The sequence below is a fragment of the Streptomyces sp. GLSS-08 genome (assembly GCF_056387915.1).
Window position 1 is genome coordinate 632,065 of record NZ_JBWJAQ010000001.1, and the last position, 48,189, is coordinate 680,253.

The following is a 48,189-nucleotide window of genomic DNA, read 5'->3' on the forward strand; positions in this document are numbered from 1 at the left end:
GGAGGTCGAAGGCCGCGGAGGAGACGTCGGCCGCCGAGGCGGCCGGCACGGTGACGGCCGGAGCCGACGCGGACGCGGCGGACGGGGCGAAGGAATCGCCCGGGGCCGGGGGCGGGGCCGCTCCGGAGGAGTCCTCGGAGGCCACCGCGTCCGACGGCGTGGAGATCCCCAAGCAGCAGTCCGCCGACGAGGCCGCCGACAGCGAGGCCGGCGAGGGCGCCCGCAAGTGACCCGCCTCGCGCGAGGAGGTGGACCATGGGTCTTGCGGACAAGCTGAGATCCAGGCTCGTACCGGTCGGGGACAGGGTCTCGGACCTCGCGAACCAGCACGGGGACACGATCCGGCACGGTCTGGACAAGGCCGCGAGAGTGGCCGGCGAGAAGACGAAGGGCGAGTACAGCGACCGGATCCGGACGGGTACGGGCCAGGCCGAGGACGCCATGGACCGGCTCGCGCAGCGGGCCGAGCGCGGAGCGACGCCTCCGCCGGACAAGGCACCCGCGCCCCCTCCGGCTTCCTGACACCCGGCGCATCGGCGGACGGCCGCGGAGCACTTCGGGCTCCCGGCCGTCCGCCGCGCTGCGAACTGTCGCCCCGCTCAGGGGGCACCGCCTCTCGCGCGTCGCGTCCGCCTCCGCCGGGAACCCGAAAGCGCCCCCTCGCGCGCGGCCTCGTCCGCCCCGTCACGACCAGGAGGCCACCAGGTATCCCACTCCGTAGGGGGCGTCGTCGTACAGGAGGGCGCCGCCCAGGCCCGCGTCCTCGGCCGCGCCCGCGAGGACCTGCCAGGGTGCGCGCCCGGACGCCTTGAGCTCGTACGCGAGCGCGGCGTCCAGCGCCTTGAGGCCCGCCACGTCGGCAGCGGCCAGCGCGCGGGCGACCTCCGCGTCGAAGCCCGCGGCGCGCTCGTCGAGATAGCCCGGCGCCTTGAGCGTCCGGCACGCGCTGCCGTCGCCCATGACCAGCAGCGCCACCCGGTCCGCCCGGGCACCGATGTCCCGCCCGGCCTGGAAACACCGCTCGGCCGCCAGCGGTTCCCCCACGCCGAGGCCTTCCAGCGGGGCGTCCGCCCAGCCCGTGCGGTCCAGCAGCCAGGCGGCGACGGCGAGCGACGGCGGCAGCTCCCGCTCCGTCCCGCCCGGGCCCGGCCCCCCTCCCCCGAGGCGCACGTGGTGGTCCACACCGAACCCGCGGAAGGACCCCGGCGTACCCGACGGATACGGCCCGCGCGCGCTCTGCCCGGCCGGTCCGACGACGACGAGGAGATCGGGGCGCGCGGCGGCGAGGACGCCCAGCGCGTCCGTGCACGCGGCGCGCGCGGCGTCCAGCTCGGGTGCCGCGCCCCAGGCGACCGGGGGCACCAGCAGCGGCGGACAGGGACAGACGGCGGCGGCAACAAGCATGATCGGCAGCGTACGCCTTCAGTGACCGGTGGGCGCCGAGTCCCGTAGGGGCTGTGTGCGCCGGCGTCGGCCGGACTGTGCTCGGGGAAGGGAGCGGCGCCCGGTGGACCGTCCGCCCCCTCCCCCGTCGTTCCTTCGTCCCCGTCAGTCGCGGGTGCACCCGCTGCCCGTGGCCACCGGCAGCGGAGCCGGAACGCCGATCTTCGGCAGGCCCAGCAGCACGCCCGCCGGCTTGGCGGCCCCGGCGGCGCTGCGCTTCTCTCAGGCGTCCCCCGAGCGCGTGCGCCGGACGTCCAGGACGGCGCCCTCGGCGAGCAGGTGGTGCGGGGCGGCGTACGTGATCTCGACGGTGACCACGTCACCGGGGCGCACGTCCTGGTCGGGCTTGGTGAAGTGCACCAGGCGGTTGTCGGGGGCGCGGCCGGAGAGGCGGTGCGTGGCCCCGTCCTTGCGGCCCTCGCCCTCGGCGACCATCAGCTCCAGGGTGCGGCCGACCTGCTTCCTGTTCTCCTCCCAGGAGATCTCCTCCTGGAGGGCGACGAGACGCTCGTAGCGCGCCTGGACGACCTCCTTGGGGATCTGCCCCTCCATGGTGGCCGCCGGGGTGCCGGGACGCTTGGAGTACTGGAAGGTGAAGGCCTGCGCGAAGCGGGCCTCGCGCACCGCGTGCAGGGTCTGCTCGAAGTCCTCCTCGGTCTCGCCGGGGAAGCCGACGATGATGTCGGTGGTGATCGCCGCGTGCGGGATGGCTGCCCGCACCTTGCCGATGATCCCGAGGAAGCGCTCCTGCCGGTACGAGCGGCGCATCGCCTTCAGGACCGTGTCCGAGCCGGACTGCATCGGCATGTGCAGCTGCGGCATCACGTTCGGCGTCTCGGCCATGGCCGCGATGACGTCGTCGGTGAAGTCCCGCGGGTGCGGCGAGGTGAAGCGCACCCGCTCCAGGCCGTCGATCTTCCCGCAGGCCCGCAGCAGCTTGCTGAACGCCTCGCGGTCGCCGATGTCGGAGCCGTAGGCGTTCACGTTCTGCCCGAGGAGCGTGATCTCGGAGACGCCCTCCGCGACCAGCGCCTCGATCTCCGCGAGGATGTCGCCGGTGCGACGGTCCTTCTCCTTGCCGCGCAGCGCCGGGACGATGCAGAAGGTGCAGGTGTTGTTGCACCCGACGGAGATCGACACCCAAGCGGCGTACGCGCTCTCGCGCCGGGTCGGCAGCGTGGACGGGAACGCCTCCAGCGACTCGGCGATCTCGACCTGCGCCTCCTCCTGGACGCGGGCGCGCTCCAGCAGGACGGGCAGCTTGCCGATGTTGTGCGTGCCGAAGACGACGTCCACCCAGGGCGCCTTCTTCACGATGGTGTCGCGGTCCTTCTGCGCGAGACAGCCGCCGACGGCGATCTGCATCCCGGGGCGCTTCGTCTTCATCGGGGCGAGGCGGCCGAGGTTGCCGTAGAGCCGGTTGTCGGCGTTCTCACGGACCGCGCAGGTGTTGAAGACGACGACGTCCGCGTCACCGTCCGAGCCCTCGGGCGCCCGGACGTACCCGGCGCCCTCCAGCAGTCCGGCGAGCCGCTCGGAGTCGTGGACGTTCATCTGGCACCCGTAGGTGCGTACTTCGTAGGTCTTCGATTCCTGAACGTCCACTGCCTGGCTCCGGTCGCTGCTGCTCATGTGACAAGGGTAGGCGGTGCCCGGAGTGCCTCAGGTCCGGCTGCGTCCCGGCGGCCGTCAGGCCGGGTGGCCGGGGCCCGCCGGGCTGCGCCGGGACGGACCGGCCGGTGCCTGCCTGGCCACCACGGCGTCCGGGCTGGCAGGATCGCGCGCATGTTCCAGGCACTCGCGCGTACCGGCAGACGGCCCGCCCTGCTCGGCTCGGCGGCCGCTCTCGTGGCCCTCGGGCTGCTGCTGTGGTGGCTGCTCCCGCTGGGCGAGGAGTCGCCGGGCGGGCGGATCGACTTCAGCACGGGAACACCGACCGGGGTCTACCAGACGTACGGGGACCTCCTCCGGCAGGCCGCCGCGAGGGACATGCCCGACCTGGAGATGACCCTGCGGAACAGCGACGGGTCGCAGGACAACGTGGAGCGGGTCGCGACGGGCGAGGCCGACTTCAGCATCGCCGCGGCCGACGCCGTGCAGACGTACATCGACCGGAAGGGGAAGGGCGCGGCCGGGCTGCGCGGCTGCGCCCGGCTCTACGACGACTACGTGCACCTGGTGGTCCCGCTGCGCTCGTCCGTGCAGTCGGTGGCGGACCTGAAGGGCAGGCGGGTGGCGGTGGGGCCGGACGGTTCCGGCGTGCGGCTCATCGCGGACCATGTGCTGGAGGCCGCCGGCCTCGATCCCCGCGAGGACATCGAGCCGCTGCCGGACGGCATAAAGACCATGCCCCAGCAGCTCGAGAAGCACCGGATCGACGCCTTCTTCTGGTCCGGGGGGCTTCCGACGAGCGCGGTGACCACGCTGTCGGACCGCCTCGACATCCGGCTGGTCCCGATCGACGGCCGCGTCGTCGAGAACCTCCAGGCCGAGAGCGGCGCGCCCCGCCACTACCGGGCGGCGGTCATGCCCGCCACGGCCTACCCCAAGGCGCAGCGCGGTTCCCCGGTGCCGACGGTGGCGGTGGCGAACCTCCTCATCACCCGGGAGGACATGGACACGGAACTCACCGAGGAACTGACCCGCACCGTGATCGACAGCCGTGACTCCATCGGCCTGGAGGTCCACGCGGCACAGCTGGTGGACCTGCGCACGGCCCTGTACACCGACCCGCTCGAACTGCACGAGGGAGCACAGCGCTACTACCGCTCGGTGAAGCCGTGAGGCCCTGCCGCCCGGTGAAGTCGTACGGCTCCGGAAACCCGGCCGTCAGGATGCCGGTCGGGTCCGCGGTACCGTCACCGTCACCTGGAGACCGTGCGGCTCGTGACGGGCGTACGCGATCGAGCCGCCGCCCGCCGACAGCAGCGCCCGCGAGATGGACAGGCCGAGGCCCGAGCCCTTGATGTTCTGATGCCCGGCGCTGCGCCAGAAGCGGTCTCCGACGCGGGCGAGTTCCTCGTCGGTCAGACCCGGGCCGGCGTCGGTGACGGTCACCTTCGACATCCTGCCGTTCGACTCCACCACCACCTCGACGCCCGCGCCCTCGGGGGTGAACTTCAGCGCGTTGTCGATCACCGCGTCCAGGGCGCTGGACAGGGCGATCGGGTCGGCCCAGGCGGTGGTGGCCGGGCAGGTGCCGGTCAGCCGCACCCCCCTGCTGTCGGCGACCGGCCCCCAGGCCGCCACCCGCTCGGCCGCCAGCTCACCGATGTCGGTGAGACACAGGTCGGCCTCGGCGTGCTCGGCGAGCGCCAGGTCGAGCAGATCGTCCAGGACCTGGGCCAGGCGCTTGCCCTCGGTACGGACCGAGGCGATCTCCTCATTGCCCTCGGGCAGTTCGAGAGCGAGCAGCTCGATGCGCAGCAGCAACGCCGAGAGGGGGTTGCGCAGTTGGTGCGAGGCATCGGCGACGAAGGCGCGCTGCTGCTCCAGGACGTCCTCGACGTTGTCGGCCATCTCGTTGAACGACCGGGCCAGACGCCTGAGTTCCGGCGGTCCCCCGGCCGCCGCGACCCGGGACTTCAGCCGTCCGGTGGCGATGTCGTGGGTGGTGGCGTCCAGGATCCGCACGGGCTTGAGGACCCAGCCGGTCAGACGCAGCGCGGCACCGAGGGCGAGGAGCATGGCGGCGATCTCGCCCGCGCCGATCAGGAGCCAGCCGCGCAGTGTCCTCGAACGCAGCTGCCCGGTGGGCGAGTCGGTGACGACGACCGCGATGACGTCGCCGTCCCGGATGACGGGGGACGCGACGACGAGCCGGCGGCGCTGCCACGGCCATACCTGCTCGGGGTCGTGGCTGCGGCGTCCGAGGAACGCCTCGTCGAACGCGTCGCGGCCCTCGCCCTCCTCGGGCACGTACCAGCTCTCCGGGGCGTTGGCCATCGGCGCTTCGTCGTTGCGGTAGAAGACGCCCGCCTTGATGCCGTACACGTCGTTGTAGGTGCTGAGTTCCCTGCGGAGGATCTCGCGGCGCTCGTCGTCGGTGCCGACCCGGGAGCCGGTGGGGCGGTCGGTCACGAACTGCGCGAGGGCCGCGAAACGCGCGGTGTCGTCGATGCGGTCGACGACCACCTTCTGCTGCTGGGCGGCCGCCACACTCACGGCCAGCGGGATGCCGAGCGCGAGCAGCACGGCGGCCATCAGGACGATGAGCAGCGGGAGGAGGCGAGTGCGCACCGGTGCACGCTACGACGCGGGAGCGACGAGCCGGTACCCGACTCCGCGCACGGTCTCGATCAGCGCGGGCATGCGCAGCTTGGCACGGAGGGAGGCGACGTGCACCTCCAGGGTGCGCCCGGTCCCCTCCCAGCTGGTGCGCCACACCTCGCTGATGATCTGCTCGCGGCGGAACACCACTCCGGGGCGCTGGGCCAGCAGCGCGAGCAGGTCGAACTCCTTGCGCGTCAGCTGGACGACCGAGCCGTCGACGCTGACCTGGCGGGTGGGGAGTTCGATGCGTACGGCGCCGAGCCGCAGGGCGCTCTCGCCGGTGGCCGAGGCGTCCTCGGGGACGGTGCGCCGGGCGACCGCGTGGATACGGGCCAGCAGTTCACCGGTGTCGTACGGCTTGACCACGTAGTCGTCGGCGCCGAGGTTGAGCCCGTGGATCCGGGACCGCACGTCGGCGCGGGCGGTGACCATGATCACCGGGGTGCTGGTCCGCTTGCGGATCTTGCCGCAGACCTCGTAGCCGTCCTGGTCGGGCAGCCCCAGGTCGAGCAGGACCACGCCGAATCCGGGGCCCTCCGGGACCAGCGCCTGCAGGGCTTCCTCGCCGCTGCGGGCGTGCGTGACGTGGAAGCCGTGCCGTGCCAGGACGGCGGACAGGGCGGCGGCGACGTGGTTGTCGTCCTCGACGAGGAGCAGTCTCATCTTCCGGCCCCCTCCGGTTCATCGGTCGTACGGTCTCAGCTCGGTCGGTGGGCACACGCGTGTGCACCCTGGCAGTCACGCCGATGGACGACGACGGCGTCAAGGGAGTTCCGGTCGTGGGAGGCTTCCGTTACCCAGCCGGTACGCGCTCCGCCTGCCGCCGTCACTCCTGGTGTCCGGACGCTACCGGATCGTTATGCTCAATTTCCCCTCAGATGTAATGACGCTGGTCGCGCGGGGTCACTACTGTCCACCGAAACCGAGGAGGACGGAGCCCCAGAGCGATGACCGAAGTATCGGTGGCCAAGGACGCCGTGGCCGGGACCGACGACCTGGTCGTCCTGAAGAGCGTCAACAAGCACTTCGGCGCGTTGCACGTGCTCCAGGACATCGACCTGACGATCGCCCGTGGCGAGGTCGTCGTGGTCATCGGGCCCTCCGGGTCCGGGAAGTCCACCCTGTGCCGCACCATCAACCGCCTGGAGACGATCGACTCGGGCGACATCGCGATCGACGGCAAGCCGCTGCCCGAGGAGGGCAAGGCACTCGCCCGGCTGCGTGCCGACGTGGGCATGGTCTTCCAGTCCTTCAACCTCTTCGCGCACAAGACCGTGCTCGAGAACGTGATGCTGGGTCAGATCAAGGTCCGCAAGGCCGACAGGAAAGTCGCCGAGGAGAAGGCCCGCGGGCTGCTCGACCGCGTCGGCGTGGGCACGCAGGCGGACAAGTACCCCGCCCAGCTCTCCGGCGGCCAGCAGCAGCGGGTCGCGATCGCGCGGGCGCTGGCGATGGACCCGAAGGTCATGCTCTTCGACGAGCCGACCTCGGCACTCGACCCCGAGATGATCAACGAGGTCCTGGAGGTCATGCAGCAGCTCGCGCGGGACGGCATGACCATGGTCGTCGTCACCCACGAGATGGGCTTCGCTCGTTCGGCTGCCAACCGAGTGGTGTTCATGGCCGACGGACGCATCGTCGAAGAGGCTGTGCCGGACCAGTTCTTCAGCAACCCCCGCAGCGACCGGGCCAAGGACTTCCTGTCGAAGATCCTGCACCACTGACGGCCCGCATCTTCCCGTCACCGACGGCCCGTATCTCTTCATCACTCAAAGGATGTTCCACATGAAGCTCCGCAAGGTCACCGCCGCCTCGGCCGCCGTGCTCGCTCTCGCCCTGTCCGCCACCGCGTGCGGCAGCGACGACAAGGACGACAGCGGCTCGGGCTCCAGCGGCGGCGGCACGATCAAGATCGGCATCAAGTACGACCAGCCCGGCCTCGGCCTGAAGGAGCCGGACGGGTCCTTCTCCGGCTTCGACGTGGACGTCGCCACCTACGTGGCCAAGGAGCTCGGCTACAAGGACGACAAGATCGAGTTCGTCGAGACCAAGAGCGCCGACCGCGAGAACGCGCTGGCCCGCGGCGACGTCAAGTTCATCGCGGCCACCTACTCGATCAACGACGAGCGCAAGCAGAAGGTCGACTTCGCCGGCCCCTACCTGCTGGCCCACCAGGACCTGCTGCTCAAGGCGGACTCCAAGATCACCAAGGGTACGGACCTCAACGGCAAGAAGCTGTGTTCCGTGACGGGGTCCACCTCGGCGCAGAACGTCCAGAAGACCATCGCGCCGAAGGCCCAGCTGCAGCAGCGCGGCGGTTACTCGGAGTGCATCGCCGGCCTGCAGAGCGGTGCCGTGGACGCGGTGACGACCGACGACTCGATCCTCGCGGGCTTCGCCGCGCAGGACAAGTACAAGGGCCAGTTCAAGCTCGCGGGCCTCAAGCTCAGCAACGAGAACTACGGCATCGGCATCAAGAAGGGCGACGCCGCGACCGAGAAGAAGATCAACGACGCTCTCGAGAAGATGGTCAGCAGCGGCGCCTGGAAGAAGGCCGTGGAGGCGAACTTCGGTCCGGCCAACTACAAGAACGAGCAGGCCCCGAAGATCGGCGTCATCGTCAAGTAACGCAGGTCACGCAGGGTTTCTGCAGGCGCGCCGCCGCCCGCCGCGATCACGGCGGCGGCGCGCCGCGCCCGCCCCGTAGCCACGTACTCCACACACCCGGAAGCGCGGGAGATCGTGTTCGACTTTCTTGAAGGTTACGACGTCCTCGGGGCGTTCTGGATGACGGTGAAACTCACCGCCCTCTCCGCCGTGGGCTCCCTGGTCTGGGGCACCCTGCTCGCCGCGATGCGGGTCAGTCCGGTCCCGTTGATGCGTGGGTTCGGCACCGCCTACGTGAACATCGTCCGGAACATCCCGCTGACCGTCATCATCGTCTTCACCTCCCTGGGCCTCGCCGACATCTTCGGTATGACGATGGGCGTGCCCGACGACTTCGATGCCCTGAGCTTCCGGCTGGCGGTGCTCGGACTGGTCGCGTACACCGCGTGCTTCGTCTGCGAGGCGATCCGCTCCGGTATCAACACCGTGCCCGTCGGGCAGGCCGAGGCCGCACGCGCCCTCGGTCTGAGTTTCAGCCAGGTGCTGTGGTACATCGTCCTGCCGCAGGCCTTCCGCTCGGTGATCGGCCCCCTGGCGAACGTCCTGATCGCGCTCACCAAGAACACCACCGTGGCCGCCGCGATCGGCGTCGCCGAGGCAGCTCTCCTGATGAAGAAGATGATCGAGAACGAGGCCCAGACACTCGCCATCGGCGCGGTGTTCGCGCTCGGTTTCGTCCTATTGACCCTGCCCACCGGTCTCATCCTGGGCTGGCTGAGCAAGCGACTGGCGGTGAAGCGATGACCTCCGTCCTCTACGACGCTCCCGGCCCCCGCGCCAAGCGGCGCAACGTGATCTTCTCGGTGGTCTTCTTCGTCCTGCTCGCCCTGGTCCTGTGGTGGATCTGGGTGACCATGAGCGACAAGGGACAGCTGAAGTGGTCGCTGTGGGAGCCGTTCACCACGTCCCAGGCCTGGACGACCTATCTGCTGCCGGGTCTGGCGAACACCCTGAAGGCCGCGGCGCTTGCCATGGTCATCGCTCTTCCGCTGGGCGCGTTCTTCGGTATCGCCCGCCTGTCCGACCACCGGTGGGTACGCATCCCCGCCGGTGCGGTGGTGGAGTTCTTCCGCTCCATCCCGGTGCTGCTGCTGATGCTCTTCGTCTACGAGCTCTACGTCCGCTCCGCGGGCATCAGCAGCGAGGACCGGCCGCTCTACGCGGTGGTCACCGGCCTGGTGCTCTACAACGCCTCGGTGCTCGCCGAGATCGTCCGGGCCGGCATCCTCTCCCTGCCCAAGGGACAGTCGGAGGCCGCCATGGCGGTCGGCCTGCGCAAGAGCCAGACGATGACCAGCATCCTGCTTCCGCAGGCCGTCACCGCGATGCTGCCGGCCATCGTCAGCCAGCTCGTCGTCATCGTGAAGGACACCGCGCTCGGCGGTGTGATGATCGGATTCACCGAACTGCTCAACTCGCGCGCGACGCTGGCTGCCAACTACGCCAACGTCATCCCGAGTTTCATCGTGGTGGCCCTCATCTACATCGTGCTGAACTTCATCCTCACCACCTTCGCGAGCTGGCTGGAGGGCAGGCTGCGGCGCAGCAAGAAGGGCACGGGCGCGGTTCTCGGGGCCAAGGACGTGGACGAGCTCAACGCCGCCGAGGTGGGCGGCGGTTTCGGGACCGGCGCTTCCGCTTGATCGGACGGACGGATCTCCGGGCGGCCGGCGGCGCCATCACGACGCCTGCTCACCGTCGCCCGGAGTTCCGCGTCCGCCGTCGAGGGACGCCCGGGCGGGCACATCCGCCCTGTCGGCAGCCGGCGTGAGGCAGCCCCGGGACAACCGTCCAGCCGAAGGCCGCCCTACGTCACCATCGCCACGGAACCGTTGCGGCACGCCGACTCGGCCTCGATCCCCTCATCGCGTGCCGACCGGTCGTGGAGCCACTGCCTCCGTCACTTGACGCAAGCACCGGCAATGGGTTGCATACGTTCTGTGATCGTGCACCCCGCTCCAACTGCCTGTTTCCGTACGTCGTCGAGGACACCGCTCCGGGCAGGGGGCACCGCGTCATGGACCCGGTGATCATCGTCGGCGCGGGGCCCGTGGGGCTTGCGCTCGCCCTGGCGCTGGCCCGCCACGAAGTCCCCTCCGTGATCCTCGACGAAGGCCCGGGCAACGACGAACAACGGTTGGCACGCACCGTCGTACTGCGCGAGGACACCGCCGCGCTCGTCGACCGGCTGACCGGGTTCCCGCTGGACGCGGACGGCTGCCGTTGGGCCGGATGGCGGTCGATGCGGCGCAAGCAGGTGATGCGCGAGATCAGTTTCGACGGGGACGGCAGGGTGGTGCCGGGAAGCGTCGCGCGGGGCCCCGGCGGTGCCGAAGTCCCGGCGCCGGGGCCGGTTTCAACGCGAGGTGCCGTCGGCGCGAGCGGCTTCGGCGGTGCACAGGAGGCCGGCGGCGCGGGAGGCTTCGGCGGCCCGCGGCTGCTCGGCGGCGCCGACCTGTTGGCCCCACTGCACATCGCGCAGCACGTCCTGACCGCCGCCCTGCGCGAGGCCGTCACGGGCGAGCCGCTCATCAAGGTCGCCGTGAACAGCCGGCTGGACGCTGTCGAGCAGGACACGTCAGGAGTCACCGCCCACACCCGCGGCCCCCACGGCACCTGGTGGCGCGGCAGTCACCTCGTCGGCTGCGACGGCCCGCGCTCGACCGTCCGCAAGCTCCAGGACATCCGCTTCCCGGGCCGTACGGCCGTGGAGCGGCACGCCGTCGCCGCGCTGCGCACGGAGCTTCCCTGGCCCGGGGAGGCGGTGCTGCACCGGATGCCCCCGTGGCGGACGTCGGGTCCCTCGGCGGGCGAGGTGACCGGACGTCCCCTCCCGGACGGGGTGTGGCGGCTGGACTGGCTGCTGCCGCCCGGGAAGGACCTGGTCACCCCCGAACTGCTGGTGGCCCGCATCAGGGAGACCCTCGGCGGCTGGAGCGGCGGCTCCCCACCGCCGTACGAACTGCTCGACACCGGTGTCCACACCGTCCACCACCGTCTCGCCCGCCGGTGGCGCGTCGGCCGGGTCTTCCTCGCCGGGGACGCCGCGCACCTCCTCGGCGCGCTCGGCACCCAGGGCCTCGACGAAGGCCTGCGGGACGCCGACAACCTCGCGTGGAAGCTCGCGCTGGCCTGGCATCACGGACCGCACGAGGCGCTGCTCGACAGCTATCAGGCGGAACGCCGCGCCGTCGTGGCCGCCCGGCTGCGCGCCGCCGACCAGGCACTGCCGGTCCTGCGCGGGGGCGGTGGACTGCGTTCGTACGTCCCCGGGTCGGCCCGCGGGCACGACGCGCTGCTCACCGACGGCCACCTGGGGCGCGGACCACTGGGTGCGCCGGGAACGTACGGCGATTCACCGCTCGCGCCTGCGCACGCCGAGGCGACGGCCACGGTGGCCACGGCGCCGGGCGCGCCCGTGACCGATGTCCGGGTGACCGCGGAGGACGGTTCCTTCGTGCGGCTGCGGGACCGGCTGGGGCGCGCGGTGCTGCTGGTGGTGCTGATCGCGCCGGGGACGGGCGTGTGGGAGCGCAAGCACTGGGTGTCGGCCGGGATCATGCCCCGGCTCGCGGCCGCCGTCACGGCGCTGCCGCATCCTGCCGAGCTGCTGGTCGCGGAGAGCTATCCGGGCGCGGCCGCGCACACCGTGCTGCTGGTCCGACCGGACGGCCACCTGGTCACGGCCCTGAGCGGGGTCCGCCCTGCCGACCTCTACGCCGCCGCGGAGGCGGCCCTGGGCGGACCGGCGAAGGCCGGAGGCGATGCGGATGCGGATGCGGATGCGACGGCGGAAGCGACGGCCAGCCGGCGCTGAAGCCGGGCTCGGGCAGTTCGGGCAGGGCTAGGGCAGGGCTGGGGCCTGGCTCGGGCCTGGCTCGGGCCTGGCTCGGGCCGGACCGGGCTCGGATGAAGCCGATCGGGTTCGATCAGGGCTTGGGCCGGTTCCGGTCGGGTGCGGGTCGGTCCGGGCTCGCATCAAGCCCATCGGGTTCAATCAGGCTTCTGGCCAGGCGCGGGCAGGGTTTTGGCCGGGCGGGTGCCCTACTCCCGGTGAGCGTCCGGGCTCGTCCGGGAACCCTCCGCACCCTCCGAGTCGCCGCGCGGTCCACATACTGACAGTGAGTTGAACAGCCCGCCCGGTCATGGTGTACTCGCGAGCGTGACCTACACCTGCGTGCATCTGTGGCGGAGGGTCCATATGGACCTCGTCCGCTATGCGGGCTGCGTGTGTCGTCCGTCCTGCTGAATTCGCCTCCTCTTCCTGCGTGCCCACCGTCCGCGGTGCGGCACGCGACCACGCGAAAAGCCCAGGACGGTACCCGTGTCTGTGTCACCTTCTGTCTCCGCACCCCCGCACACCCCCACCCAGGCCGAACTGCTGGACTTCGTGCGCCGCACCGCCGCTGACGCCGCACTGATCGCCTCCCTGCCCCTCGACCCCGAAGGCCGCACCTGGGTGCGCCTCGAGGGCCCCGGCGGCAGCGAGGCCTGGCTGATCGGCTGGCCCCCCGGCACCGGAACCGGCTGGCACGACCACGCCGACTCGGTCGGCGCCTTCCTCACCGCGTCGGGGGAGCTCAAGGAGAACTCACTGGCCGCCCGGCTGCCGACCGACGGCTGGCGGACCCTGGAACTCACCGAAGGCGTGGACCACGAGCGGCACCTGACGGCCGGCAAGGGCCGCGCCTTCGGCCGGCACCATGTGCACGAGGTGCTCAACGAGTCCACCGAGGAGCACGCGATCTCCGTCCACGCGTACTATCCGCCCCTGCCGCAGATCCGCCGCTACAGCCGTACTGGCCAGGTGCTGCGCCTCGAGCAGGTCGAACGTCCGGAGGACTGGCAGTGAGCGCGCATCCCGAACGCCCGGTGGGCATCGACGAGTTGCTGGAGCGGGTCCGCGAAGGGCTCGACCGGGTGTCGGCCGAGGAGGCGCACACTGCCGCCGGGGCGGGCGAGGCACTGCTGGTCGACATCAGGTACGCGGCCCTGCGCGAGCGTGACGGACTGATCCCCGGCGCCCTCGTCGTCGAGCGCAACGAACTGGAGTGGCGTCTCGACCCCCAGGGCAGCCACCGCGCCCCGGAGGCCACGAGCCACGATCTGCGGGTCGTGGTCGTCTGCAACGAGGGCTACGCGTCGAGTCTCGCAGCGGACTCCCTCCAGCAGTTGGGACTGCACCGGGCCACCGACCTGGTCGGTGGTTTCCAGGCGTGGAAGGCGGCCGGGTTCCCCGTGACAGCCCCCTCGGACGAGGAGACGGCGACGTCGTCGGCGGTACCGGCGTCGTAGACGGGCGTACCGGCGTCGTACGCGAGGACGGGCGTCCCTGGTCGTAGGGGGGCGCTCGCCTCTGCGTACTGCGTTCCCGGACTGAGGGTCGGTATGTGGCCGGACCCCGGCGAGGCAGGCGGCGTCCCCCCGGAGGTGTCTGGGACGGACCGCCGTCCAGCACCCGCTAGGGAACGGGCGGCATTCACCACGCGTCGCCGCGAGCAGACCGTCCCCAGTCCCCCTCGGGAGGTCAGAAACCCTCCTGCCCCAGTCCCTCCGTGTCCTCGCCCTCTTCTTCCAGCGCCTGTCGGACCACTCGTAGGGCCATGCCCTCGGAGTAGCCCTTGCGGGCGAGCATGCCGGCGAGGCGGCGCAGCCGCTTGTCGCGGTCGAGGCCGCGCGTGGAGCGCAGCTTGCGGGCCACGAGGTCGCGCGCGGTCGTTTCCTCCTGCTCGGGGTCGAGCTGCCCGACGGCCTCGTCGATCAGCGTCGAGTCCACCCCCTTCGTCCTCAGCTCACGCGCGAGTGCCCGCCTGGCCAGCCCTCGGCCGTGGTGCCGGGACTCCACCCAGGCTTCCGCGAAGGCACCGTCGTTGATCAGTCCGACCTCCTCGAACCGGGACAGCACCTCCTCCGCCACGTCATCGGGGATCTCTCGCTTGCGCAACGCGTCCGCGAGCTGCTTTCGCGTGCGCGGGGTCCCGGTGAGCAGGCGCAGGCAGATCGCCCGCGCCTGCTCAGCCGGGTCCCGCGGGGGCTCCCCCTGCTCGGCCCTCGACGAGAAAGGGGGGCCTCCGTCCTGGGGGCCGGAGGAGTCGCCGGAAGGATCGCCGAAGCCCCCGCGGCGTCGACGGCCACGGCTTGGTCCGCCCCCGCGCGGACCCCCGTCGCCCCCGTACCGGCCACCGCCGCGGCGCGGGCCACCCGACGGCGGTCCCCCGCCGTCCGCAGGCTCCGCCCCGTCGCCCGAACCGGCGCCGTACGGCCCGTCACTGCCGTGGTCGTCGCCGTAGCCCTCGCGGCCCTTCCACCCGTCGCCGTCCGGGGACGGGGTGCCGTCCCTGGGGGGCAGCTGCCCTTCGGGGGCGACGGGTCGGACGTACTCGGCCCAGTCGGTTCGCCGTGTCACGGACTAGCTCTTCGCCGCCGCGGCCTTGGACTTGGCGGTCTTGGCCGCGGGGGCCGGCACCGTCTTCGCGGCGTCGTCCGCAGCGGCCGGGACCACCGCGTCCGCACCCGGCTCGGCGGGCTTCTCCGGCTTCACACCGACGCCGAGCTTCTCCAGGATCTTCTTCTCGATCTCGTCGGCGAGGTCGGGGTTGTCCTTGAGGAAGTTGCGCGCGTTCTCCTTGCCCTGGCCGAGCTGGTCACCCTCGTACGTGTACCAGGCGCCGGCCTTGCGCACGAAGCCGTTCTCCACGCCCATGTCGATCAGGCCGCCCTCGCGGCTGATGCCGTGCCCGTAGAGGATGTCGAACTCGGCCTGCTTGAAGGGCGGCGCGACCTTGTTCTTGACGACCTTGACGCGGGTGCGGTTGCCGACCGCGTCGGTGCCGTCCTTCAGCGTCTCGATGCGGCGGATGTCGAGACGCACCGAGGCGTAGAACTTCAGCGCCCGGCCACCGGTGGTGGTCTCCGGGGAGCCGAACATCACGCCGATCTTCTCGCGGAGCTGGTTGATGAAGATCGCGGTGGTCTTCGACTGGTTCAGCGCGCTGGTGATCTTGCGGAGGGCCTGGCTCATCAGACGGGCCTGGAGACCCACGTGCGAGTCGCCCATCTCGCCCTCGATCTCCGCACGCGGCACCAGGGCGGCGACGGAGTCGATGACGATGAGGTCCAGCGCGCCGGAGCGCACCAGCATGTCGACGATCTCGAGGGCCTGCTCGCCGTTGTCCGGCTGGGACAGGATGAGGTTGTCGATGTCGACGCCGAGCTTCTTCGCGTACTCCGGGTCGAGGGCGTGCTCCGCGTCCACGAACGCGACCTGGCCGCCCGCCCGCTGCGCGTTGGCCACCGCGTGCAGGGTCAGGGTCGTCTTACCGGAGGACTCCGGTCCGTACACCTCCACCACTCGGCCGCGGGGCAGGCCGCCCACGCCGAGGGCGACGTCGAGCGCGGTCGACCCGGTGGGGATGACCTCGATGGGCTCGTTCGGCCGCTCGCCCAGGCGCATCACCGCGCCCTTGCCGAATTGCCGTTCAATCTGTGCGAGCGCGGCGTCCAACGCCTTCTCGCGGTCGGTTCCTGCCATGGGTTCCACCCGATTTGCTTGAGTCGATCGCTTCACGTCAAAGACGCTAACGCCTGCCACTGACAATGCGCCTCGACGCCCGCCCGCCCTGTGGATAACTCGGACACTTCTGCCTGAAATCCCCGCCGAAATCCCTGCCGGAGACTCCATAAGAATGGATGTTCGATTTTAGTGTCAAGCGCACCACCTGGCTGCGCGGCGACCGGACGGCCGCCCTCCACCGCGTCCCGGGCGCGCCCCCGCTGTCCGTCCCCGCGTGCCCGGACAGCGACTGGATCACGCCTCGGCGCACAATCCGGCCTCCGCGCGCAACTACGGGGCGGGCTCCTTCCCGGACTCCGTCTCCCGTCGCGTACGCACAGTCCGCGCGCGCTTCAGGAGGCTGCCCGGCCGCCGCCCCCGGTGCCCGTGGACCCGCGGGTCGTCCGTGACGTCGTACCGCTTCACGTAGGCGCCCAGGAACGCCTGGAGCGTCGCGACGGCCGGGATGGCGATCAGTGCGCCGACGGCACCGAGGAGGGCGGTGCCCGCGATGACCGAGCCGAAGGCCACCGCGGGGTGGATGTCCACGGTCTTGGAGGTCAGCTTGGGTTGCAGCATGTAGTTCTCGAACTGCTGGTAGACCACGACGAAGAGCAGCACCCAGAGCGCGTACCAGGGGTTGACCGTGAAGGCGATCAGCATCGGCAGCGCGCCCGCCAGATAGGTGCCGATGGTGGGGAGGAACTGGGACACCAGGCCGACCCAGACGGCGAGCACGGGCGCGTAGGGGATACCCAGGGCCTGCAGCAGGATGTAGTGCGCGACGCCGGAGACGAGCGCCATCAGACCGCGCGAGTACAGATACCCGCCCGTCTTGTTGACGGCGATCTCCCAGGCGCGCAGCACCTCGGCCTGGCGGGCCGGCGGCAGTACCGAGCAGAGTGCGCGTCGCAGCCGCGGCCCGTCGGCGGCGAAGTAGAACGAGAACAGCGCGATCGTCAGCAGCTGGAAGAGGCCGCCCAGGACCTGCGCGGACACGTCGAGGACGCCCGTGGCGCTGTTCTGCACGTACTTCCGCAGCCAGTCGGAGTGGACCAGGCCTTCCTGGATGTCCACCCGTCTGAGCTCGGTGTGGAAGGTTGCGTTGATCCAGTTGATGACCGAGTCGAGATACGCCGGGAAGCCCTCGACCATCTTGATGATCTGACCGGCGAGCATCGAGCCCAGCAGCGTGATGAAGCCGGCGGTCACGATCATCACGCCCAGGAAGACCAGGAAGGCGGCCAGTCCTCTGCGCATGCCGTGCGCGGCCATCCAGCTCACCGCGGGCTCGATGGCGAGCGCCAGGAAGAACGCGATGAGGATGTTGATCAGCAGACCGGTGAGCTGGTGGAACGCCCAACTGCCCAGCTGGAAGGCGGCGACCAGGGCAAGGGCCAGCACCATGGCGCGCGGCAGCCAGCGGGGCATGCGTCCGCCTCCCTCGGCGGCGTCCCCGGCCGGTGGGCCTGCGGGCGGCGTCGTACCGAGCGGCGACTGCTGCGGGGCGACCTGCGAGGTCTCGTCTGTCGGGGCCACGGAGCAAGTCTCGCCCACGCCACCGACAATCGGCCCCCACCGTCCGATCTCGTGACCCTTCAGCCGCTTCGGCTACGACTGCGCCGCTGACTTCGGCTTCGGCTACGACTGCGCCGCTGACTTCGGCTTCGGCCTTCACGGTCCCCGTCGCCCCACCCCCGGACCGGCTTCGGCTCCGGCTGCTTTCGCGGTCCCCGTCGCCCCACCTAGGACCGGCTCCGGCTGCCTCGCGTCAGCGGTTCTCGTGCGGGACGTTCATCGTCGCGCACACCGCGCGCCACACGTCCTTGGCCTCCCAGCCCGCGTCCAGCGCCTGGTGCACCGTGCGCCCGCCGAGCTCCGTCATCACGTGATCACGCGCGAAGGTGTCGGCGTACCCCGCTCCGAAGTGATCCGCCATTCGCTGCCAGAAGACCGTCAACCGCATGACTCCAGTATCCCGCCCCTGGGGGTGGGCCCCGGCCGGTACCCCTTGCCGGAAACGCTTTCCGTCCTACGGTCTGACCCATGGACGAATCAGGAGCATCCCCACTCCCCCCGTCGCCCCCGGCGCGGACCCCGCTCGCGCGCGCCGAGCACTTCGTCTGGCTCACCGCGCGCGTGCTGGAGCAGCGCCGGTTCGAGTACCACTTCCTCGACTGCGGCGACGACCGGGGCGCCGACGCGGTGGAGACGGCACTGGCCGCGTACCGCAACGAGGACGGGGGGTACGGTCACGCACTCGAGCCCGATCTGCGCGGCCCCGTGAGCCAGCCCCTGCACACGGCTCACGCGCTGCGCGTCCTGGACTCCGTCGGGCGGTGCGGCGGACAGCGGGTGGAGCGTGTCTGCCGCTATCTGACCTCCGTGGCGACACCGGACGGTGCCCTGCCAGCGATCCATCCCAGCCAGCGCGGCTATCCGGCCGCTCCGTTCGTGCCGGTCGTCGACGATCCGCCGAGCGACCTTCTCGCCACCGGCCCCGTGGTGGGTCTGCTGCACCGCAACGAGGTGTGGCACGCCTGGCTGTTCCGGGCCACCGACTTCTGCTGGCAGGCGGTGGAGTCCCTGGAGAAGTCCCATCCGTACGAGGTCGAGGCCGCGGTCGCCTTCCTGGACTCGGTGCCCGACCGTTCGCGCGCGGAGGCTGCCGCCGACCGGCTGGGCCGCCTCGTGCGCGAGCACGGGCTCGCGGTTCTGGACCCGGCGCGTCCTGCTGTGTACCCGGTGGCACCCGGTTACGCACCGGGCGAGCATCACTTCCCGTACGACTACGCGCGTACGCCGGACTCGCTCGCGCGCGCGTGGTTCACGGACGACGAGATGGCCCGCTCACTGGACCGGCTGACGGGCGAGCAGCAGGAGGACGGCGGCTGGCCGGTCCGCTGGCGCCAGTGGGCACCGGGCACGGCCCTGGAGTGCCGCCCCATGGTGACCATCGAGGCACTGCGCACCCTGCGGGCGTACGGGCGGGCCGTCGGCTGAGCCCGGAGTGGGCGTTTCGGACCGTGGCGGTCGGCCTGCGGCGGTCGGCCCGGGGCGGGGTCGTACGCGTGCGTGCGGCTGCGAGGCGCGGCGTCAGCCCGTCAGCGCCCGCACTCCCGCCGTCACCACCACGGCCGCCAGGACGACGAGGAGGAAGGGCGCCCGCAGGATCAGGGCCACCGCGGCCGCGGCGAGTCCGGCGGCCTTGGCGTCCAGCACCAGCGCGTGCCCGTCGGCGAAGGTCTGCTGGGCCGTGAGGGCGGAGAGGAGTGCGACCGGCAGGAGCGCCGCGAGGCGTTGGACGAGGGGGCGTTCCAGCAGCCCGGCGGGGACCAGCAGCCCGAGGAGTTTGACGAGGTAGCAGCCGACGGCGGTCGCGCCGATCGCGATCCAGATGTTCAACGTTCTTCTTTCTGTGCCTTCTCGGGTGCTGCCTGCGGTGCTGCCCGGTGTGCTTCCTCCGGCGCGTCCCGCGGTGCTGCCCGTTCTGTTTCCTGCTGTGCGTCGCCGGCGGTGGTCGTCGAGCGGCGTCCCGTCGCCCAGAGGACGGCGGGGGCGGCCAGGGCGGCCACCAGGACCGGCACCCCGGCGGGCAGGACGGGCAGGAGACCGAGCCCCAGGACGACGGCGAGGCCCGCCACCGTGCGCTCGGTTGCGGACTTGAGCATCGGTGCGAGAAGCGCCAGGAAGACGGCGGGCCCGGCGGCGTCCAGCCCCCACGCGTCCGTGTCGCCGATGGCTTCGGCACCGGCCGCGCCGAGCAGTGTGGTGAGGTTCCACAGTACGTAGAGGGTGAGTCCGGTGACCGTGAACCCGATGCGGACACCGCGCCGCGTGGGCTGGGCGAGGGCCACGGCCGTGGTCTCGTCGATGACCCACTGCGCGGCGAACGGCCGCACCGCGCGCGGGAGGGCCAGCAGTTGCGAGAGACGCAGTCCGTAGAAGGCGTTCCGCACGCCCAGGAAGAACGCTCCGGCAGCCGCCGTCAGCGGGTTGCCCCCGGCGGCGAGCGCGCCCACGAGGGCGAACTGCGAGGCCCCGGTGAACACCAGAAGGCTGAGCGCGCAGGTCTGCGGCAGCGTCAACCCGCTGCCCGCCGAGGTCACCCCGAAGGCGAAACCGGACAGTCCGACGGCGACCCCGACCCCGAGTGCGTCGCGCACGACGGCGGAGTCGGCCTTCTCGACCCGCTCAGCGCCCTGTCCGCCCCCTCCTTCCCGGCCTGCTTCACCCGCCTGCCGGTTCTGCCCGCCGTGGCGGTCCCGGCCGTCCCGGCCGCCGAGGTCGTCCGGTCCGTTCTGGCTGCGTATGTCCGCGGTCGCCGAATGTTCTCCCACGCACCCGACGATAGGGGCGGGTCTCCCTGCCGGTCTTGTACGTTCTTGCGCTCGCGCTGGTACGCGCCGGGAGGCACACCCACGATCCGGGTGAAGTGGCGGTTCAGGTGCGGCTGGTCGGTGAAGCCGACGGCGACGGCAGCCTCCACGGGGGCGGTACCGGCGTCCAGGAGGTGCCGTGCCCGTCGGACGCGGGCGTCGGTCAGCCAGGTGTGGGGCGGCATCCCGTAGGTGTCCCGGAACGCCCGCAGCAGCGCGAAGGGGCTGACGCCGAGATCGGCGGCGAGCCGCTCCAGGGACGGCGGATCGGTCATCCGCTCCTCCAGCACGGCACGCGCGCGTGCGGCGATGCGGGCACCCGCGGTGCGTACGACCCGGTGCGGCATCGGCCCGCCGTTCAGCCGCAGGAGCCGGGTCACCGCCACCCGCAGCAGGGTGTCCGCGGCGAGTGCGTTGCCCTCGTCTGCTGCCCGGAGCACCTGGTGGACCAGGCCGGCGGCGTACGGATCGGCCAGCACCGGACTCGTGAAGCCGGGGGTTCCACGGATGGCCGTGGTCTCGGCGGCGATCTCCGCCACCAGTCCGGGCGACGGGTACACCGCCCCGTACCGCCAGCCTTCGGGAACGCCGGCGCGGCCCGTGTGCGGAGTGTCCGGATTGACCAGGGCCAGGGAGCCGGGGCCCGCGTACCGGTCGGCGCCGCCGTGGTGGAAGACCTCGACGCCTTCGGCGATGGCGGCGATCACGAAGTTCTCGTGGGTGTGCCGCACGAAGATCTTCTCGACGTAGCTGGCCCGCAGCAGGTCGACACCGGGCAGTTCCGCGTACTGCCAGTGCCGTGCCCGCTCCCCGGAACCCGCCATGTCCTCCATTCTGCGCCACGCGCCGAGGCCGCTCCGGGCGGTGCGAAGCGGGCGGACGGCCACGGGCGAGGCTCAGCGGACCGCCGCCGGGGACCGGGCCCGACGACGGGTCGGACCGGCCCAGGAGCGGGTTGCCGGCGCCCCGCGCCGCCCGGCGATCTGTCCACGCCGCATCCACACCCCGTTTTCGCAGGTCAGGCGCATTGTCAGTGGTCGGGTGCAGGATGGACGCATGGCCAGTTCTGCACACCGAGCCCTCGAGGGCTTCTCCCCCGCGACCCGTGGCTGGTTCACGGGGGCCTTCTCCGCGCCCACCGCGGCCCAGGCCGGGGCGTGGAAGGCGACCCGTGAGGGCTCGGACGTGCTCGTGGTCGCCCCGACCGGCTCCGGCAAGACCCTTGCCGCCTTCCTCGCCGCACTCGACCAGCTGGCCTCGACCCCGCCACCGGCCGACCCGAAGAAGCGCTGCCGGGTGCTGTACGTGTCACCGCTCAAGGCCCTCGCCGTCGACGTGGAGCGCAACCTGCGCAGTCCCCTGACCGGCATTCGGCAGGAGGCGGTCCGGCTCGGCCTGCCCGAGCCGGAGGTGAAGGTGGGCATCCGCTCCGGAGACACCAGTCCCGCCGAGCGCCGGGCCCTGTCCACCCGCCCGCCCGACATCCTGATCACGACGCCGGAGTCGCTGTTCCTGATGCTGACGTCGGCCACGCGCGACGCGCTGACCGGCATCGAGACGGTGATCCTGGACGAGGTGCACGCCGTCGCGGGCACCAAGCGGGGTGCGCATCTGGCGCTCTCCCTGGAGCGTCTCGACGAGCTGCTGCCCAGGCCCGCACGCCGGATCGGCCTGTCGGCGACGGTGCGCCCGGTCGACGAGGTCGCGCGCTACCTGTCACCGCGCCGCAAGGTGGAGATCGTCCAGCCGCCGTCGGGCAAGGAGTTCGACCTCTCCGTCGTCGTCCCGGTGGAGGATCTCGGCGAGCTGGGCGGGTCCCCGGTCGCCGACGGCAAAGAGGGCGCCGAGAAGCCCTCCATCTGGCCGCACGTCGAGGAGCGGATCACCGACCTCGTCCTGGCCCACCGCTCGACGATCGTGTTCGCCAACTCCCGGCGCCTGGCGGAGAGGCTGTGCAACCGGCTCAACGAGATCGCCTACGAGCGGGCGACCGGCGAGCCCCTGGACGAGCACCACTCCCCGGCCGAGCTGATGGGCGGATCGGGCGCGGCCCAGGGTGCCCCCACGGTCATCGCCCGCGCCCACCACGGATCGGTCTCCAAGGAGCAGCGCGCGCTCGTCGAGGAGGACCTCAAGGCGGGGCGCCTGCCCGCGGTCGTCGCGACGTCCAGTCTCGAGCTGGGCATCGACATGGGTGCGGTGGACCTGGTCATCCAGGTGGAGTCGCCCCCCTCCGTGGCCTCCGGCCTCCAGCGCGTGGGCCGGGCCGGTCACCAGGTGGGCGCGGTCTCCACGGGCGTCGTCTTCCCGAAGTACCGGGGCGACCTCGTCCAGGCCGCCGTGGTCACCGAGCGGATGCGGACCGGCTCGATCGAGTCCCTCCGGGTCCCAGCCAACCCGCTGGACGTGCTGGCCCAGCAGATCGTCGCCATGACCGCCCTCGACACCTGGCAGTTCGACGACCTCCTCGCCACGGTCCGCCGCGCCGCGCCCTTCGCCGCGCTCCCGGAGTCGGCGTTCACGGCCGTGCTCGACATGCTCGCGGGCCGCTATCCGTCGGACGCCTTCGCGGAGCTGCGTCCGCGCGTGGTGTGGGACCGGGTCGCCGGCACGATCACCGGCCGCCCCGGCGCCCAGCGCCTCGCCGTCACCTCCGGGGGCACGATTCCGGACCGCGGTCTCTTCGGCGTGTTCCTCGCGGGCGCCGATCCCAAGAAGGGCGGCGGCCGGGTCGGTGAGCTCGACGAGGAGATGGTCTACGAGTCCCGGGTCGGTGACGTGTTCACGCTCGGCACCAGCTCCTGGCGCATCGAGGACATCACCCGCGACCGCGTCCTGGTCTCGCCCGCGCCCGGCGTCCCCGGCCGGCTGCCGTTCTGGAAGGGCGACCAGCTGGGCCGCCCCCTCGAGCTGGGGCGCGCGCTCGGCGCGTTCCTCCGCGAGGTCGGTTCCCTCTCCAAGGAGGACGCCCGTCTGCGGCTCCTGGCCGCCGGACTCGACGACTGGGCCACGGTCAACGTCCTGTCGTACCTGGCCGAGCAGCGTGAGGCCTGCGGGCACATCCCGGACGACCGCACCATCGTCGTGGAGCGGTTCCGTGACGAACTGGGCGACTGGCGGGTCGTCGTGCACTCCCCGTTCGGTGCCCAGGTGCACGCTCCCTGGGCGCTCGCGCTCGGCGCCAAGCTGTCCGAGCGGTACGGCATGGACGCCCAGGTCATGCACGCCGACGACGGCATCGTGCTGCGGCTGCCCGACGCCGACCTGATGGGCCTGGACCTCCTCGACCAGGAGCCCGTCAAGCTCGGCAGGGAGTACGACGCCGAGCGGGCCCCCGTCGGCGCCGCGGACGTCATCTTCGACAAGGGCGAGGTCGACCAGGTCGTCACCGACCAGGTCGGCGGCTCGGCGCTGTTCGCGTCGCGGTTCCGCGAGTGCGCCGCCCGCGCGCTGCTGCTGCCGCGCCGCAGTCCCGGCAAGCGCACTCCGTTGTGGCAGCAGCGTCAGCGAGCGGCCCAGCTGCTCCAGGTGGCGAGCGAGTTCGGCTCCTTCCCCATCGTCCTGGAGGCGGTCCGCGAATGCCTCCAGGACGTCTTCGACGTGCCGGGCCTCACGGAACTGATGGGCGACATCGAGTCCCGCAAGGTGCGCCTGGTCGAGGTCACCACTGCGGAGCCGTCACCGTTCGCCCGCTCGCTGCTGTTCGGTTACGTCGCCCAGTTCCTGTACGAGGGCGACTCGCCCCTCGCCGAGCGCCGCGCCGCCGCCCTGTCCCTGGACTCCCGGCTGCTGGCCGAGCTGCTCGGCCAGGCGGAGCTGCGGGAGCTGCTCGACGCCGACGTGCTGACCGAGCTGGAGCAGGAGCTCCAGTGGCTCACCGAGGACCGCCGCATCAAGGACGTGGAAGGCGTCGCGGACCTGCTGCGCGTGCTCGGCCCGCTCACGGACGCCGAACTGGCCGAGCGCGGCGCCGAACCGCAGTGGGCCCGGGATCTGGCCGGGGCCCGTCGCGCCATCGGGGTCCGGGTCGCGGGGACCGACCACTGGTCGGCGATCGAGGACGCCGGCCGCCTGCGCGACGCGCTGGGCACGGCACTGCCCGTCGGTGTCCCGGAGGCCTTCACCGAGCCGGTGAAGGACCCGCTGGGTGATCTCCTCGCCCGGTTCGCCCGGACCCACGGCCCGTTCACGTCCGCCGCCGCCGCGGCCCGCTTCGGGCTCGGCACGGCCGTCACCGAGGGGGCGTTGCAGCGGCTCGCGGCCAACGGACGTGTCGTGCAGGGGGAGTTCCATCCGGCGGGCATCGGTCAGGAGTGGTGCGACGCGGCCGTCCTGCGCCGGCTGCGACGCCGGTCCCTGGCCGCCCTGCGCCACGAGCTGGAGCCGGTGCCGCCCGCCGCGCTCGCCCAGTTCCTGCCCCAGTGGCAGCACGTCGACAGCGGGCACGGCCTTCGCGGTGTCGACGGACTGGTCCGTGCCGTCGAGCAGTTGCAGGGCGCGTCGGTGCCGGCGTCCGCCCTGGAGAAGCTGGTCCTGCCGTCCCGCGTCGCGAACTACACACCCGCGATGCTCGACGAGCTCACCGCCGCCGGGGAAGTCGTCTGGGCCGGCGCCGGCGCACTGCCCGGAAAGGACGGCTGGGTCTCGCTCTACCTGGCGGACGCGGCCCCGCTCCTCCTGCCGTCACCGCACCCGCTGGAGCTGACCGCCCTCCACGAGTCCGTCCTGGCCACCCTCTCCGGAGGCTACGGACTGTTCTTCCGCCAGATCGCCGACCAGGTCCGCGCCACCACCCATCCCGACGTCACCGATCCCCAACTGGCCGACGCCGTCTGGGACCTGGCCTGGTCCGGCCGCCTGACGAACGACACCCTCGCGCCGATGCGTTCCGTCCTGGGCTCGGGGCGCACCGCCGGTTCCACGGCCCACCGCGCGAAGCGCTCGGTCCCGCGCGGCCGGTACGGCTCCCTGACCGGCGCGGCGCGCCCGCAGTCCCGTACGGGCCCCCCGACCGTCGCCGGCCGCTGGTCGCTGCTGCCCGACCACGAGGCCGATCCGACGGTGCGCGCCCACGCCCTGGCCCGCACTCTGCTCGACCGCCACGGGGTGGTGACCCGGGGCGCCGTCGCCGCGGAGGGCGTCGAGGGCGGCTTCTCCGCGGTCTACCGCATCCTGTCCGCCTTCGAGGAGACCGGGCAGGCCCGTCGCGGCTACGTGGTGGAAGGCCTCGGTGCCGCGCAGTTCGCGATGGACGGTGCGGTGGACCGGCTGCGCGCGGCCGCGAACGCGCGTGACCGGGGCGAAGCGCTGCCTGCCCAGGGCTTCTCGTCCGGCTTCCCGGCCGCGGATCCCGGTTACCAGCCCGATTTCGCCAAGGGATCCCGGGGCGGTTCCGACTTCCGGTCGGACTTCGTCGCCGAGTCCCGAGGCGGCCCCGCCTCCCCCGCGACGGACGGAGGCGCCCCCGGGTTCGGTCCTGACCTCGTCCCCGACTTCCCCGGCGACTTCGCCGGACCCTCCGGCTCGCCCGACCACTTCGGCGAGCCCCCCAGCGCCCCCGACTCCCCCGACTCCCCCGACGGTCCGGCAGGATCCGGCTTCCCCCGTGATTTTGGCGCCCCCGGCGACTTCACCTTCCCGGGCGACCTCGCCACGCCGAACGGGGCCGACCCGTTCGCCACCGGCGCCCGTTCGGCGGGCCCGGGCTTCCCCGGCCGCCCCACCGGAAGCCGCGGCCACGCGAACGGCTCCTATGCGAACGGCGGCGGGCCCGGCGGCCGGAACCGGTCGAACGGAACCTCCCGGGCTGTGGTCCTCGCAGCCGCCGACCCCGCGAACGCGTACGGCGCGGCGCTGTCCTGGCCCGAGCCCCCGACGGGCGCCGGACACAAACCGGGCCGCAAGGCCGGCTCCCTGGTCGTCCTGGTCGACGGCGAGCTGACCCTCTACATGGAGCGAGGAGGCAAGACCCTGCTGGCCTGGCCGTCCGCGCCCGAGACCGACGCCACGGACGATCCGCGCCTGCGGGCTGCCGCGGAGGCCCTCTCCACGACCGCCCGGGCAGGTTCCCTCGGCACGGTCACCGTCGAGCGGGTCAATGGTGCCTCGGCCCTCACCTCCCCCTTCGGCACCCTCCTGGAGGCAGCGGGTTTCATCGCGAACCCGCGCGGCCTGCGCATCCGCGCATGAGTGAGCCGGCGCCACCGGCGTTGTCCCCCGGCCCGTGCCACCCCAACCCGTGCCACCCCGACCCGTGCCACCCCCGACCCGTGCCACCCTTGAATGCATGCCTGAAGGAGACACCGTCTGGCAGACGGCGAAGCGACTGCACATCGCCCTCGCGGGCAAGGTGCTGACCCACGCCGACCTGCGCGTGCCCAAGTTCGCCACGGCCGATCTCACCGGCCGCGCCGTCCTGGACGTCACGCCGCGCGGAAAGCACCTCCTCACCCGGATCGAAGGCGGCCTGACGCTCCACTCACACCTGCGTATGGACGGCTCCTGGAAGGTGTTCGAGAACGGGCGGCGCTGGTCCGGCGGCCCCGCCCACCAGATCCGCGCCGTCCTCGGCAACGCGGACCGCACGGCCGTCGGCTACCGGCTCCCCGTACTGGAGCTGTTGCGCACCGCAGACGAGGACCGTGCCGTCGGCCACCTCGGTCCGGACCTCCTGGGCCCTGACTGGGACCCCGACACGGCCCTGGCCAACCTGTCGCGCGAGCCCGGCCGGGCCCTCGGCGAGGCCCTGCTCGACCAGCGCAATCTCGCCGGAATCGGCAACGTCTTCAAGAGCGAGCTGTGCTTCCTCCTCGGCGTCACCCCCTGGCTGCCCGTCGGCGAGCTTCCCGCCGAGCGCACCGCCTACCTGCCGGCGCTCGCCCAGAAACTCCTCGAGGTCAACAGGGAACGCCCCAACCGCCAGACCACGGGCCTGCGCGAGCAGCGGCTGTTCGTGTACGGGCGGGCGTCCCGTCCCTGCCTGCGGTGCGGGACCCGTATCCGTCTGGCCAACCAGGGCGACGGCTCCCGCGAGCGCCCCACCTACTGGTGCCCGTCCTGCCAGACGGGCCCCACACCGCCGCGCACGCCCCCCCGGGCCGCGGGACCCTCGACCCGCACCGCACCCCACTGAACCTCCGGTGGATCACAGCCCCTCCGGGAACGGCCACAGCCGGCGGCACCGCACCCGACCAGGCGGACCCCGAACCGCATCCGGCAGCACCCGGACCCCACCCGGCGCACCCCCGCACACCCAGGCCCCGCATCCCGCACCACCCCAGCCGGCACAGCACACCCCACCCCGTACGACTCCATCCCGCACACGGAATTGACGCCCCGTCAGAAAAACTCGTACCTTCCTTGCATGCCCCTCACGGCGTACGACCTCACCGGCCGCACGGCCTTCGTCACCGGCGCCGCGAGCGGTATCGGCCGTGCCTGTGCCGTCCTGCTCGCCCGGGCGGGAGCCGGGGTGCACTGCGCGGACCGCGACGACGAGGGCCTGCACGAGACGGCAACCCTGATCGAGGACGAGGGCGGTACCGCCCGCATCCACCGGCTCGACGTGACCGACCGGACCGCACTCCGGAAGGCTGTCGACTCCTGCGAGCGGCTCGACGTCATGGCGGCGGTCGCGGGGATCATGCACAGCAGTCCGGTCCTGGAGACGCGGGAAGAGGACCTCGACCGGGTGTGGAGCGTCAACTTCAAGGGCGTGCTGTACGCCTGCCAGGAGGCCGCTCGCCACATGATCGCGCGGCGGGTGCGGGGCAGCATCGTCACGATGGCTTCCGGCGCCGTCGACACCGGCGGGCCCGGCCTGCTGTGCTACGGCGTGTCGAAGGCGGCCGTCGTCCAGCTCACCAGGACGCTGGCGACGGAGACCGGCCCGCACGGGATCCGCGTGAACGCGGTGGCGCCCGGCTGGGTCCGCACGCCCATGACCGGGCGGCACGGGCAGGCGCAGGCGCACACCGAGGCGTTCATGGCCCGGATGTCACCCCTGGGCCGGGTCGGCGAACCCGAGGACGTCGCCCACGCCGTCCTCCACCTGGCCTCCGACGCCTCGTCTTTCACCACGGGACAGATCCTCCGCCCGAACGGCGGCGTGGCCATGCCCTGGTGACCCACGGACGGTGGACGGGGGTGCGGGACAGCCACGCATGCCCCCTCCTGCGTGGGCGTGCGGCGAATCAAAAGCGGCGCCCGGCCATCCGGCGGCCACGTCAGGGCACCCCAACGCCCCGCCCCCCGCGGTGGTGCAGCACGTCCAACGCCTCCCGCGATGTTGCAGCACCCTCCAACGCCCCCGCTGTGTTGCAGCACCCCCCGGCGCGCCTCGCATCCCGTGCCCTACCTCCCCCGCCCTCCCCCGGACCTTCGTCGCCCCGTCCCGGCCGTCCCGGGACTCCGTATCGCCTTCTGGTCCGCGACCACCGCCCGTGCAGCCCGCGCCTTCGGCGCGCAGTGCACGGGCAGCAGGCCCAGCCCCCACCCTCCGGCCGCGACGGCTCCCTCCCACACCCCTGCGTCAGGAGCCAGCGCGAGCCGGAGGATCCCCCACCACCACAGCCCCCCGAGCGTCAGCGTCGCCCCCCAGCGCGCTATCCGCCCTGCCATGGCGGCCACCTCCGGCCCGACGCTAGACCGCCGCTCTCGCCGGCCGGGAGGGCGCACCACCGGCACAGAGGCGCACCGCACGCACACACGCGCCTCTTCCTGCCAGGACCCCGGCGCGCCGCGGCATCGGACGCGGGGCGTTCTCCTCCACGCGCCCATGACGCGCCCTGCCCACGGACGCGCGCGGGTTCCCGCACCCGCGGGGCCCGCCGCGGCCCCGTGCCCGGCGGGTTCCGGCGCCCGGCGAGCCCCCGTGGTCCGGATCGCCCGCGCTTCACTCCGGCCTCAGCCGTTCTCCGCCTGGAACATCCAGTGGTGCTTCTCCAGATCCGCGGTGATTCCGATGAGGAGGTCCTGGCTGACGGGGTCCGGGTTCTCGGTCGACTTCACTCGCTCCCGCATCCGCGTGATCACGGCGCCCAGCGCTTCGACGAGCGTCCCGACGGCGTCCGCGTCCTTGACCCAGCCGTCGGTGACGGTCCCGATCCCGCTGCCGGCGGCGACCGTCGCCGCGCGGCCGTCGGGTGAGACGCCCAGCGCCGAGGCCCGCTCGGCCACCGTGTCGGAGTGCAGCCGCGCACTGGCCACCACGTCGTCCAGCTGGAGATGGACGGACCGGAAGCGCGGCCCGACCACGTTCCAGTGGACCTGCTTGGCCACCAGGGAGAGGTCAACCAGGTCGACCAGCGCGCCCTGCAGTGCCTCGGACACGATCTTCAGGTCCGCGTCGGACAACGGGCTCTTCACGACGTACATCCGAATCCTCCGATTCAAGATCACTCAGTACGGCCCCGAGCCACCGCCTCTCCACCATGACCGCCCCGGGGCACACCGGCAAACGGGGTTCCGCCGCGCCCGCGGCAAAGCGAGAGCCCCGGCCGGTCCCCTCCGGGTCTCCCCGGAGAAGCCCCGGCCGGGGCTCTCGCTGACGTGGTGCAGTGCCGACCGCGAGGTCGTGAACGCTAGGCCGCGACGACGTCGACGGCCTCGGCGGGTGCCTTGATCGTGACCCGTTCCGGTGGCACACCGGTCACGGATACGGAATTGAGCATCGGGCGACGCACCGGTGCGGGCACCGGTTCGGTGGCAGCAGCCGACTGTGCCAGCTCGGCGAGGGCGAGCTCGTCGCTCACTTCCCGCATGAGCTCGGACATCCGTACGTCAAGCGCGTCGCAGATCGCGGAGAGCAGCTCGGAGGATGCCTCCTTCTGCCCCCGCTCCACCTCGGAGAGATAGCCGAGTGAGACTCGGGCGGACGAGGAGACTTCGCGCAGAGTACGGCCCTGGCGCTGGCGCTGCCGACGCAGCACGTCACCCAGCAGGCGACGGAGCAGAATCATCGGTGGCTCCCTCCTCGGACCGCGTAGCCGCATCCTTCACGCCCCACCGTACCGCCTTGCGCCGCGGCCGTGCGGGGAGCGATGTCGTGTTCACTCAGGGCTGCAAACATCAAGTCCCCCCGTTCTGTTCCGTATCCTGTGCCCGCTCGTTTCCGGTGTGTTCGTCCGCGAGCTCCGCGAGGAGCAGCGCGAGTACGCTCCGTACACTCTCCATACGAATTTCCGTACGGTCGCCGTTCAACCGCAGGGACGCCACTTTCCCGCCAATATCGGCATCCGTTTTCTCCGTCGAGGGTCCGTCGACGGCGACGAAAACGGTACCGACCGGCTGTCCGTCCTGGCTGTCGGGGCCGGCGACGCCGGTGGTCGCGATCCCCCAGTCCGCGCCGAGTGCCTTGCGGACGCCGGCCGCCATCTGGGCCGCGACCTGCGGATCCACCGCGCCGCGCTCGGCCAGGAGAGTGGCGTCGACCCCGAGCAGTTCGTGCTTGAGCGGGGTGGCGTAGGCGGTCACGGAACCCCGGAAGGCCTTGGACGCCCCGGGAGTCCCGGTGATCTCAGCGGCCACCAGGCCACCAGTGAGCGACTCGGCCACGGCGAGCGTCTCGCCCCTCACCGTGAGTAGTCGCAGCACTTCAGCGGCCTCGGAACTCACCGCTCGGCCTCCCCGGCGGTCGCCCGGCGCGCGGCGATTCCCTGCCTGCGCAGCACAATGGCCTGTCTTACGTAGTCGAGTCCCGTCACCACGGTCAGGGCGACCGCCACGGCCATCACCCAGAACCTCAGGCTCGCCAGCGGCCCCGTCAGTGCCAGCACGTACATCCCGACCGCGGTGCCCTGCGCCAGCGTCTTGATCTTGCCGCCCCGGCTGGCCGGAATGACCCCGTAGCGGATCACCAGGAAACGCAGCAGGGTGATCCCGAGCTCACGCCCGAGGATCACCCCCGTCACCCACCACGGCAGATCGCCGAGCGAGGACAGACAGATCAGCGCCGCGCCCATGATCGCCTTGTCGGCGATGGGGTCGGCGATCTTCCCGAAGTCGGTGACCAGGTTGTAGGTGCGGGCCAGGTGTCCGTCGAAGATGTCGGTGATCATGGCGATGGCGAAGGCGGCCCAGGCCCACGCGCGCCACACGGGGTCGTACCCGCCGTCGGCGAGCAGCAGCAGTACGAAGCCCGGCACGAGTACGAGCCGGAGCATGGTGAGGAGATTCGCGACGTTCCAGAGGCTGGCCTGATCGACGGCCGCAGCGCCCAGCTTTCGCACCGGCTTCGTTCCGTCCGGAGCGCCGGGTGTGCCCGGGGCGCTGGGGGAACTGTCCGCCGCGGATGCCGGGACTCCGGTCATCTGCCCGCCTCCTCGGTCCCCGCGGACGAGCCCGGGAGCGGCTCGGCCACCAGGTCGACACCTTCCGTACCGACCACCTTTGCCTCGACCATACGACCGACGGTCAGGCCCGCGCTGCTCGTGAACAGCACCTGGCCGTCTGTCTCCGGCGCCTGGTGGGCGGCGCGGCCGACCGCGCCCTCCTCGTCGTCGATGGACTCGACCAGGACCTCCAGGCTCTCGCCGACGCGCTCCTCGGCGCGCTGCGCGACCAGTTCCTCGGCGAGGCGTGACACGCGCGCGAGACGCTCGGCGACGACGTCCTCGTCGAGCTTGTTCTGGTAGGTCGCCGCCTCGGTTCCGTCCTCGTCGGAGTACCCGAAGACGCCGATGGCGTCGAGCCGCGCGCCCGTGAGGAAACGCTCCAGCTCGGCCAGGTCGGCCTCGGTCTCCCCGGGGAAGCCCACGATGAAGTTCGACCGCACGCCGGCCTGCGGGGCCTTGCCGCGGATCGTGTCGAGCAGTTCCAGGAAGCGGTCGGTGTCGCCGAAGCGCCGCATCGAGCGCAGCACGTCGGGGGCGGAGTGCTGGAAGGACAGGTCGAAGTAGGGCGCGACGTTCGGCGTCGAGGTCAGGACGTCGATGAGCCCGGGGCGCATCTCGGCGGGCTGGAGGTAGCTGACCCGCACGCGCTCGATGCCGTCGATCTCAGCGAGCTCGGGCAGCAGCGACTCCAGCAGACGGATGTCCCCGAGGTCCTTGCCGTACGAGGTGTTGTTCTCGGAGACCAGCATGACCTCCTTGACGCCCTGCTCGGCGAGCCAGCGGGTCTCGTTCAGCACGTCGCTCGGCCGCCGCGAGATGAAGGAGCCGCGGAAGGACGGGATGGCGCAGAACGAACAGCGCCGGTCACAGCCGGAGGCGAGCTTCACGGAGGCGACCGGGGAACCGTCCAGGCGGCGGCGCAGGGGGGCACGCGGGCCGGACACGGGGGCCACGCCCGCCGGCAGGTCCGAGGGCGCGCCGTGACCGGGCAGGGCCACCTCGTCGCCGGCGGACTGCCGCGCGGCCGGGCTGATCGGCAGCAGCTTGCGGCGGTCGCGCGGGGTGTGCGAGGCGTGGATGCCGCCGTTCAGGATGGTCTGGAGGCGGTCGGAGATGTCGGCGTAGTCGTCGAAGCCGAGTACGCCGTCGGCCTCGGGCAGCGCCTCGGCGAGTTCCTTGCCGTAACGCTCGGCCATGCAGCCCACGGCGACGACGGCCTGGGTTCTGCCGTGCCCCTTGAGATCGTTGGCCTCCAGGAGGGCGTCCACGGAGTCCTTCTTGGCGGCCTCGACGAAACCACAGGTGTTGACGACGGCGACGTCCGCTTGCTCGGCGTCCTCCACGAGGTGCCAGCCGTCCGCCTCCAAACGGCCTGCGAGCTCCTCCGAGTCCACCTCGTTGCGGGCGCAGCCAAGAGTGACGAGTGCGACGGTACGGCGTTCAGGCATGGACTCAAGACTACTTCGTCCCGTCGAGGCCCCATGTCGACGGGGTTGGCCGATCATGGCCAACCCCGTGCGCGCGCTGCCCCTCGGCCCGGTTATCCGACCTCGGGGTCGCCCTTCGTGTAGGTCAGGCGCTCGACCTGGCCCGGCTGGAAGTCGTTCTCGATCTTCTTGCCGTTCACGTACAGCTGGATGGCGCCGGCGTCACCCAGGATGAGGTTGATCTTCGTGCTGTCCTGGAAGGTCTTCGACTGGCCCTTCTTGAGCAGTCCGTCGAAGAGCATCCGGCCGTTGTGGTCCTTGGCGGAGATCCAGCTGCGGCCGTCGGTGGCGCTGACCTGGACGGTGACCTTGTCCTGGGGCGCCGCCGCGATGGCGCTGTCGGTCGGGTCCGGCTTGGGGTCGGTGTGCTTGCTCCTGGTGGGTTTGGCCGTGGTCTTGCCGGCGGTGGGCGTGGACCCCTCGGCGACCTGGGCCGCCGTGCTGTCCCCGTCGTCACCACCCTTGACCATGGTGAATCCGACGAAGCCGATCACCGCGACGATCGCGGCGACCATGGCGGCGGTCCAGTTCGGCCCGCGTCGCTCCGGGCGGATCCGTTCCGCCTCGAAGAGGGGGGCCGCGGGGGTCGGGGCGGGGCGCCCGCCGTGACCGGCGTCGTACTGCGCGAGGAGGGGGGCCGGATCGAGGTGGACGGCGCGCGCCAGGGTCCGGATGTGACCGCGGGCGTAGACGTCACCGCCGCAGGGCGCGAAGTCGTCCTGTTCGATGGCGTGCACGATGGCGATGCGGACCCGGGTGGCGGTGCTGACGTCGTCGACGGTCAGCCCGGCGTCGATGCGCGCCTGCCGCAGGGCGTGACCGATCGAGGGGCGTTCCGCCTCGCGATCGTCTTCGAACGGACGCTCGTCTTCGGGGGAGTTGCCGTCAGGGGAGTTGCCGATGGACACGGGGGCGCCTTTCGAGCGTGTAGCCACCTGTGCTGGAGGTTCAGTCTAGGGGGGGTACGAAAGGGTGGGGCAACCGGGCGGTGGGACTTTGTACGCCATCAGAATGGCCGGTCATCCTGATGCTGGGACATGTACCTGTCCCCTCGCTCAACTTGACGTACGCCGAAGGGAAACGGTTGCTCACGGATGCCTTACGGGTAAGTCACGTTCGAATACCCGCCTGACGCGGATCCACCCCTGGGACGGCCCGTGCGCCCCGCTTCCCTACCCTTCGGTCTCCCCGCGGATCACGGCCAGCACTCCGTCCAGCTCGTCCGCCTTCACGAGAACGTCACGCGCCTTGGAGCCCTCGCTCGGACCGACGATGTTCCGCGACTCCATGAGGTCCATCAGCCGGCCCGCCTTGGCGAAGCCGACGCGCAGCTTGCGCTGGAGCATCGAGGTGGACCCGAACTGGGTGGAGACGACCAGCTCGGCCGCCTGGCACAGCAGGTCGAGGTCGTCGCCGATGTCCTCGTCGATCTCCTTCTTCTGCTTGGTGCCCACGGTGACGTCGTCCCGGAAGACCGGCGCCATCTGGTCCTTGCAGTGCTGCACGATGGCCGCGACCTCGTCCTCGGTGACGAAGGCGCCCTGCATACGGGTCGGCTTGTTCGCCCCCATCGGCAGGAAGAGTCCGTCGCCCTTGCCGATCAGCTTCTCGGCGCCCGGCTGGTCGAGGATGACCCGGCTGTCGGCGAGCGACGAGGTGGCGAAGGCGAGCCGGGACGGCACGTTCGCCTTGATCAGACCCGTGACGACGTCCACGGACGGCCGCTGCGTGGCGAGCACCAGGTGGATGCCGGCCGCGCGCGCGAGCTGCGTGATGCGCACGATCGCGTCCTCGACGTCGCGCGGGGCGACCATCATCAGGTCCGCGAGCTCGTCGACGATCACCAGGAGATACGGGTACGGGCTCAGCTCGCGCTCGCTGCCCTCCGGCAGCTTCACCTTGCCCTTCCTGATCGCCTCGTTGAAGTCGTCGATGTGCCGGTACCCGAACGCCGCGAGGTCGTCGTAGCGCAGGTCCATCTCCCGTACCACCCACTGGAGCGCCTCGGCGGCCCGCTTCGGGTTCGTGATGATCGGCGTGATCAGGTGCGGGATGCCCTCGTACGCGGTCAGCTCGACGCGCTTGGGGTCGACGAGCACCATGCGCACGTCCTCCGGGGTCGCGCGCACCATGACCGAGGTGATCAGGCAGTTGATGCAGGACGACTTGCCGGAGCCGGTCGCGCCGGCCACCAGGACGTGCGGCATCTTCGCCAGGTTGGCCATCACGTAGCCGCCCTCGACATCCTTGCCGAGCGCGACCAGCATCGGGTGGTCGTCCTCGGCCGCGTCCGCGAGGCGCAGCACGTCACCGAGGTTGACCATCTCGCGGTCGGTGTTCGGGATCTCGATGCCGACCGCCGACTTGCCGGGGATCGGGCTGATGATCCGCACGTCCGGGCTGGCGACTGCGTACGCGATGTTCTTGGTGAGCGCCGTGATCCGCTCGACCTTCACGGCGGGGCCGAGCTCGACCTCGTAGCGGGTGACCGTCGGGCCGCGCGTGAAGCCGGTGACGGCGGCGTCGACCTTGAACTCCATGAAGACGTTCGACAGCGAGGCGACCACGGCGTCGTTGGCGGCGCTGCGCGTCTTGCCCGGGCCGCCGCGCTCCAGCAGGTCCAGGGACGGCAGCGCGTAGGTGATGTCCCCGGAGAGCTGGAGCTGCTCCGCGCGGGAGGGCAGTTCACGCGGCGGCTCGGGCGCGGCCTTGGTCAGGTCGGGCACGACGGCGTCGGCCCTGAACGGGTCCTGCTTCGCCGGCTTGGCACTCGCGCCGGGCCGCGCGGCCGCAGCGGTCTTGGCACGCGCGGCCGGGACCGGCGTCGTCTCCTCGTAACCGTCCCGCTCCGGGCTCACGCCCTGCGTGAGGTCGGCCACCAGCGGCGAGGGCGGCATCCCGTGCATGACGGCACCGTCCAGCGCGGCAGCGGCGGCCGCGGCGACGTCGACCGCGTCCATGGGGCGGTCCATGTCGGGCTGCTGCACGGCGGAGCGCCGGGGGCGGCTCCGGCGCTTGGTGAGCGCCTCCTGCTCGACACCGTCAGGGTCGTACGCCTCGGGGGCGCGCGGGCGCCGGGAGCGCGCGGGCAGCGCCTCGCGCCACTGCTCGTCGTAGCGCTCGTCGTCCTCGCCGAAGACGTCCGCGTCCTCGGGGGACGCCAGGATGCCGAGCCTCTCGCCGAGCAGGCGCAGCCGCTGCGGAATCGCGTTGACCGGGGTCGCCGTGACGACCAGCAGCCCGAAGACGGTCAACAGCACCAGCAGCGGTACGGCGAGGACGTCGCCCATCGTGAACGTCAGCGGGGTCGCCGCGCCCCAGCCGATCAGTCCACCGGAGTCCCTTATCGCCTGCATGCCGTCGCTGCGCGCGGGCGCCCCGCACGCGATGTGCACCTGGCCGAGCACGCCGATCACGAGGGCGGACAGCCCGATGACGATGCGGCCGTTGGCCTCGGGCTTCTCCGGGTGCCGGATGAGGCGCGCGGCGACGATGCCGATCAGTATCGGGACGAGCAGGTCGAGCCGGCCGAAGGCGCCGGTCACCAGCATCTCGACGAGCTCGCCGACGGGCCCCTGGAGGTTCGACCACGTGCCGGCCGCGGTGATCAGCATGAGGCCGATCAGCAGCAGCGCGACGCCGTCCTTGCGGTGCGCCGGGTCGAGTCCCTTGGCTCCCGCCCCTATGCCGCGGAACAGCGCTCCGACGGCGTGCGCGACGCCGAGCCAGACGGCGCGTACGAGCCGGTACACGCCCCCGGTCGGACTGGGCGCCGGCCGGGGAGGAGCTTTCCTGACGGCGGCCTTCTTGGCCGGCGCCCGTCTCGGGACGGCTTTTTTGGCGGGGGCCTTCTTCGCCGGAGCCCTCGTCGGAACGACCGCCTTCTTCGCGGGCGGCTTCTTGGCTGCGGGCTGACGTGAGGCCATGGGTGTGAGGTTACCGGTGGAGAAGACAGCGGACACGTGTGCCTACTGCTTCACCCGTTCGTGTCGCCCTTGCCGGGGACCGGAACTGACGCCGGTTCATCGGTTCCGCGCCTCGCGTCACGCCGAGCCGCGCCGGGGAACGGCTCGTTCCCCGGCAGGCAACGCGCGGGTGCCGCGGGTCAGTTCTGCGAGGAAACCGACGGAGCGCCGCTCCCCGTACCGGGCTCCAGGGCGTCCAGGGCCCTGCGCAGGCCCGTGAGTTTGCGTTCGAGATGAGCCGCGGTCGCCACCGCGGCGGCGTCTGCTGCATCGTCGTCGAGCTGCTTGGACAGCGCCTCGGCCTGCTCCTCGACGGCCGCGAGCCGCGCGGACAGCTCGGCGAGCAGTCCGGCCGGCTCCTTGGCGTCACCGAGCGCCGCCTTGCCGCCGCCCTCCAGCTGGAGCCGCAGCAGGGCGGCCTGCTCACGGAGTTGGCAGTTCTTCATGTAGAGCTCGACGAAGACGGAGACCTTCGCGCGCAGCACCCATGGGTCGAACGGCTTGGAGATGTAGTCCACCGCGCCCGCCGCGTACCCGCGGAACGTGTGGTGCGGGCCGTGGTTGATCGCGGTCAGGAAGATGATCGGGATGTCCCGCGTCCGCTCCCGCCGCTTGATGTGGGCGGCGGTCTCGAAACCGTCCATCCCCGGCATCTGCACGTCCAGCAGGATGACCGCGAAATCGTCGGTCAGCAGCGCTTTGAGCGCTTCCTCCCCTGACGATGCCCGCACCAGTGTCTGATCGAGCGCAGAGAGGATGGCCTCCAGCGCCAGCAGATTCTCCGGCCGGTCATCGACCAGGAGGATCTTGGCCTTCTGCACCATGGCCCGCCCTCCTCGCCCCGGCAGTGCGCCGGGCGCCGCCCCAGGGGACGACTCCCTTGCGCCGCCCGTCCTTGTGCCGGTCATCGTAGCCGCACCCCGCTCGTCGCCACACCCTGTCACCGTGATGTCACTGTGCACGTAGCAGAAACGCGGTGGGAGACCAGAAGGTTCCCCGTATCCCCTGTTTCTACACGACTTCGAGCACCGTCGGTCATGCACGTCGGGCACGTTCCACCATGGGCCCGGGCGGGCAGCGGGCTGCGCCGGCGGGCCCGGCGGTGATCCGGATCACCCGTCCCGGTCCCCTCTGCCGCTGACACGGTGTAGCGGTCCGCCCGCGTCACTCCCCCCGCATCCACTGCTCCATGACCGAGAGCAGGTGATCGGGGTCGACCGGCTTCGTCACGTAGTCGGAGGCACCCGACTCGAGGGCCTTCTCCCGGTCGCCCTTCATCGCCTTCGCGGTGAGCGCGATGATCGGCAGGCCCGCGAACTGCGGCATCCGGCGAATCGCCGTGGTCGTCGCGTACCCGTCCATCTCCGGCATCATGATGTCCATCAGGACGACCGTCACGTCGTCGTGCTGCTCCAGCACCTCGATGCCCTCGCGGCCGTTCTCGGCGTACAGCACGGACAGACCGTGCTGCTCCAGGACGCTGGTGAGCGCGAAGACGTTGCGGATGTCGTCGTCGACGATGAGCACCTTCTCGCTGTCGAAGCGGATGCCGGACCTCGGCCGCGGTGTCTCCTGCTGCTGCCCGTCACCCTGCCACCGCTCCCGCTCGGCCGTCGACGGCCCGGTGAGCCCCGGCCGCTGCTCGGCCGCGGGCACCGCCCGGCGCCGCCGCCTGAAGAGCGCGGCGGGACCGTTCTGGGTGTCCTGGTACGACCTCACCTCGGCCGGCGTCTCGACGCCGGACCCGGCCTGCTCCGCCTCGGACGCGAGCAGTTCCCCGGCCCCGAGCGCCGGCGCCAGCTGCCCGTAGCCCTGCGGCGGCAGTTCGCTCGGGTACAGCGGCAAATACAGCGTGAACGTGGAGCCGCGCCCCGGTTCGCTCTGCGCGTGGATCTCCCCGCCGAGCAGCCGCGCGATCTCCCGCGAGATGGACAGTCCCAGACCCGTACCGCCGTACTTGCGACTGGTGGTGCCGTCCGCCTGCTTGAACGCCTCGAAGATCACCCGCATCTTGCTCGCCGCGATCCCGATGCCGGTGTCGGTGACCGAGAAGGCGATCAGATCACCGTCCGCGTCCCGCAGCGAACCGGACTCCAGAAGCTGCTCCCGGATGGCCACCGGCACGTCCGCGCCCGCCGGCCGGATGACCAGTTCCACCGCTCCCGAGTCGGTGAACTTCACCGCGTTGGACAGCAGGTTGCGCAGCACCTGCAGGAGGCGCTGCTCGTCGGTGTGCAGCGTGGCGGGCAGCTCCGGCGAGACCCGCACGGAGAAGTCGAGCCCCTTCTCCGCCGTCAGCGGGCGGAAGGTCGCCTCTACGTAGTCGACGAGCTGCACCAGCGCGATGCGGGTCGGCGAGACGTCCATCTTGCCCGCCTCGACCTTCGACAGATCGAGGATGTCGTTGATCAGCTGGAGCAGGTCGGAACCCGCGCCGTGGATCGTCTCGGCGAACTCGACCTGCTTCGGAGTGAGATTGGAGTCCGCGTTGTCCGCGAGCAACTTGGCCAGGATCAGCAGGGAGTTGAGCGGCGTACGCAGCTCGTGCGACATGTTGGCGAGGAACTCGCTCTTGTAGCGCATGGACACCGCGAGCTGCTCGGCGCGCTCCTCGAGGACCTGCCGCGCCTCCTCGATCTCGGTGTTCTTGACCTCGATGTCGCGGTTCTGCTGGGCCAGCAGCTCGGCCTTCTCCTCCAGTTCGGCGTTGGACTCCTGGAGGGCCTTCTGCCGGTTCTCCAACTCGGCCGACCGCTCACGGAGTTGCTCGGTCAGTTCCTGCGACTGCTTCAGCAGCACCTCCGTCTTCGTGTTGACGGAGATGGTGTTGACGCTCGTCGCGATCATCTCGGCGATCTGGTTCAGGAAGTCCTTCTGGATGTGCGTGAACGGCGTGAACGACGCCAGCTCGATCACCCCGAGGACGGTGCCCTCGAAGAGCACCGGAAGCACGATCACCTGCGCCGGAGGCGCCTCACCGAGCCCGGAGGAGATCTTCAGGTAGCCGCTCGGCGCGTTCTCCACCAGGATCGTGCGCTTCTCCTGGGCCGCCGTCCCGATCAGCGCCTCACCGGGCCGGAACGACGTCGGCATGGAGCCCATCGAGTAGCCGTACGAGCCGAGCATCCGCAGCTCGTACGCCTCCTCGTCCTGGGCGCCCGCGTCCTTGCCGTCCAGCAGCGGCATCGAGAGGAAGAACGCGCCGTGCTGCGCGGAGACGACCGGCGTCAGCTCGCTCATGATCAGCGAGGCCACGTCCTCCAGATCGCGCCGCCCCTGCATCAGGGCCGAGATGCGCGCCAGGTTGCCCTTGAGCCAGTCCTGCTCCTTGTTGGCGATGGTGGTGTCGCGCAGGTTGGCGATCATCTTGTTGATGTAGTCCTGAAGCTCCTGGATCTCGCCCGAGGCGTCCACGTCGATCTTCAGGTTCAGGTCGCCGCGGGTCACCGCGGTCGCCACGCGCGCGATGGCGCGCACCTGCCGGGTCAGGTTCCCGGCCATCTCGTTCACCGACTCGGTGAGGTCGCGCCAGGTGCCGTCGACGTCGCGGACCCGCGCCTGGCCGCCCAGCTGACCCTCGGTGCCCACCTCGCGGGCGACACGGGTGACCTCCTCCGCGAAGGACGACAGCTGGTCGACCATCGTGTTGATGGTGGTCTTGAGCTCCAGGATCTCGCCACGCGCGTCGATGTCGATCTTCTTCGTCAGGTCGCCCTTCGCGATGGCCGTCGTGACCATCGCGATGTTGCGCACCTGACCGGTCAGGTTGGATGCCATCCCGTTCACGGACTCGGTGAGGTCCTTCCACGTGCCGGACACCCCCGGCACGCGCGCCTGCCCGCCGAGGATGCCGTCCGTGCCCACCTCACGGGCCACCCGGGTCACCTGGTCGGCGAACGAACTCAGCGTCTTCACCATGGTGTTCACGGTGTCGGCGAGTTGCGCGACCTCCCCGCTCGCCTCGACCGTGACCTTCTTGGTGAGGTCGCCGTTGGCCACCGCCGTAGCGACCTGCGAGATGTTCCGCACCTGATTGGTCAGGTTGTTGGCCATCACGTTGACGTTGTCGCTGAGGTCCTTCCAGATGCCCGTGACACCCGGCACGCGCGCCTGCCCGCCCAGGTTGCCCTCGGTGCCCACCTCACGGGCCACCCGCGTCACCTGCTCGGCGAAGTTGGAGAGCTGGTCGACCATCGTGTTGACCGTGGTGACCAGTTCGAGGATCTCGCCCTTCGCGTCGACGGTGATCTTCTTCGACAGGTCGCCCTTGGCGACGGCGGTCGTGACCTCGGCGATGTTCCGCACCTGGATGGTCAGGTTGTTCGCCATGAAGTTGACGGACTGCGTGAGGTCCTTCCAGGTGCCGGAGACACCCTGCACCTCGGCCTGCCCGCCGAGGATGCCCTCCGTACCCACCTCGCGCGCCACGCGCGTGACCTGCTCGGCGAAGTTCGAGAGCTGGTCGACCATCGTGTTGAGGGTGTTCTTCAGCTCCAGGATCTCCCCGCGCGCGTCCACGTCGATCTTCTGCGACAGGTCACCCCGGGCCACCGCCGTCGCGACCTGCGCGATGTTGCGCACCTGGGCGGTGAGGTTGCCCGCCATGCCGTTCACGGAGTCGGTCAGGTCACGCCACACACCGGCGACACCGGGCACCTGCGCCTGACCGCCGAGGCGGCCCTCCGTACCCACCTCGCGGGCGACCCGCGTCACCTGGTCCGCGAACGCGGAGAGCTGGTCGACCATCGTGTTGATGGTGTTCTTCAGCTCCAGGATCTCCCCGCGCGCGTCCACGTCGATCTTCTGCGACAGGTCACCCCGGGCCACCGCCGTCGTCACCTGGGCGATCTGCCGCACCTGGGACGTGAGGTTGCCCGCCATGAAGTTGACGGAGTCCGTCAGCTCCTTCCACGTACCGGACACGCCGTCCACGCGGGCCTGACCGCCGAGGCGGCCCTCCGTCCCCACGTCCCGGGCCATCCGCGTCACCTGGTCCGCGAAGCTCGACAGCTGGTCCACCATCGTGTTGACGGTGTTCTTCAGCTGGAGCATCTCGCCGGACACGTCGACGGTGACCTTCTGCGACAGGTCGCCGTTCGCCACCGCCGTCGTCACCTGGGCGATGTTGCGCACCTGACCGGTGAGGTTGCGGAAAGCCGTGTTGACGGAGTCCGTGAGGTCCTTCCACGTGCCGGCCGCGCCCGGCACCTGCGCCTGACCGCCCAGCTCACCCTCGACACCGATCTCGCGCGCCACGCGAGTGACCTCGGCACCGAACGACGACAGCTGGTCGACCATCGTGTTGACGGTGTTCTTCAACTCCAGCATCTCGCCGGCCACGTCGACGGTGACCTTCTGCGACAGGTCGCCGTTGGCCACCGCCGTCGTCACCGCGGCGATGTCCCGCACCTGAGTGGTCAGGTTCCGGAAGACCGTGTTCACCGAGTCGGTGAGGTCCTTCCAGGTGCCCGCCGCACCCGGCACGTTCGCCTGGCCGCCGAGCCGGCCCTCGCCGCCGACCTCGTTCGCCACCCGCGTGACCTCGTCGGCGAACGTGCGCAGCGTCTCGGTCATCTGGTTGATCGTCTCGGCGAGCTGCGCGACCTCGCCGCGCGCCGACACCGTCACCTTCTGCGACAGGTCACCGCTGGCGACCGCCGTCGTCACCTGCGCGATCCCGCGCACCTGGGCCGTGAGGTTCCCGGCCATCAGGTTCACCGAATCGGTGAGGTCCTTCCACACTCCCGCCACGCCCGGCACCTGGGCCTGGCCGCCGAGCTCACCCTCCGTGCCCACCTCCCGGGCGACCCGCGTCACCTCGGACGAGAAGGACGACAGCTGGTCCACCATCGTGTTGACGGTGTTCTTCAGCTCCAGCATCTCGCCGGCCACATGAACCGTGACCTTCCGGGACAGATCACCCTTGGCGACCGCCGTCGTCACCAGAGCGATGTCCCGCACCTGAGCCGTCAGCCGGTACGCCATCGTGTTGACCGAGTCCGTGAGGTCCTTCCACGAACCGGACATCCCGCGCACCCGCGCCTGCCCGCCCAGCTTGCCCTCCGTGCCCACCTCACTGGCCACCCGCGTGACCTCGTCGGTGAACGTCGACAGCTGGTCGACCAGGTTGTTGACCGTCCGCCCGACCTTGAGGAACTCGCCGCGCAGCGGATGGCCGTTGCCGTCCGGGGCCTGCGCCCGAAGCTCCATACGCGGCGACAGATCGCCCTCGGCCACCGCGGACAGCACCCGGCCGACCTCGGACACGGGCCGTACGAGATCGTCGACGAGCGCGTTGGACGCGTCGATCGCGGCCGCCCAGGAACCCTCGCAAGCCCCCGTCTCCAGCCGCTCGGTGAGCTTGCCCTCACGTCCGACCATGCGCCGCACCCGCGACAGCTCACCGGTGAGCTGGAGGTTCCGGTCGGCCACCTCGTTGAAGACCGCCGCGATCTCGGACATCACGCCGTCGCCGGAGACCGTCAGCCGCTTGCGGAAGTTGCCGTCCCGCATCGAGACCAGGGCGGCCAGCAGCCGGTTCAGCGCGGCCGTGTCCACCGCTGTCGTACCACCGCGCGGTGTACGCCCGCCGCTCGGGGACTGTCCGCCCTTCGCGCGCGTCCTCGTGCCCCGCGTCGCTGCGCCAGACTCCACTGTGTCCCTCCCGCAGGGGTCGACCATTACTGCTCTGCGTGCTCAGGTACTTCCGTCGGCGTACCGGGCGTACCTATGCCCGGCATGCTCGGAAGGCTTTCTGCCTGCCCGGACCTTCCCAGGGAGCCTGCCCAGTGTTTCACCCCGACCGAACCAGGCCATAACAGTTCGGCAGCTTCGCACATCGTCCGCACACCCTCCGGACGGAAACACCGGCGACCGGCATCCGCACGGACCGCGAAGGTAAGTAACCTTGCATGCGGCTGTCCAGCCACGCCGGTTCCGTCCGGACTGGGCGGTGGCACGAGCACGAGCGGGCAGGCATCGGAGGGGCGCCGCACCATGACCACCGGACTGCATCCCGGGGAAGCACCCCGGGATCCCCGGCCGACGGGGGACCAGCCCCTGCCCCGGCAGGAGCGGGTAGACCACGGAGCCCTGCACGCCGACAACCGGACAAGGAGTTCTGTGATCACCGCGCGCGCGGCCGCCACCTTCGAGCCCCTGGGGCGATCGGTCGCGACCGCCCGCGGTTTCGTTCGTGACACCCTCCAGGGCTGGGGCTTCGCCGACATCGTCGACGACGCCGTGGTCCTCACCAGCGAACTGGTCACCAACGCCGTGGTGCACGCCGGCACGTCCGCCGACGTCCTGTGTCTGCGCAGCGACGACGGCGTACGCGTCGAGGTGGCCGACCGCTACCCGGAACGCGAGATCCCTCTCCAGGGGACCTCCGCGGGCATGGGCAGCCCCGACCGGGAGGGCGGCCGCGGCCTCCAGCTCTGCGGGGCCCTGGCCGACCGCTGGGGCGTCGAGTACACGCCCACCCGGAAGCGGGTCTGGTTCCAGCTCGACCTGCCCGAGCGCGCGGTGGGTACCCGCACCGCCGGCCCCGCCCTCCCCGCCGCGCTGCTCCCCCTCGCCGACGGCCGGGTACGCGTCGCCGTCGTCCAGATCGACCGCACCGGCGCCATCACCGCCTGGAACGAGGACGCCGAGGATCTCTTCGGATACACGGCGGAGCAGGTCACCGGCAAGCCGCTCACGGACCTCGCCGCCTGGCCGCACACCCCCGGCACCAGCACTGGCATCGTCGAGGCCCTCCAGCTCTCGCGCTGGGAGGGCAGCTACGGTCTCCGCGGCGCCGACGGCCGCGTGATCGCCGTGTACGCGTCCCACCTGCGCGTCCGCGACACGGGCGGCGAGCCCTCGACGGTCTGCCTCCTGGTGCGCAATCACGAACGCGCCGTCCTGCAGACCCCGCTGCGCGGCGCCTCCGCCGACTCCGGCACGATGAGCGAGGGCCAGACCACCGACCCGTTCGAGGTCTTCATCGGCTCTCCGGCCCCGGACGACCTGGACGGCCTCCTCCAGCGCACGGTGGAGCGCGCCCGCGACATGCTCGACGCCGACTCCGCCTTCCTGCTCCTCGCCACCGACGACGAGACGGAGCTGGAGGTACGGGCCTCGACTGGCCTGCCCTCCGCCCGTCAGCGCTTCGCCCGGGTCCCCGTAGAGGCGGGCCCCGGCCGCTACGGCTCGGCCCGCATGCCGGCCGTCCACGACGACCTCGCGGCCGTCCCCGGTGCGGTCCCCCTGCTGAACGGCACCGGAATGCGCTCGGTCGTCACCGTCCCCCTGAAGGTCGAGGGCCGCCTCACCGGCTCCCTCGGCGTCGCCGCCGAGGCGCCCGGCAGGTACTCGAACGAGGAGGCGCTGCGCCTCCAGTTCGCCGCCGACCGCATCGCGCTGGCCGTCGAGTCCGCCCGCCTCGGCGAGCTGGAACGCCTGCGCCGCGGCTCCCTGTCCTTCCTCGTCGAGGCCTCCGACCTCCTCGCCGGCACCCTGGACCGCGACCAGACGCTGGCCCTGATGGCCCAGATGACGGTCCCGACGCTGGCCACCTGGTGCGCCGTCTACACGATCGCTGACCAGTCCTCGGACCCGTATCTCTCGTACGTTCTGCACGAGGACGAGGAGCGCATCGACGGCCTCAAGGCCCTGCTGTCGAAGATCTCCCCGCCCGATCCGGTCCCCACTCCCGGCGCCCGCGTCTGGTCGGCTCCCGCCGCGGCGGCCCACCAGACGGCGCTGCGCACCTCGATGCGCAGTCTCGGACTGGGCGAGTCCCCGTCGTCGGGCTCCGGCATCGGCACGACCCTCGCCACCGCCGCGGCGGTCGGCGGCGAGACCGTCGTCCTCCCGCTGGTGGCCCGCAACCGTGTCATCGGCATGCTCACGCTCGGCAAGCCGTCGGACGAGCACTTCCGCCAGGAGATCCTGGAGCTGGCGGAGGACCTGAGCCGCCGGGCCGCGCTCGCCCTGGACAACGCCCGCCTGTACTCGGAGCGCACGGCCATCAGCCAGTCCCTCCAGCGCAGCCTGCTGCCGCCCGAACTCCCCGTGATCGACGGCGTGGAGGTGGAGGTCATCTACCGCGCGGCCGGCGAGGGCAACGAGGTGGGCGGCGACTTCTACGACGTCTTCCCGATCCGCGACGGTGCCTACGGCTTCGCCATCGGCGACGTCTGCGGTACGGGCCCGGAGGCGGCGGCGGTCACGGGCCTGGCCCGGCACGCGCTGCGGCTCCTCGCCCGCGAGGGCTTCGGCGGCCCGGCCGTCCTGGAGCGCCTGAACTCCGCGATTCTCGACGAGGGCGCCCGCAGCCGCTTCCTGACGCTCCTGTACGGGGAGTTGTGGCCCCAGGAGGACGGCTCGGCCATCCTCAAGGTGGTCTGCGCGGGCCATCCGCTGCCGCTCCGCCTGCGCCAGGACGGCACGGTCGAACCAGCCGCGGAACCGCAGCCGCTGCTCGGCGTCATGGACGACCTGGAGCTGTACGAGGAGACGGTGACGCTGGATCCCGGCGATGTGCTCCTCTGCGTGACGGACGGGGTCACCGAACGCCGTGAGGGCACCCGCATGCTCGGCGACGACGGTCTGGCCGAGGTCCTCACCACCTGCACGGGGCTGACGGCCGGTGCGGTGGCGGCGCGCATCATGCGTGCCGTGGAGCGTTTCGCCTCGGACGCCCCGTCGGACGACATGGCGATTCTCGCGATGCGCGTCCCGGGCCTGCAGAGGGACTGACCGGCAAACCGTCTGAAAAACCCGGAAGTCCGAGTCGTCGGCAGCCCTGGATACGAGAAAAGGCCCCCGCCCGGATGGGCGGGGGCCTTTTCGTGTGGAGCCCCCAAACGGAATCGAACCGTTGACCTTCTCCTTACCATGGAGACGCTCTGCCGACTGAGCTATGGGGGCCGGTCGCCTTTTCGAGGTTTCCCTCGCGGCAACGGAATAGATCATACCCCGAACAGAACCGTGGACCCAACCAGTCCGCGGTGATCAGAAGGCGGGTTGCAGCAGTCCCCCGAGCGCATTGCACGCGGAGACCAGCCGCTGCATCTCGCGTTTGGTCAGCGACGCGTTCACGGGCAGGGCGAGCGTCTCGTCCGCGGCGCGCTCGGTCTCCGGGAGACAGACGTCGCGGCGGAATCCGGGCATGCGGTGCACCGGCGTCTTCACCGGCACCCGGCAGTCGACGCCCTTGGCCCGCACCGCACGAGCGAAGGCGTCCCGGTCGGGCCGCCCGTTGCCGGGCACGCGCACCACGTACTGCTGGTAGGTGTGCCCGTCCGCGCCGTCCGGTGTCCGTACTCCGCTGAGCCGCGCGTCGAGGTAGGCGGCCCGCGCCCTGCGCTGCGCTGTCTCGTCGTACGGTGCGTCGGACTCGCCCTGCTCCAGCACCAGGAGGCCGTGTCGCTGTCCGATCTCGTGCAGGAGGGCGATGCCGGCCGGCCGCCCGAAGCGGTGCACGACGACCACGGCAGCGGTCCGCGGGGTCACCACGTCCTCGACCGCGAGGGCGTCCAGGCAGTACGTCGCCGGATCTATGTCGGCGAACACCGGTATCGCCCCGGCGAGGGTCACGGCCTCGGCGACCTCGACGTTCCCGAAGGCCGGCACGATGACCTCGTCGCCGGCTCCGACACCCGCGGCCCTGAGCATTGCAGCAGTACCCATGCCCCGGATGGTGGTCGCGCAACGTGAACTGCGAGTGACGCACAACAAAAAAGAGCTGGTCCCCGAACCGAAGTTCGGGGACCAGCTCTGTCAAAATTTGTTCGGCGGCGTCCTACTCTCCCACAGGGTCCCCCCTGCAGTACCATCGGCGCTGTAAGGCTTAGCTTCCGGGTTCGGAATGTAACCGGGCGTTTCCCTCACGCTATGACCACCGAAACACTATGAAACTGTCAACCGCACCATACCCAGTGGCCCCGGGTATGGGGTTGTTCGTGGTTTCAGAACCAACACAGTGGACGCGAGCAACTGAGGACAAGCCCTCGGCCTATTAGTACCAGTCACCTCCACACCTTGCGGTGCTTCCAGATCTGGCCTATCAACCCAGTCGTCTACTGGGAGCCTTAACCCCTCAAA

General features: G+C 71.3%; 36 protein-coding genes, 1 tRNA gene, 2 rRNA genes and 1 pseudogene (1 of these 40 only partly in view). 16 read left to right on the forward strand and 24 right to left on the reverse strand.

Features of this window, described 5'->3' with window-relative positions:
* Together AC0ZLC_RS02510 and AC0ZLC_RS02515 are read left to right on the forward strand one after the other, a co-directional pair.
* On the forward strand, nucleotides 1-230 hold the 3' portion of the coding sequence (locus tag AC0ZLC_RS02510) for a hypothetical protein (RefSeq protein ID WP_476750164.1). 25 nt of this gene lie to the left of the window's left edge; the window shows 230 of its 255 coding nt (coding positions 26-255); the start codon falls outside the window, past its left edge; it ends in the stop codon at nucleotides 228-230.
* Nucleotides 231-255: 25 nt separating this feature from the next.
* Complete coding sequence (locus tag AC0ZLC_RS02515) at nucleotides 256-522, forward strand: antitoxin (RefSeq protein WP_476750165.1); 267 nt, start codon at nucleotides 256-258, stop codon at nucleotides 520-522.
* Between the two features lie 162 nt (nucleotides 523-684).
* Here the strand turns inward: AC0ZLC_RS02515 and AC0ZLC_RS02520 are convergent, their stop codons facing one another.
* Nucleotides 685-1,404 carry a class III extradiol dioxygenase subunit B-like domain-containing protein gene (locus AC0ZLC_RS02520; protein ID WP_476750166.1) on the reverse strand — a complete coding sequence of 240 codons (720 nt, stop codon included), beginning with the start codon at nucleotides 1,402-1,404 and terminating at the stop codon, nucleotides 685-687.
* A 144-nt stretch (nucleotides 1,405-1,548) separates the two neighbouring features.
* A pseudogene (miaB, locus tag AC0ZLC_RS02525) lies at nucleotides 1,549-3,075 on the reverse strand (tRNA (N6-isopentenyl adenosine(37)-C2)-methylthiotransferase MiaB).
* Nucleotides 3,076-3,228: 153 nt separating this feature from the next.
* Here miaB and AC0ZLC_RS02530 point away from each other — a divergent pair.
* Nucleotides 3,229-4,227 carry a TAXI family TRAP transporter solute-binding subunit gene (locus AC0ZLC_RS02530; RefSeq protein ID WP_476750167.1) on the forward strand — a complete coding sequence of 333 codons (999 nt, stop codon included), beginning with the start codon at nucleotides 3,229-3,231 and terminating at the stop codon, nucleotides 4,225-4,227.
* A gap of 45 nt (nucleotides 4,228-4,272) precedes the next feature.
* Here AC0ZLC_RS02530 and AC0ZLC_RS02535 read toward each other — a convergent pair whose 3' ends face one another.
* Nucleotides 4,273-5,682, reverse strand: a complete 1,410-nt coding sequence (locus AC0ZLC_RS02535) for a sensor histidine kinase (RefSeq protein WP_476750168.1) — start codon at nucleotides 5,680-5,682, stop codon at nucleotides 4,273-4,275.
* A gap of 9 nt (nucleotides 5,683-5,691) precedes the next feature.
* Complete coding sequence (locus AC0ZLC_RS02540; protein ID WP_476750169.1) at nucleotides 5,692-6,378, reverse strand: response regulator transcription factor; 687 nt, start codon at nucleotides 6,376-6,378, stop codon at nucleotides 5,692-5,694.
* 284 nt (nucleotides 6,379-6,662) lie between these two features.
* Between AC0ZLC_RS02540 and AC0ZLC_RS02545 the strand changes: the two genes are divergently transcribed.
* From AC0ZLC_RS02545 to AC0ZLC_RS02580, 8 genes are all read left to right on the forward strand, one after another.
* Nucleotides 6,663-7,439, forward strand: a complete 777-nt coding sequence (locus AC0ZLC_RS02545) for an amino acid ABC transporter ATP-binding protein (protein WP_476750170.1) — start codon at nucleotides 6,663-6,665, stop codon at nucleotides 7,437-7,439.
* Between the two features lie 61 nt (nucleotides 7,440-7,500).
* Nucleotides 7,501-8,343 (forward strand): glutamate ABC transporter substrate-binding protein, encoded by an 843-nt coding sequence (locus tag AC0ZLC_RS02550; RefSeq protein ID WP_476750171.1) that lies wholly within the window; start codon nucleotides 7,501-7,503, stop codon nucleotides 8,341-8,343.
* A 114-nt stretch (nucleotides 8,344-8,457) separates the two neighbouring features.
* Nucleotides 8,458-9,126: an amino acid ABC transporter permease gene (locus AC0ZLC_RS02555; RefSeq protein ID WP_476750172.1), complete on the forward strand. Its 669-nt coding sequence runs from the start codon at nucleotides 8,458-8,460 to the stop codon at nucleotides 9,124-9,126.
* Complete coding sequence (locus AC0ZLC_RS02560) at nucleotides 9,123-10,025, forward strand: amino acid ABC transporter permease (protein ID WP_476750173.1); 903 nt, start codon at nucleotides 9,123-9,125, stop codon at nucleotides 10,023-10,025. Before AC0ZLC_RS02555 ends, AC0ZLC_RS02560 begins: the two co-directional genes overlap by 4 nt.
* Nucleotides 10,026-10,399: 374 nt before the next feature.
* A complete protein-coding gene (locus AC0ZLC_RS02565) occupies nucleotides 10,400-12,199 on the forward strand; it encodes an FAD-dependent monooxygenase (protein WP_476750174.1) in 1,800 nt (599 codons plus the stop codon).
* A 360-nt stretch (nucleotides 12,200-12,559) separates the two neighbouring features.
* Nucleotides 12,560-12,631, forward strand: coding sequence for a putative leader peptide (locus tag AC0ZLC_RS02570; protein ID WP_311710492.1), 72 nt, complete (start codon nucleotides 12,560-12,562; stop codon nucleotides 12,629-12,631).
* Nucleotides 12,632-12,706: 75 nt separating this feature from the next.
* Nucleotides 12,707-13,234: a cupin domain-containing protein gene (locus AC0ZLC_RS02575; protein ID WP_476750175.1), complete on the forward strand. Its 528-nt coding sequence runs from the start codon at nucleotides 12,707-12,709 to the stop codon at nucleotides 13,232-13,234.
* Nucleotides 13,231-13,677 (forward strand): rhodanese-like domain-containing protein, encoded by a 447-nt coding sequence (locus AC0ZLC_RS02580; protein ID WP_476750176.1) that lies wholly within the window; start codon nucleotides 13,231-13,233, stop codon nucleotides 13,675-13,677. The genes AC0ZLC_RS02575 and AC0ZLC_RS02580 overlap by 4 nt, the downstream gene beginning before the upstream one ends.
* A 232-nt stretch (nucleotides 13,678-13,909) precedes the next feature.
* On the opposite strand, the gene recX is transcribed toward AC0ZLC_RS02580, so the two are convergent.
* From recX to AC0ZLC_RS02600, 4 genes are all read right to left on the reverse strand, one after another.
* Complete coding sequence (recX, locus tag AC0ZLC_RS02585) at nucleotides 13,910-14,788, reverse strand: recombination regulator RecX (protein ID WP_476750177.1); 879 nt, start codon at nucleotides 14,786-14,788, stop codon at nucleotides 13,910-13,912.
* A 3-nt stretch (nucleotides 14,789-14,791) separates the two neighbouring features.
* A complete protein-coding gene (recA, locus tag AC0ZLC_RS02590) occupies nucleotides 14,792-15,913 on the reverse strand; it encodes a recombinase RecA (RefSeq protein ID WP_476750178.1) in 1,122 nt (373 codons plus the stop codon).
* Nucleotides 15,914-16,225: 312 nt separating this feature from the next.
* A complete protein-coding gene (locus AC0ZLC_RS02595; RefSeq protein ID WP_476750179.1) occupies nucleotides 16,226-17,473 on the reverse strand; it encodes an AI-2E family transporter in 1,248 nt (415 codons plus the stop codon).
* A gap of 232 nt (nucleotides 17,474-17,705) precedes the next feature.
* On the reverse strand, nucleotides 17,706-17,900 hold the full coding sequence (locus tag AC0ZLC_RS02600; RefSeq protein ID WP_358851426.1) for a DUF3046 domain-containing protein: 195 nt from the start codon (nucleotides 17,898-17,900) through the stop codon (nucleotides 17,706-17,708).
* An 80-nt stretch (nucleotides 17,901-17,980) separates the two neighbouring features.
* On the opposite strand from AC0ZLC_RS02600, the gene AC0ZLC_RS02605 reads away from it, so the two are divergent.
* On the forward strand, nucleotides 17,981-18,937 hold the full coding sequence (locus tag AC0ZLC_RS02605) for a hypothetical protein (protein ID WP_476750180.1): 957 nt from the start codon (nucleotides 17,981-17,983) through the stop codon (nucleotides 18,935-18,937).
* A 93-nt stretch (nucleotides 18,938-19,030) separates the two neighbouring features.
* Here AC0ZLC_RS02605 and AC0ZLC_RS02610 read toward each other — a convergent pair whose 3' ends face one another.
* From AC0ZLC_RS02610 to AC0ZLC_RS02620, 3 genes are read right to left on the reverse strand one after another with little or no spacing between them, the layout of a single operon-like run.
* A complete protein-coding gene (locus AC0ZLC_RS02610; RefSeq protein ID WP_476750181.1) occupies nucleotides 19,031-19,339 on the reverse strand; it encodes an AzlD domain-containing protein in 309 nt (102 codons plus the stop codon).
* Entirely contained in the window at nucleotides 19,336-20,100 is a 765-nt protein-coding gene (locus AC0ZLC_RS02615) for an AzlC family ABC transporter permease (protein WP_476750182.1), read from the reverse strand. The genes AC0ZLC_RS02610 and AC0ZLC_RS02615 overlap by 4 nt, the downstream gene beginning before the upstream one ends.
* Nucleotides 20,040-21,137 (reverse strand): AraC family transcriptional regulator, encoded by a 1,098-nt coding sequence (locus AC0ZLC_RS02620; protein WP_476750183.1) that lies wholly within the window; start codon nucleotides 21,135-21,137, stop codon nucleotides 20,040-20,042. Before AC0ZLC_RS02620 ends, AC0ZLC_RS02615 begins: the two co-directional genes overlap by 61 nt.
* A gap of 232 nt (nucleotides 21,138-21,369) precedes the next feature.
* On the opposite strand from AC0ZLC_RS02620, the gene AC0ZLC_RS02625 reads away from it, so the two are divergent.
* The 3 genes from AC0ZLC_RS02625 to AC0ZLC_RS02635 all read left to right on the forward strand — a co-directional run bounded on the left by AC0ZLC_RS02625 (nucleotide 21,370) and on the right by AC0ZLC_RS02635 (nucleotide 28,438).
* Nucleotides 21,370-26,502: an ATP-dependent helicase gene (locus tag AC0ZLC_RS02625; protein WP_476750184.1), complete on the forward strand. Its 5,133-nt coding sequence runs from the start codon at nucleotides 21,370-21,372 to the stop codon at nucleotides 26,500-26,502.
* Nucleotides 26,503-26,599: 97 nt separating this feature from the next.
* The gene (locus AC0ZLC_RS02630; protein ID WP_476750185.1) at nucleotides 26,600-27,445 is read left to right on the forward strand and encodes an Fpg/Nei family DNA glycosylase; all 846 of its coding nucleotides are present in this window, start codon (nucleotides 26,600-26,602) and stop codon (nucleotides 27,443-27,445) included.
* Nucleotides 27,446-27,676: 231 nt separating this feature from the next.
* Nucleotides 27,677-28,438 (forward strand): SDR family NAD(P)-dependent oxidoreductase, encoded by a 762-nt coding sequence (locus AC0ZLC_RS02635; protein WP_476750186.1) that lies wholly within the window; start codon nucleotides 27,677-27,679, stop codon nucleotides 28,436-28,438.
* A 779-nt stretch (nucleotides 28,439-29,217) separates the two neighbouring features.
* Here AC0ZLC_RS02635 and AC0ZLC_RS02640 read toward each other — a convergent pair.
* The 9 genes from AC0ZLC_RS02640 to AC0ZLC_RS02680 form a co-directional block, all read right to left on the reverse strand.
* The gene (locus AC0ZLC_RS02640) at nucleotides 29,218-29,688 is read right to left on the reverse strand and encodes a Dps family protein (protein WP_358855558.1); all 471 of its coding nucleotides are present in this window, start codon (nucleotides 29,686-29,688) and stop codon (nucleotides 29,218-29,220) included.
* A gap of 206 nt (nucleotides 29,689-29,894) precedes the next feature.
* Complete coding sequence (locus AC0ZLC_RS02645) at nucleotides 29,895-30,272, reverse strand: helix-turn-helix domain-containing protein (RefSeq protein WP_037620346.1); 378 nt, start codon at nucleotides 30,270-30,272, stop codon at nucleotides 29,895-29,897.
* Nucleotides 30,273-30,381: 109 nt separating this feature from the next.
* Nucleotides 30,382-30,927: a CinA family protein gene (locus tag AC0ZLC_RS02650; RefSeq protein WP_476750187.1), complete on the reverse strand. Its 546-nt coding sequence runs from the start codon at nucleotides 30,925-30,927 to the stop codon at nucleotides 30,382-30,384.
* Nucleotides 30,924-31,622 carry a CDP-diacylglycerol--glycerol-3-phosphate 3-phosphatidyltransferase gene (gene pgsA / locus AC0ZLC_RS02655; RefSeq protein WP_476750188.1) on the reverse strand — a complete coding sequence of 233 codons (699 nt, stop codon included), beginning with the start codon at nucleotides 31,620-31,622 and terminating at the stop codon, nucleotides 30,924-30,926. Before pgsA ends, AC0ZLC_RS02650 begins: the two co-directional genes overlap by 4 nt.
* Nucleotides 31,619-33,094 carry a 30S ribosomal protein S12 methylthiotransferase RimO gene (gene rimO / locus AC0ZLC_RS02660; RefSeq protein ID WP_476750189.1) on the reverse strand — a complete coding sequence of 492 codons (1,476 nt, stop codon included), beginning with the start codon at nucleotides 33,092-33,094 and terminating at the stop codon, nucleotides 31,619-31,621. Before rimO ends, pgsA begins: the two co-directional genes overlap by 4 nt.
* Before the next feature lie 92 nt (nucleotides 33,095-33,186).
* The gene (locus AC0ZLC_RS02665) at nucleotides 33,187-34,041 is read right to left on the reverse strand and encodes a helix-turn-helix domain-containing protein (RefSeq protein WP_476750190.1); all 855 of its coding nucleotides are present in this window, start codon (nucleotides 34,039-34,041) and stop codon (nucleotides 33,187-33,189) included.
* A 264-nt stretch (nucleotides 34,042-34,305) separates the two neighbouring features.
* Nucleotides 34,306-37,059, reverse strand: a complete 2,754-nt coding sequence (locus AC0ZLC_RS02670; RefSeq protein ID WP_476750191.1) for a DNA translocase FtsK — start codon at nucleotides 37,057-37,059, stop codon at nucleotides 34,306-34,308.
* A 179-nt stretch (nucleotides 37,060-37,238) separates the two neighbouring features.
* Nucleotides 37,239-37,922, reverse strand: a complete 684-nt coding sequence (locus AC0ZLC_RS02675) for a response regulator (protein ID WP_476750192.1) — start codon at nucleotides 37,920-37,922, stop codon at nucleotides 37,239-37,241.
* A 340-nt stretch (nucleotides 37,923-38,262) separates the two neighbouring features.
* Nucleotides 38,263-43,752: a HAMP domain-containing protein gene (locus AC0ZLC_RS02680; RefSeq protein WP_476750193.1), complete on the reverse strand. Its 5,490-nt coding sequence runs from the start codon at nucleotides 43,750-43,752 to the stop codon at nucleotides 38,263-38,265.
* Nucleotides 43,753-44,094: 342 nt separating this feature from the next.
* Here AC0ZLC_RS02680 and AC0ZLC_RS02685 point away from each other — a divergent pair, with 342 nt between their 5' ends.
* Entirely contained in the window at nucleotides 44,095-46,842 is a 2,748-nt protein-coding gene (locus tag AC0ZLC_RS02685; protein WP_476750194.1) for a SpoIIE family protein phosphatase, read from the forward strand.
* Nucleotides 46,843-46,937: 95 nt separating this feature from the next.
* On the opposite strand, the gene AC0ZLC_RS02690 is transcribed toward AC0ZLC_RS02685, so the two are convergent.
* The 4 genes from AC0ZLC_RS02690 to AC0ZLC_RS02705 form a co-directional block, all read right to left on the reverse strand.
* Nucleotides 46,938-47,013, reverse strand: a tRNA-Thr gene (locus tag AC0ZLC_RS02690).
* Between the two features lie 84 nt (nucleotides 47,014-47,097).
* A complete protein-coding gene (locus AC0ZLC_RS02695) occupies nucleotides 47,098-47,760 on the reverse strand; it encodes a DegT/DnrJ/EryC1/StrS family aminotransferase (protein ID WP_476750229.1) in 663 nt (220 codons plus the stop codon).
* A gap of 114 nt (nucleotides 47,761-47,874) precedes the next feature.
* Nucleotides 47,875-47,991: ribosomal RNA gene (rrf, locus tag AC0ZLC_RS02700) — 5S ribosomal RNA — on the reverse strand.
* Between the two features lie 92 nt (nucleotides 47,992-48,083).
* Nucleotides 48,084-48,189 (reverse strand): 23S ribosomal RNA (locus AC0ZLC_RS02705); the annotation flags it as partial.

Excerpts from the sequence above, each read along its gene's own strand:
- AC0ZLC_RS02515 (WP_476750165.1), top strand. The coding sequence starts at position 256 with ATGGGTCTTGCGGACAAGCTGAGATCCAGGCTCGTACCGGTCGGGGAC.
- AC0ZLC_RS02520 (WP_476750166.1), bottom strand. The coding sequence starts at position 1,404 with ATGCTTGTTGCCGCCGCCGTCTGTCCCTGTCCGCCGCTGCTGGTGCCC.
- AC0ZLC_RS02530 (WP_476750167.1), top strand. The coding sequence starts at position 3,229 with ATGTTCCAGGCACTCGCGCGTACCGGCAGACGGCCCGCCCTGCTCGGC.
- AC0ZLC_RS02540 (WP_476750169.1), bottom strand. The coding sequence starts at position 6,378 with ATGAGACTGCTCCTCGTCGAGGACGACAACCACGTCGCCGCCGCCCTG.
- AC0ZLC_RS02545 (WP_476750170.1), top strand. The coding sequence starts at position 6,663 with ATGACCGAAGTATCGGTGGCCAAGGACGCCGTGGCCGGGACCGACGAC.
- AC0ZLC_RS02550 (WP_476750171.1), top strand. The coding sequence starts at position 7,501 with ATGAAGCTCCGCAAGGTCACCGCCGCCTCGGCCGCCGTGCTCGCTCTC.
- AC0ZLC_RS02560 (WP_476750173.1), top strand. The coding sequence starts at position 9,123 with ATGACCTCCGTCCTCTACGACGCTCCCGGCCCCCGCGCCAAGCGGCGC.
- AC0ZLC_RS02565 (WP_476750174.1), top strand. The coding sequence starts at position 10,400 with ATGGACCCGGTGATCATCGTCGGCGCGGGGCCCGTGGGGCTTGCGCTC.
- recA (WP_476750178.1), bottom strand. The coding sequence starts at position 15,913 with ATGGCAGGAACCGACCGCGAGAAGGCGTTGGACGCCGCGCTCGCACAG.
- AC0ZLC_RS02600 (WP_358851426.1), bottom strand. The coding sequence starts at position 17,900 with ATGCGGTTGACGGTCTTCTGGCAGCGAATGGCGGATCACTTCGGAGCG.
- AC0ZLC_RS02605 (WP_476750180.1), top strand. The coding sequence starts at position 17,981 with ATGGACGAATCAGGAGCATCCCCACTCCCCCCGTCGCCCCCGGCGCGG.
- AC0ZLC_RS02620 (WP_476750183.1), bottom strand. The coding sequence starts at position 21,137 with ATGGCGGGTTCCGGGGAGCGGGCACGGCACTGGCAGTACGCGGAACTG.
- AC0ZLC_RS02625 (WP_476750184.1), top strand. The coding sequence starts at position 21,370 with ATGGCCAGTTCTGCACACCGAGCCCTCGAGGGCTTCTCCCCCGCGACC.
- AC0ZLC_RS02630 (WP_476750185.1), top strand. The coding sequence starts at position 26,600 with ATGCCTGAAGGAGACACCGTCTGGCAGACGGCGAAGCGACTGCACATC.
- AC0ZLC_RS02635 (WP_476750186.1), top strand. The coding sequence starts at position 27,677 with ATGCCCCTCACGGCGTACGACCTCACCGGCCGCACGGCCTTCGTCACC.
- AC0ZLC_RS02640 (WP_358855558.1), bottom strand. The coding sequence starts at position 29,688 with ATGTACGTCGTGAAGAGCCCGTTGTCCGACGCGGACCTGAAGATCGTG.
- AC0ZLC_RS02645 (WP_037620346.1), bottom strand. The coding sequence starts at position 30,272 with ATGATTCTGCTCCGTCGCCTGCTGGGTGACGTGCTGCGTCGGCAGCGC.
- pgsA (WP_476750188.1), bottom strand. The coding sequence starts at position 31,622 with ATGACCGGAGTCCCGGCATCCGCGGCGGACAGTTCCCCCAGCGCCCCG.
- rimO (WP_476750189.1), bottom strand. The coding sequence starts at position 33,094 with ATGCCTGAACGCCGTACCGTCGCACTCGTCACTCTTGGCTGCGCCCGC.
- AC0ZLC_RS02670 (WP_476750191.1), bottom strand. The coding sequence starts at position 37,059 with ATGGCCTCACGTCAGCCCGCAGCCAAGAAGCCGCCCGCGAAGAAGGCG.
- AC0ZLC_RS02675 (WP_476750192.1), bottom strand. The coding sequence starts at position 37,922 with ATGGTGCAGAAGGCCAAGATCCTCCTGGTCGATGACCGGCCGGAGAAT.
- AC0ZLC_RS02685 (WP_476750194.1), top strand. The coding sequence starts at position 44,095 with ATGACCACCGGACTGCATCCCGGGGAAGCACCCCGGGATCCCCGGCCG.
- AC0ZLC_RS02695 (WP_476750229.1), bottom strand. The coding sequence starts at position 47,760 with ATGCTCAGGGCCGCGGGTGTCGGAGCCGGCGACGAGGTCATCGTGCCG.